The 56282-nt window shown below is 43.9% G+C and carries 52 protein-coding genes, 5 tRNA genes, 1 rRNA gene, 1 pseudogene and 1 other annotated feature; of the genes and pseudogenes, 51 read left to right on the top strand and 8 right to left on the bottom strand.

The window, feature by feature from the left end:
* The 18 genes from rrf to C8D73_RS10570 all read left to right on the top strand — a co-directional run.
* A 5S ribosomal RNA gene (gene rrf, locus C8D73_RS10655) occupies window positions 1-94 on the top strand; the annotation flags it as partial.
* Between the two features lie 235 nt (window positions 95-329).
* Window positions 330-1511 (top strand): MFS transporter, encoded by a 1182-nt coding sequence (locus tag C8D73_RS10650; protein WP_113078185.1) that lies wholly within the window; start codon window positions 330-332, stop codon window positions 1509-1511.
* Between the two features lie 25 nt (window positions 1512-1536).
* Window positions 1537-2421 carry an EamA family transporter RarD gene (gene rarD / locus C8D73_RS10645; protein WP_021717090.1) on the top strand — a complete coding sequence of 295 codons (885 nt, stop codon included), beginning with the start codon at window positions 1537-1539 and terminating at the stop codon, window positions 2419-2421.
* Window positions 2422-3043: 622 nt separating this feature from the next.
* Entirely contained in the window at window positions 3044-4414 is a 1371-nt protein-coding gene (locus C8D73_RS10640) for a tagaturonate epimerase family protein (RefSeq protein WP_113078184.1), read from the top strand.
* A gap of 88 nt (window positions 4415-4502) precedes the next feature.
* Window positions 4503-4727 (top strand) — a binding site (T-box leader).
* Window positions 4728-4799: 72 nt separating this feature from the next.
* Window positions 4800-5045, top strand: coding sequence for an ACT domain-containing protein (locus C8D73_RS10635; RefSeq protein ID WP_046430741.1), 246 nt, complete (start codon window positions 4800-4802; stop codon window positions 5043-5045).
* Between the two features lie 29 nt (window positions 5046-5074).
* Entirely contained in the window at window positions 5075-6736 is a 1662-nt protein-coding gene (ilvB, locus tag C8D73_RS10630) for a biosynthetic-type acetolactate synthase large subunit (protein WP_113078183.1), read from the top strand.
* A 247-nt stretch (window positions 6737-6983) separates the two neighbouring features.
* A complete protein-coding gene (rpsF, locus tag C8D73_RS10625) occupies window positions 6984-7268 on the top strand; it encodes a 30S ribosomal protein S6 (protein WP_021717086.1) in 285 nt (94 codons plus the stop codon).
* Between the two features lie 17 nt (window positions 7269-7285).
* Window positions 7286-7705, top strand: coding sequence for a single-stranded DNA-binding protein (locus C8D73_RS10620; RefSeq protein WP_021717085.1), 420 nt, complete (start codon window positions 7286-7288; stop codon window positions 7703-7705).
* 17 nt (window positions 7706-7722) lie between these two features.
* Complete coding sequence (rpsR, locus tag C8D73_RS10615) at window positions 7723-7953, top strand: 30S ribosomal protein S18 (protein ID WP_021717084.1); 231 nt, start codon at window positions 7723-7725, stop codon at window positions 7951-7953.
* 170 nt (window positions 7954-8123) lie between these two features.
* Complete coding sequence (gene rpsD, locus C8D73_RS10610) at window positions 8124-8714, top strand: 30S ribosomal protein S4 (protein WP_113078188.1); 591 nt, start codon at window positions 8124-8126, stop codon at window positions 8712-8714.
* Between the two features lie 6 nt (window positions 8715-8720).
* Window positions 8721-9374, top strand: a complete 654-nt coding sequence (locus C8D73_RS10605) for a hypothetical protein (protein WP_113078182.1) — start codon at window positions 8721-8723, stop codon at window positions 9372-9374.
* 243 nt (window positions 9375-9617) lie between these two features.
* Window positions 9618-10415: an MBL fold metallo-hydrolase gene (locus C8D73_RS10600; protein ID WP_113078181.1), complete on the top strand. Its 798-nt coding sequence runs from the start codon at window positions 9618-9620 to the stop codon at window positions 10413-10415.
* A 219-nt stretch (window positions 10416-10634) separates the two neighbouring features.
* A complete protein-coding gene (kdpF, locus tag C8D73_RS10595) occupies window positions 10635-10742 on the top strand; it encodes a K(+)-transporting ATPase subunit F (protein ID WP_211305815.1) in 108 nt (35 codons plus the stop codon).
* 1 nt (window position 10743) lies between these two features.
* Window positions 10744-12450: a potassium-transporting ATPase subunit KdpA gene (gene kdpA / locus C8D73_RS10590; protein ID WP_113078180.1), complete on the top strand. Its 1707-nt coding sequence runs from the start codon at window positions 10744-10746 to the stop codon at window positions 12448-12450.
* A 12-nt stretch (window positions 12451-12462) separates the two neighbouring features.
* Complete coding sequence (kdpB, locus tag C8D73_RS10585) at window positions 12463-14493, top strand: potassium-transporting ATPase subunit KdpB (RefSeq protein ID WP_113078179.1); 2031 nt, start codon at window positions 12463-12465, stop codon at window positions 14491-14493.
* A 19-nt stretch (window positions 14494-14512) separates the two neighbouring features.
* On the top strand, window positions 14513-15085 hold the full coding sequence (gene kdpC, locus C8D73_RS10580; RefSeq protein WP_113078178.1) for a potassium-transporting ATPase subunit KdpC: 573 nt from the start codon (window positions 14513-14515) through the stop codon (window positions 15083-15085).
* Between the two features lie 55 nt (window positions 15086-15140).
* Window positions 15141-17858 carry a sensor histidine kinase gene (locus tag C8D73_RS10575; protein ID WP_113078177.1) on the top strand — a complete coding sequence of 906 codons (2718 nt, stop codon included), beginning with the start codon at window positions 15141-15143 and terminating at the stop codon, window positions 17856-17858.
* The gene (locus C8D73_RS10570; protein WP_046430783.1) at window positions 17851-18543 is read left to right on the top strand and encodes a response regulator; all 693 of its coding nucleotides are present in this window, start codon (window positions 17851-17853) and stop codon (window positions 18541-18543) included. Before C8D73_RS10575 ends, C8D73_RS10570 begins: the two co-directional genes overlap by 8 nt.
* Before the next feature lie 68 nt (window positions 18544-18611).
* Here C8D73_RS10570 and C8D73_RS10565 read toward each other — a convergent pair whose 3' ends face one another.
* Both C8D73_RS10565 and iadA read right to left on the bottom strand, forming a co-directional pair.
* On the bottom strand, window positions 18612-18794 hold the full coding sequence (locus C8D73_RS10565; RefSeq protein WP_021717074.1) for a hypothetical protein: 183 nt from the start codon (window positions 18792-18794) through the stop codon (window positions 18612-18614).
* A gap of 12 nt (window positions 18795-18806) precedes the next feature.
* Window positions 18807-19955 carry a beta-aspartyl-peptidase gene (gene iadA, locus C8D73_RS10560; protein WP_211305813.1) on the bottom strand — a complete coding sequence of 383 codons (1149 nt, stop codon included), beginning with the start codon at window positions 19953-19955 and terminating at the stop codon, window positions 18807-18809.
* A gap of 324 nt (window positions 19956-20279) precedes the next feature.
* Between iadA and C8D73_RS10555 the strand changes: the two genes are divergently transcribed.
* Window positions 20280-21101 (top strand): prepilin-type N-terminal cleavage/methylation domain-containing protein, encoded by an 822-nt coding sequence (locus C8D73_RS10555; protein ID WP_113078175.1) that lies wholly within the window; start codon window positions 20280-20282, stop codon window positions 21099-21101.
* Between the two features lie 121 nt (window positions 21102-21222).
* Here the strand turns inward: C8D73_RS10555 and C8D73_RS10550 are convergent.
* From C8D73_RS10550 to C8D73_RS10530, 5 genes are all read right to left on the bottom strand, one after another.
* A tRNA-Phe gene (locus C8D73_RS10550) sits at window positions 21223-21298 on the bottom strand.
* 4 nt (window positions 21299-21302) lie between these two features.
* Window positions 21303-21379: transfer RNA gene (locus tag C8D73_RS10545), tRNA-Asp, on the bottom strand.
* A 39-nt stretch (window positions 21380-21418) separates the two neighbouring features.
* Window positions 21419-21494: transfer RNA gene (locus tag C8D73_RS10540), tRNA-Val, on the bottom strand.
* 3 nt (window positions 21495-21497) lie between these two features.
* Window positions 21498-21572, bottom strand: a tRNA-Glu gene (locus tag C8D73_RS10535).
* Window positions 21573-21578: 6 nt separating this feature from the next.
* Window positions 21579-21654: transfer RNA gene (locus tag C8D73_RS10530), tRNA-Lys, on the bottom strand.
* A gap of 242 nt (window positions 21655-21896) precedes the next feature.
* Here C8D73_RS10530 and C8D73_RS10525 point away from each other — a divergent pair.
* The 15 genes from C8D73_RS10525 (at window position 21897) to C8D73_RS10455 (ending at window position 37006) form a co-directional block, all read left to right on the top strand.
* Complete coding sequence (locus C8D73_RS10525) at window positions 21897-22784, top strand: NAD(P)/FAD-dependent oxidoreductase (RefSeq protein WP_021717837.1); 888 nt, start codon at window positions 21897-21899, stop codon at window positions 22782-22784.
* 125 nt (window positions 22785-22909) lie between these two features.
* Window positions 22910-24190, top strand: coding sequence for a serine--tRNA ligase (gene serS / locus C8D73_RS10520; protein WP_021717836.1), 1281 nt, complete (start codon window positions 22910-22912; stop codon window positions 24188-24190).
* A 297-nt stretch (window positions 24191-24487) separates the two neighbouring features.
* Window positions 24488-25660: a type III PLP-dependent enzyme gene (locus C8D73_RS10515; RefSeq protein ID WP_113078174.1), complete on the top strand. Its 1173-nt coding sequence runs from the start codon at window positions 24488-24490 to the stop codon at window positions 25658-25660.
* A 175-nt stretch (window positions 25661-25835) separates the two neighbouring features.
* The gene (locus C8D73_RS10510; RefSeq protein WP_249033598.1) at window positions 25836-27299 is read left to right on the top strand and encodes an aminotransferase class I/II-fold pyridoxal phosphate-dependent enzyme; all 1464 of its coding nucleotides are present in this window, start codon (window positions 25836-25838) and stop codon (window positions 27297-27299) included.
* Entirely contained in the window at window positions 27299-27922 is a 624-nt protein-coding gene (tmk, locus tag C8D73_RS10505; RefSeq protein WP_021717833.1) for a dTMP kinase, read from the top strand. The genes C8D73_RS10510 and tmk overlap by 1 nt, the downstream gene beginning before the upstream one ends.
* Before the next feature lie 17 nt (window positions 27923-27939).
* Window positions 27940-28938 carry a DNA polymerase III subunit gene (locus C8D73_RS10500; protein WP_113078173.1) on the top strand — a complete coding sequence of 333 codons (999 nt, stop codon included), beginning with the start codon at window positions 27940-27942 and terminating at the stop codon, window positions 28936-28938.
* Window positions 28938-29786 carry a PSP1 domain-containing protein gene (locus tag C8D73_RS10495; RefSeq protein WP_113078172.1) on the top strand — a complete coding sequence of 283 codons (849 nt, stop codon included), beginning with the start codon at window positions 28938-28940 and terminating at the stop codon, window positions 29784-29786. Before C8D73_RS10500 ends, C8D73_RS10495 begins: the two co-directional genes overlap by 1 nt.
* Before the next feature lies 1 nt (window position 29787).
* The gene (locus C8D73_RS10490; protein ID WP_044491698.1) at window positions 29788-30516 is read left to right on the top strand and encodes a tRNA1(Val) (adenine(37)-N6)-methyltransferase; all 729 of its coding nucleotides are present in this window, start codon (window positions 29788-29790) and stop codon (window positions 30514-30516) included.
* Entirely contained in the window at window positions 30516-31361 is an 846-nt protein-coding gene (rsmI, locus tag C8D73_RS10485) for a 16S rRNA (cytidine(1402)-2'-O)-methyltransferase (RefSeq protein ID WP_113078171.1), read from the top strand. Before C8D73_RS10490 ends, rsmI begins: the two co-directional genes overlap by 1 nt.
* Complete coding sequence (gene metG / locus C8D73_RS10480) at window positions 31358-33325, top strand: methionine--tRNA ligase (protein WP_113078170.1); 1968 nt, start codon at window positions 31358-31360, stop codon at window positions 33323-33325. Before rsmI ends, metG begins: the two co-directional genes overlap by 4 nt.
* Window position 33326: 1 nt before the next feature.
* Window positions 33327-34109, top strand: coding sequence for a TatD family hydrolase (locus tag C8D73_RS10475; protein WP_113078169.1), 783 nt, complete (start codon window positions 33327-33329; stop codon window positions 34107-34109).
* A 208-nt stretch (window positions 34110-34317) separates the two neighbouring features.
* Window positions 34318-35295: a resuscitation-promoting factor gene (locus C8D73_RS10470; RefSeq protein WP_113078168.1), complete on the top strand. Its 978-nt coding sequence runs from the start codon at window positions 34318-34320 to the stop codon at window positions 35293-35295.
* Window positions 35296-35308: 13 nt separating this feature from the next.
* Window positions 35309-35854 carry a ribonuclease M5 gene (gene rnmV / locus C8D73_RS10465; protein ID WP_046430774.1) on the top strand — a complete coding sequence of 182 codons (546 nt, stop codon included), beginning with the start codon at window positions 35309-35311 and terminating at the stop codon, window positions 35852-35854.
* Window positions 35847-36713 carry a 16S rRNA (adenine(1518)-N(6)/adenine(1519)-N(6))-dimethyltransferase RsmA gene (gene rsmA / locus C8D73_RS10460; protein ID WP_021717824.1) on the top strand — a complete coding sequence of 289 codons (867 nt, stop codon included), beginning with the start codon at window positions 35847-35849 and terminating at the stop codon, window positions 36711-36713. The genes rnmV and rsmA overlap by 8 nt, the downstream gene beginning before the upstream one ends.
* Window positions 36714-36736: 23 nt before the next feature.
* On the top strand, window positions 36737-37006 hold the full coding sequence (locus C8D73_RS10455) for a CGGC domain-containing protein (protein ID WP_170123213.1): 270 nt from the start codon (window positions 36737-36739) through the stop codon (window positions 37004-37006).
* Between the two features lie 84 nt (window positions 37007-37090).
* On the opposite strand, the gene C8D73_RS10450 is transcribed toward C8D73_RS10455, so the two are convergent.
* Window positions 37091-37693 (bottom strand): sigma-70 family RNA polymerase sigma factor, encoded by a 603-nt coding sequence (locus C8D73_RS10450; RefSeq protein WP_170123212.1) that lies wholly within the window; start codon window positions 37691-37693, stop codon window positions 37091-37093.
* 213 nt (window positions 37694-37906) lie between these two features.
* On the opposite strand from C8D73_RS10450, the gene C8D73_RS10445 reads away from it, so the two are divergent.
* The 17 genes and pseudogenes from C8D73_RS10445 to C8D73_RS10365 all read left to right on the top strand — a co-directional run bounded on the left by C8D73_RS10445 (window position 37907) and on the right by C8D73_RS10365 (window position 56117).
* Complete coding sequence (locus tag C8D73_RS10445; RefSeq protein ID WP_021717821.1) at window positions 37907-38110, top strand: helix-turn-helix domain-containing protein; 204 nt, start codon at window positions 37907-37909, stop codon at window positions 38108-38110.
* Window positions 38111-38757: 647 nt separating this feature from the next.
* The gene (locus tag C8D73_RS10440; protein WP_044491718.1) at window positions 38758-39543 is read left to right on the top strand and encodes a tyrosine-protein phosphatase; all 786 of its coding nucleotides are present in this window, start codon (window positions 38758-38760) and stop codon (window positions 39541-39543) included.
* A 40-nt stretch (window positions 39544-39583) separates the two neighbouring features.
* Window positions 39584-40237: a polysaccharide biosynthesis/export family protein gene (locus C8D73_RS10435; RefSeq protein WP_113078165.1), complete on the top strand. Its 654-nt coding sequence runs from the start codon at window positions 39584-39586 to the stop codon at window positions 40235-40237.
* Window positions 40238-40253: 16 nt separating this feature from the next.
* Window positions 40254-41723 (top strand): GumC family protein, encoded by a 1470-nt coding sequence (locus tag C8D73_RS10430; protein ID WP_021717818.1) that lies wholly within the window; start codon window positions 40254-40256, stop codon window positions 41721-41723.
* Entirely contained in the window at window positions 41711-42412 is a 702-nt protein-coding gene (locus C8D73_RS10425; RefSeq protein WP_113078164.1) for a CpsD/CapB family tyrosine-protein kinase, read from the top strand. Before C8D73_RS10430 ends, C8D73_RS10425 begins: the two co-directional genes overlap by 13 nt.
* Before the next feature lie 96 nt (window positions 42413-42508).
* Window positions 42509-43105 (top strand): annotated as a pseudogene (locus tag C8D73_RS10420) (sugar transferase); the annotation flags it as partial.
* A gap of 20 nt (window positions 43106-43125) precedes the next feature.
* A complete protein-coding gene (gene rfbF / locus C8D73_RS10415; protein ID WP_113078162.1) occupies window positions 43126-43905 on the top strand; it encodes a glucose-1-phosphate cytidylyltransferase in 780 nt (259 codons plus the stop codon).
* Window positions 43893-44963, top strand: a complete 1071-nt coding sequence (gene rfbG / locus C8D73_RS10410) for a CDP-glucose 4,6-dehydratase (protein WP_370835227.1) — start codon at window positions 43893-43895, stop codon at window positions 44961-44963. The genes rfbF and rfbG overlap by 13 nt, the downstream gene beginning before the upstream one ends.
* A 39-nt stretch (window positions 44964-45002) precedes the next feature.
* Entirely contained in the window at window positions 45003-46043 is a 1041-nt protein-coding gene (locus C8D73_RS10405; RefSeq protein WP_170123211.1) for a beta/alpha barrel domain-containing protein, read from the top strand.
* Window positions 46036-47757, top strand: coding sequence for a thiamine pyrophosphate-binding protein (locus C8D73_RS10400; protein WP_113078159.1), 1722 nt, complete (start codon window positions 46036-46038; stop codon window positions 47755-47757). The genes C8D73_RS10405 and C8D73_RS10400 overlap by 8 nt, the downstream gene beginning before the upstream one ends.
* A 20-nt stretch (window positions 47758-47777) precedes the next feature.
* Window positions 47778-48782, top strand: a complete 1005-nt coding sequence (locus C8D73_RS10395; protein ID WP_113078158.1) for an NAD-dependent epimerase/dehydratase family protein — start codon at window positions 47778-47780, stop codon at window positions 48780-48782.
* Window positions 48783-49796 carry a glycosyltransferase family 8 protein gene (locus C8D73_RS10390; RefSeq protein ID WP_113078157.1) on the top strand — a complete coding sequence of 338 codons (1014 nt, stop codon included), beginning with the start codon at window positions 48783-48785 and terminating at the stop codon, window positions 49794-49796.
* Between the two features lie 75 nt (window positions 49797-49871).
* Complete coding sequence (locus C8D73_RS10385) at window positions 49872-50669, top strand: 6-hydroxymethylpterin diphosphokinase MptE-like protein (RefSeq protein ID WP_113078156.1); 798 nt, start codon at window positions 49872-49874, stop codon at window positions 50667-50669.
* The gene (locus C8D73_RS10380) at window positions 50666-51742 is read left to right on the top strand and encodes a glycosyltransferase family 9 protein (RefSeq protein ID WP_113078155.1); all 1077 of its coding nucleotides are present in this window, start codon (window positions 50666-50668) and stop codon (window positions 51740-51742) included. Before C8D73_RS10385 ends, C8D73_RS10380 begins: the two co-directional genes overlap by 4 nt.
* A 12-nt stretch (window positions 51743-51754) precedes the next feature.
* The gene (locus C8D73_RS10375) at window positions 51755-53026 is read left to right on the top strand and encodes an O-antigen polymerase (RefSeq protein WP_113078154.1); all 1272 of its coding nucleotides are present in this window, start codon (window positions 51755-51757) and stop codon (window positions 53024-53026) included.
* Window positions 53023-54441, top strand: coding sequence for an O-unit flippase-like protein (wzx, locus tag C8D73_RS10370; protein ID WP_113078153.1), 1419 nt, complete (start codon window positions 53023-53025; stop codon window positions 54439-54441). The genes C8D73_RS10375 and wzx overlap by 4 nt, the downstream gene beginning before the upstream one ends.
* Window positions 54442-54593: 152 nt before the next feature.
* On the top strand, window positions 54594-56117 hold the full coding sequence (locus tag C8D73_RS10365; RefSeq protein ID WP_170123210.1) for a capsule assembly Wzi family protein: 1524 nt from the start codon (window positions 54594-54596) through the stop codon (window positions 56115-56117).
* Window positions 56118-56282: the final 165 nt, after the last annotated feature.

Here is a 56282-nt window from a genome sequence, read left to right as displayed (position 1 = left end):
TCCACCTGTTCTCATCCCGAACACAGTAGTTAAGCCCTTAAACGTCGAAAGTACTTGGCTGGAAGCGGCCTGGGAGGATAGAAAGCTGCCGGTTAGAAAATAACCATACCATACGGTATGGTTATTTTTTTATGTGATGAAAATACTATCCGGCCAGACCTTGCCCTGGGACACATGGCAGGCAAAACCGGAAGTTGCATGCCTGTGTACTTATGAAGTAAAATATCGATTCTTATAATGAATAACCGCTTTAAGTAAATTTTTCTTAAAAACACTACTAAAAGGAGTATTTATGTTACAATATACTTATCGCTCTGAAAGGACATGTTATGCAAAAGAAAAATTTTTTACCTATTTTAGCATTAGCAGTAGGTCATTTGGTGACTGACTTACAGGCTGGTGCTTTACCAATAGTATTGCCACACCTTAAAGAATTATTTACATTGAGTTATTCGCAGCTGGCAGCTATAGTTTTGACGCAGAATATTACGTCGTCGGTTATTCAGCCGGTATTTGGTTATATTACGGATAAGCGATCTATGCCTGTCCTGCTGCCTTTTTGCGCTGCTATGGCAGGTGCGGGGTTTGCCGCCATAGGCTGGGTTTCCAGTTATACTTTAATTTTATTGACCGTTATTATAATCGGTATAGCCAGTGCGACTTATCATCCTCAGGCTTCAAAAACTGTTAATTTTTTAAGCGATGAAAACAGTAAAGCCAAAAATATGGGCATTTTTTCTCTGGGAGGCAATGCCGGTATGGCCGTCGGCTCCATTTTGATGACTTTTCTCATTGGACTGCAGGATGGCATCCATAATACGATGTATTTTATTCTGCCAGGGCTGCTTGTTTTTGGGTTAATGATGAAATATATGCCAGATTACAAACGTGTTAATGCGGAGCATAGTTTGAAAAAAGCTGCAGTACAAATTAAAGCTGCTTCAGAAAAGCTCTCTTATACAGGAATGTTTATACTGCTGTTTTTTATCTTTATGAGGTCTACTATCCATACGGGATTATCTACGTATCTGCCGTTATTTTTTATGAAATTTCGTGGCAGTGAAGCAATTTTTGCCAGCGCTTTGGTGTCGGCATTTTTATTGGGTGGTGTAGCAGGAACTTATACGGGTGCAGTGCTCAGTGACCGTTTAGGCGCCCGCAGGATCATTTTAGGATCGATTATACTAAGTATTCCAACGATATGGCTGATCAGCCATGCAGGAACGGAAATTGGCGCAATGCTGGCTGTTGTGGCTTCTGGTTTTTTTATCATCGGGTCGTTTGCTACAACTATCGTTTTAGCGCAGACGATGCTGCCTGATAACGTTGGGATGGCAGCAGGTCTTACTATTGGTTTCAGCGTCGGTATGGGTGGTTTTGGCGTTACTATTTTAGGATTTATTGCCGATAATTTTGGTTTACCGCTGGTAATGCAGATCGTTACCTGGCTGCCGGTAGCTGCGGCGATCATTGCCCTGAAAATTCCAATTCCGGCAAGTTTAAGAAAATAATTATTGGCAGATAGATGGAGGAACAATGGAAAGCACTTTCAGACAGGGAATAATTTATAGCTTGACTGCTTATTTACTATGGGGAATTTTGCCTATTTATTGGAAAACTTTAGGCGTAGTACAGGCTTTTGAGATTTTATCAAATCGTTTTATCTGGTCCTGTGTTTTTGTATGGATATTGATCATCGCTTCCGGCAGAGTAAAAAGTTTTTTAGCAGAAACGCAGGATATTTTTACAAATCCTAAACAGGCTCTGGCAATGCTGGCTGCGGCAATTACGATCAGTTTCAACTGGGGGTTGTTTATTTGGGCTGTCAATGACGGCAGAATAGTAGAAACCAGTATGGGCTATTATATCAATCCTTTAGTGAGCATTGTTTTTGGTGTTTTCTTTTTGAAAGAACGTTTGGATAACTGGCAAATGGCAGCAGTTATCTGCGCTGTGATCGGTGTTGGTACAATGGTCTGGAACCTGGGCCAGCTGCCTTGGGTTTCTGTATCATTAGCTGTTTCTTTTGCTTTATACGGCTTGATCAAGAAATGTTTATCGGTAACGACAATGACGAGTATTATGCTGGAAACACTGCTTATAACGCCGCTGGCTTTGGCTTATGAATATTATTTGAGCCTGCATGGAACCAGTGCTTATCAAACAGCAGAAACCAGTACGTTGATAATGCTGGCCTGTGCCGGTGTAGTGACGGCTACGCCGTTATTGTTTTTTACGGCAGGGGCAAAGCTTTTACCGTTAAAAATAATTGGATTTTTACAGTATATTGCTCCAACAATCAGTTTGCTGATAGGCGTTTTTATGTACGGAGAAAACTTCACATCCGTACATATGGTCGCTTTTGGTTGGATATGGTTTGGTCTGTTTTTATTTACTATAGCACAGATAAAACGGCGGTAAAAATTGAGTTAAGCAGCAGTTAAATTAAAAAAAACTGCTGCTTTTTTATTTTCAGAAAATTTAGGCTGAAGAAAGAAGGCTTTAAATATACACTTGTAAAAGCTTTTGTCAGTGTCAAGAAGCGCTTAAATAAAACTTTTAATCAAACGATTAAAAGTTGCCCTTGACAGTGCACTTTGAACACAAAGTATAGACTTCAGCATCTGTATGAGCCAATAAACAAACTAGATATTGTGTTGTGGAAAAATGGGGAAAGTTTTCTGAAAGTTATCCACAGAATGTTGATAAAATGTGTATAACTTAAGGGTGATATGGTATAACTTGGAAAATTTAGGGGAAAAAAAGATTGAAACTGTGTATAATATGTAATTTATACACAGAATGCTGTGGAAAACTATGTGGATATTGTTGATAAATGGAGAGGATTTTGCTTTTTTGACACATATATTTTGTATCCGCCTTAGGTGGATAAATTAAAAGTACTGTCGATAAGCATAATTTATAGTTTTGCGAACAAAGGTTTAAATAGCGTTTAGTTATTTTCCGGGTTTTACTTGCGTAAAAGGCGCAGATTGTGGATAATATTAGAAGGAAGATAACTGAGAGTTTTGGAGGATGAAAAATGGCTATTAAACAAGCACTGGCAGTAAAAACAATGGAGGCTGCGGCAGGCGGCAAGGTTGTGTCAGCCTCTCTGAGCGAAGTCACTAACGGCTGGGTCGCACTGGTTATAAAGGCTGCTGATAAAAAATTAGTCTGTGTTACACAGGGGGAATGTCCTTTGACAGCGATGTGGGCTGTCGAAAATTCCTGTGAACAGGATGGTTTGCATGTGGATATTATGTCTTTGAATGCAAATAATGCGGCAGTTATCCGTCGTTTTGTAAAATGGGCAGCGCCCAGTGCCTGCGGCACTAAAGGTACGAGTATCGGTTTCAGTGACTGGCTGGGAGCTGCAGGCGGATGCATTGCGCCGCTGTTTGCTAAAAAGCAGGTAAAGCCTGTCCTTGCAGAATATTCAGCTGCTGACAGCGTGCTCTTAAAACGCAATTTTCTGGAAGCTGTAGATGCTGCAACCTGGGGAGTTTTTGAAACAGGTTATAAAGAAGGCTATGGTGCCAATGCTGAAGGGTTGAAAAGTGAAGAAGATATTGTAAAGGCATTATTATACGGCTATAGCATGATTGGCCTGGACTGCAGCGATAAAATAAATCTGCAGATCGAAAAAATGTCAGATGCAGAGGTAGAGAAGCGTTATAATGATTTTCCGCAGGAATTTCGTGATGCGATGCAGGGCTCATATTTGGAAGCAAATTTTCAGGTAGGAAGTGAAGTTATTCATTTTGAGCCTGAACAGCTGCGGCGTATCGTTTTGGAATATGGTGAAGCTATTATGCACGCACAGTTCATTTATAATTCTTATCTTAAAAATACTCCCTGGGAAATAGATTTTGAGCTGCTGATATCTAAAGAGGGTAAATTACTTTCTCCACAGGAGCATTACCTGATTGCTAATGAATTGCAACGTAACGGCATTAAATTTGCGGCTTTAGGGCTCAATACTCTGGATGAGGCGCAGCTGCTGCAGGAAATGCTGCAGACCCATGCCGCTATTGCTGATACTTTTGGCTACAGACTGAGTTTTTTACATGCTGATTTGACCTTAAAAGATTTGGGAGCAGTAGCTAAAACCCTGAAAGGGAAAGTGCATTTTAAGCTCAGCAGCGTATTGTGGCTGGCAGCCTGGGAAACGGTGCTGAAGCTGGCACCGCAGCTGGCCTGTCAAATGCGGGATTATGCCGGTTTAGCAGAAACAGACGCTCTGATACCACAGACTGAGACAGGAAAAGCTTACGCATTAAGTTATAAAACTTTGCTGGCTCCGGAAGCAGGTAATTTTGCAGATCAGGTCAAAGAAGTTTTAGCAGTTAATCATGCTGCATATAGTGAACGAATTTCTGTTTTGGTAGGCAATTATTTAAGAACATTGTAAACATTGGAACAAATATAAGATTTTTTGAAAAAAGTGTTGACAAGTGCTGTTAAAAGTGGCATAATATGACCAATCTTAATATTGTATTGTAAAAGTGATGATTGGGAAGAAAGACAAGATGTAAAGTCACAGAGAGCCGATGGTTGGTGGAAATCGGCACGGAGCGCTTGTTGAGTAAATCACCCATGAACTCGTCAGCGAAAGCAGAAGTAAGTAGCATGATGCGTACCAGATGCGTTAATTCTGAGCCGGTTGATGGACTGGTGCGAAGTTATAAATTAGGGTGGTACCGCGTATTTTATACGCCCCTGCAAAAGCAGGGGCGTTTTTTATTTGTTCCTAACGCACTGCTTTCCATCAAAATCATACGAGGGAGGAAATCAAAATGTCGGGAAAATTATTTTTAAAGGCTAAAAATGAGGAGACTTTACTGCCGAGAGTGCTGCGGGTATTGTCAAAACAAGGTGTGGACGTGCAGGAACTCAATATGAAGGTTCAGTCTGACGGAATGGAACTGGAAATTGTTTTGAATACTGAAAGTGATGTTGCGCAAATGGCGAAGCTGCTGGCAAAACAGGTCGCGGTGGTTTCCGTAAATACCTTGATGCTGCAGGAACAAGCTGCAGTCTGAAAGTGCTGATTTTGGGAGGAAAGCGAAGAATGAAGTTATCTGGTGCGCAAGCTATTATTAAAGTTTTGTTGGAACAGGGAGTAGATACTGTTTTCGGTTATCCGGGCGGTCAGGTAATTCCCTTGTATAATGCGTTATATGACGCGCCGCTGCGTAATGTACTGACGGCGCATGAACAGGGAGCCATCCATGCTGCTGACGGTTATGCACGTGCCAGCGGCAGAACGGGGGTTTGTATAGCTACCTCCGGCCCCGGTGCGACCAATATCGTTACGGGACTGGCTACAGCTTATTTAGATTCCGTACCGCTGGTAGCGATTACGGGACAGGTTTCTGTTGCAAATTTAGGCAGAGACTCTTTTCAGGAAATAGATATTGTCGGTGTGACATTGCCGATAACGAAATATAATATTTTGGTGCGTAAGCCTGAGGATTTGCTGCCGGCGCTGCGGCAGGCATTTTACCTGGCACAGGAAGGTCGTCCGGGACCGGTGCTGGTGGATGTTCCCAGCAATCTGCAGGTCGGAGATGTGGAGTGGATGGAAGCGGAGCCACTGACGCCGCCTGTTATGGAAACGGCCAGAGAAGAGATATTGGAAGCCGCAGCAGTTACTATTACTAATGCCAGACAGCCGGTATTTCTGGTAGGCGGCGGCGCTGTTCACAGTGGTGCTGCGGAAGAGGTGCTGCGTTTTGCCAGAAAAACAGGGATGCCAGTCGTCAATACGCTGATGGGGATTGGGGTTTTTCCGGGAAGCGACCGGCAATGCCTGGGGCTGACAGGTATGCACGGACACATTGCAGCCAATATGGCAGTTGCTAATGCCGATGTACTTATCGTAGCGGGAAGCCGTTTCAGTGAACGAGTCACAGGTGACCGTAATCGTTATGTTGGTAAAAAAACGATTATCCAATTGGATATTGATCCTTCTGAAGTAGATAAGAATGTTATGACAGCGCTGCCTTTAGTCGGAGATATGAAAGAGAATCTCAACAAGCTGAGTGAACGGGTGAAAAAACTTGATATAGAACATTGGTGGCATACGATCAAAGCCTGGGATGCGACAGAAAACCGTGCGGCACAGTCCGGCGAAAGATTGACAGCGCCCTGGCTGATGAAAGAACTGACGCGCAGCTTTAAAGGTGAAGATACGGTATTTGTTACTGACGTCGGGCAAAATCAGATGTGGGCAGCCTTGCATCTGGAAGTAGACGCGCCGCGGCATCATTTGACCAGCGGCGGCTGCGGAACGATGGGATTTGGTCTGCCGGCAGCCTTGGGAGCTAAAATTGCCCTGCCTGAGGCGCAGGTTGTACAGATCTGCGGCGACGGAGGCTTTAAAATGACCGGTATGGAAATCTATACAGCGATGCGTGAAAGCGCTCCTTTTATTACTGTTGTCATCAATAACAGTTGTTTGGGTATGGTCCGTCAATGGCAGCAGGTTTTTTATGATAAACGTTACTCTTCTACTATTCTGACGCCGTTTAATTTTGTTGGTTTTGCTAAAGCCTGCGGAGCAGACGGTGCGACAGTAACTACTTGTGCTGAATTTACCGCCGCATTGGCAAAAGCGCGTAAACAAGGAAAAAATTTCCTGATCGAAGCGGTAGTAGAACAAAGTGATCTGGTTGAACCAATGGTAGCTCCCGGCGCGGTGCTTGACGATTTTGTCAAAACTGACGCCTGATAAAAAGGGCCTTATGAGGGAAAAATAAAGCTTCGGCGCTAAATAAGACAAGCCGTAAATAAGGGAAAGAGTCGTAGAAAACAGCCGAAGGAAATAACCGTCATGCTTTTTAGTATGACGGTTATTTTTAGTAAACTGCCCTTGCAATTTACTGGGACTAATGGTATAATACATAAGCTTGTATATAGTAATATATACTTCCCCTGCTCCCATTAGGGGGCCAAAGTCCAAAGGAGGAGGTGATTTCGTGAATAACTACGAAGTCATGTACATCGTAAAACCCGTTGAAGAGGAAGCTTTTGAAGCTCTTGTTGCTAAATTTGACAACCTCATCAACAATAACGGTGGTACTGTAGAAAAAACCGATCGTTGGGGCAAGAAACGTCTTGCTTATGAAATCGACGATATCGCAGAAGGTTTGTATGTTCTCGTAACTTTCAGTGCAGAACCTAAAACAGTCAAAGAACTTGACCGCGTTATGAAGATTACCGATGAAATTTTGCGTCACATGATTATCAGAAAAGGTGAGTAACCAGGAGGGTAACTAGTATGAACAAAGTTATTTTAATGGGCCGCTTAACTCGTGATCCTGAGGTTCGTTATACTCAGACAGGCAAAGTTGTATGCCAGTTCACTTTAGCGGTAGACAGACCTTTTGCTAATCAGGAAGGCCAAAGAGAAGCTGATTTTATTGCTATCGTTGTATGGGGTAAAATCGCTGAATTATGCGGGAATAGTCTTACAAAAGGTCAAAGGGCTCTTGTAGACGGTCGTTTGCAGATTCGCAGCTATGATGCTAAAGATGGTACGAAACGCTGGGTGACAGAAGTTATTGCCAACAGCGTAGAATTCATTGAACGTAAAGCAACTGGCAGCGGAGCTCCGGTTCAGTCCGGCGATGCAGGTCCGAAGAGCGAGATGGAATCTTTTGGTTCCGCAGTTCCTTTTGATGAAGAGATCCCATTCTAAATAGGGAGGTTATGCGAATGAAACGTGAAAGAGGCAGAAGAACCAGAAGAAAAGTATGCAGCTTCTGTGTTGATAAAGTTGAAGAAATCGATTATAAGGACGTTGCTAAGCTGCGCCGTTATATTACTGAACGCGGCAAAATTTTGCCCCGTCGTATTTCCGGTAACTGTGCTAAACATCAACGCCAAATGACTACTGCTATCAAACGCGCACGTAACGTAGCTCTGCTGCCATTTACCTGCGAATAATATTAGCTTTTAGTTATGAAATTAAGCACCCTGTACTTGTTACAGGGTGCTTTTTGTATATTTTTGTGCAGATATTGACGGCTGGGCAAGTTGTTGCTATAATGTAGCTTGAAGTTAGCGATAGCTAACCAGAGCGGCTGATGATTTTTTATAATAAAGGAGATGTAAACGTGGCAACAAGAAGAGGACCGAGATTTAAAGAGTGCCGTAGATTCGGCATCAATGTGTGTGGTCATCCCAAAGCTTTGGATAGATTGGGAACAACTGTAAAACGCAGTAAAAAAATGTCAGAATATGGTAAACAACTTTTAGAAAAACAAAAAATAAAAGCTTATTATGGCATTTTTGAACGTCAATTACTGAGATACTATAAAGCTGCAAGTAAAAGTAAGGCACGTACGGCAGACGCTTTATTCTGCACACTGGAATGCCGTTTAGACAACCTGGTTTACCGTATCGGTTTTGCAAATTCTATTCGTCTGGCACGCCAGCAGGTAACGCACCGTCATATTCTGGTCAATGGTAAAAATGTCAATATCCCGTCTTATATCTGTAAGGCAGGCGATGTGATCAGTTTGAAAGAAAATTCGCGCAGTAACGAGCTTTTTAAAAGTAATTTCCTGGAACGTGAAAGCTTTGCTTTGCCGTATATCAGTAAGGATAAAGAAAGCTTCAGCGGTACTCTGGTTCGTCTGCCTCTGCGGGAAGAGATTCCTATTCAGATCGAAGACCAGCTCGTTGTAGAATATTTCTCACGTTGATCTAGCATGAAAAATTATGAATGTTATAATGAACTGACCTATTGGGATAAATTTCTTTCAGAAAAGCGTTTGGCGACAGTCGGGTTTTGTGAAGACAATACGCAGGAAACGGTGATTGTTAACGCAAGTATCATCGCTGCTGAAATGCAGATTTTCAGCAGTCAATGGCTGTGCCTGCCGAATTGTTATGCCGTGCTTGGCTTTTTGCAGTATGTTTATTTTCCTACAGTTTTTTATCATAGCATGTATGGAAATGATGAATTAAAAATGCCTCTGGTAAGTACAGGGGCTTTATGTGACTATATTGCCGACCGCGATGTTAAAAATAAAGCTGCTATGCTGGAACTGTTACAAAAGCTGCAGCAGCTGTGGCAACTGCCGGAAGGTGAATGCCTGCAGCAGCTTCAGGATATCTGTACTGCTTTCAATTCACATAGGCTGGATACAACTGCGGTAGCACAGATCCTGCTGTTTGAAGAGGTGCCACAGGTTTTTGAATATATAAAGCAGCAGATCTGGTGCGAAGAAGTTTTTTATGAGGATTTTGGCTGTTCCTACAGCTGGCTGGAAAAGCTGTGTCAAAGCTTTACTAATGGTTCCTTTTTCCGTTATCGGCTGCTGCATTTTTTAAATGACCGTGTCGGTTGTTTAGCAGGTTAAAAGAACAATTTTATAATTTTTACGAAACGTCCCGCACTACCAAGTGCAGGACATTTCTTTTATGGCGCGATGCCGCAGATTTAGAAAAAAGTTGTATTCTGAGAAGGAATGACTTATGATACTTGCAGGGAAGCTTTAATGTGAAAGTAAATACAGCTTGTAGGAGTATTGGTTTCGTGAAAAGTTATGGAGGGAAAGTAAAAAAGTTACAGACTGATTTTTTGAAAATAATGGAGGTATATGATGCAGCTGACTGTGTTGGTAGATAACAATACTCTGATTGACCGTTATTATTTAGGTGAGCCGGGCGTAGCCTATTATCTGGAAGATGGTGATGTCAGAATTTTATTTGATGTGGGTTATTCGGATATATTTCTTAGAAACGCCCAGGCGTTGGGGATTGATTTGAGCCGCTTACAGCAGGTAGTGCTTTCACATGGGCATAATGATCATACACGGGGTTTGCTATGGCTGAGCGAGCAGGAATATTTTTCTGAACTGCAGCTGCTGGCGCATCCGGATGCCCTGAAGCCGAAGCAGTTTGCCGGCGAAGCTATAGGCGCCCCTTTTACAGCACAGCAGCTGCAGGAAAAGTGCAGGCTGCGGCTTAGTAAAGAACCGGTATGGTTAACAAAACGGCTGGTTTTTTTAGGCGAGATCCCAACACTGAATGATTTTGAACAGCGGCATGGGTTTGGCAGTGCTGAGGATCCTGTAGATTTAGTACTTGATGATACGGCTTTAGTTTACCGAGGCTCAGAAGGATTATTTGTGATTACAGGCTGTTCGCACAGCGGGATCTGCAATATCATTGAATATGCTAAAAAGGTTTGCGGTGAAGCTAAGGTTCAGGGGGTTATCGGCGGCTGGCATTTATTTAAGGTCGACGACCGTCTGGAAAAAACGATCGCCTATTTACAGAAGCATAGTATCCGAGAGCTGTATCCGTGCCACTGCTGTTCCTTTCAAGCGAAAGCGGCAGTACATGCACAGATACCTGTTAAAGAAATTGGTGTTGGTAAGGTTATTGAGATAAACTGAAAAATACCTCGGGATTTTTCCCGAGGTATTTTTATTTATTTTCAGCTATAGTCTTCTATTAGAACAGAATAAACAGTAATCGCAGAACGGCAAATTTTTACAACTTTTTTACAGCGGGGAGGGTTCTTTTGACAGCGGCTTTACGCAAGGTAGTAGTACAATAAGTCATCATCAGTAGTAAGGTGATTTGCAAGTGGTGTTTTTGTACAAGGAGGGAAAATGATGATGGAAATGCTGTCCTTGACTGAGTTATGGCTCAGTTCGCTTTTAGCAGTAGGTATTTTATTTTATCTGATTTATGCATTATTGAAACCGGAGGATTTTTAAAATGACAAAAGACATTATGCTATTTGTGCTGTTTTTAGCCGTATTATTGCTGTGCGCCTGGCCGCTTGGTAAATATATGGCGCGAGTTTTTAATTACGAAAAAACCTGTGGTGAAAGATTTTTTGCACCTTTGGAAAATATTTTTTATAAAATGGCCAAAGTTGACCCGCGTACAGAAATGCCGTGGAAGGAATACTGCCTGAATCTCATTATTTTTAATGCTTTAGGTATGTTATCACTCTTTGTTTTGCAGCTGACGCAGGCTTTTTTACCGCTCAATCCGCAGCAGTTGCCCAACGTCGAAACCTGGCATCTTGCTTTTAATACGGCTGCCAGCTTTATGACCAATACTAACTGGCAGGCTTATAGCGGCGAAACGACTTTAAGTTATTTGACACAAATGCTGGGCTTGACTGTACAAAACTTCTTGTCGGCGGCAACAGGAGCTGCTGTCGCAATTGCTCTGATCCGTGGTCTGGTGCGTAAAAATACTGGTGAGTTAGGCAATTTTTGGGCAGATATAATCAGATGTACGACCAGAATACTGCTGCCGATTTGTGTTGTAGCAACATTGCTGCTGGTTTCTCAGGGTGTTATCCAAAACCTTAATCCTTATGTCGATGTACAAACCGTCGAAGGGGCACAGCAGACTATTGCTATGGGACCGGTTGCTTCTCAGGAAGCGATTAAGGAGCTGGGTACCAATGGCGGCGGTTTTTTTAATGCCAATTCTTCTCATCCGTTTGAAAATCCGACTCCCTGGAGCAATTTCCTGGAAATGTTTTTGATTTTAGTGATCCCTACAGGTTTATTATTTACTTTTGGTGAGATGTGTAAAGATAAAAAACAAGGCTATGCTGTTTTGGCATCCATGCTGCTGCTTTTTGTTTTGATGCTGGGGGTTTGCTATGCTTCTGAAAAATATGGTAATCCGATAGTTGCTGCGCAGGGCATCAGCGGCGATACTGCTATGGAGGGCAAAGAAGTCCGTTTTGGCATCGGCAGCAGTAGTTTGTTTGCAACGGTTACCACAGCTGCGTCCTGCGGTGCAGTAAACTCGATGCATGACAGCTACACCGGTACCGGCGGATTAGTGCCTATGCTGCAGATGATGCTGGGAGAAGTTGTTCTGGGCGGTGTCGGCGCCGGATTTTACGGTATGATGCTGTATGTATTTATCACAGTTTTCATTGTTGGCCTGATGGTAGGACGTACACCTGAATATCTGGGGAAAAAGATTGAAGCAAAAGAAGTTGTTTTGACAATTGCCGGACTTTTGATTCCGGCTGCCACTATTTTAACGATGTCGGCTGTATCCTGTCTTACGGAAGCCGGTCAGGCCGGGATATCCAACCCCGGGCCGCATGGTCTCAGTGAAATCTTATACGGTTTCGCTTCCGGTGTCGGCAATAACGGCAGTGCTTTTGCCGGTTTGGGCGCCAATAGCCTGTGGTACAATGTTTTGATCGGTTTGGCAATGCTGATCGGCCGCTTTGCCGTTATTGTGCCTGTTTTGGCCATTGCAGGCAATATGGTAACCAAAAAAATCGCTCCTGCCAATGCCGGTACTTTTAATACGGGCAGCAGTCTTTTTGCCGTGCTTTTGGCCGGTGTTGTTTTGATCGTCGGCGCGTTGACTTTTTTACCGGCCCTGGCCCTGGGACCGATCGTAGATCAATTGTTTATGCTGCAGGGCAAGGTATTTTAAGGAGGATCTGAGATGAAAAGAGATAGACAACAGCAAGAGATTTTGGGCGAGGCCGTGCGTAATGCGTTCCTGAAGCTCGATCCTCGTATCCAATGGAAGAATCCTGTTATGTTCATAGTTTTTCTGGGCGCGATTTTAGTAGCAGTTCTGGCTGTACGTGCTTTTATGGCAGGCAATACACAGGAAGGCTGGTTTGACCTGCATATAGATTTATGGCTGTGGTTTACGGTTCTGTTTGCCAATTTTGCCGAAGCCGTAGCCGAAGGCCGCGGCAAAGCGCAGGCAGAAAGTCTGCGTAAAGCCCGCAAATCTCTGCAGGCAAAGAAAATCAAAGCTGATGGCAGTTTTGAAATCGTCGGTTCCGAAGCTATCCGCAAGGGTGATATAGTTTTGGTTGAAGCTGGCGATACCATTCCCAACGACGGCGAAGTAATCGAAGGCATGGCATCGGTGGACGAAAGCGCTGTTACCGGTGAATCAGCGCCTGTTATCCGCGAATCAGGCGGTGATAAATCTTCTGTAACCGGCGGCACTAAGGTGTTATCCGACTGGATTAAAGTCAGGGTGACTACTAATCCCGGCGAAACCTTTCTCGATCGGATGATCGGGCTGGTTGAAGGTGCTAAACGTCAGAAAACCCCGAATGAGATCGCCTTGACGCTTCTTTTGGTTGGTTTGACGATCATCTTTTTGTTTGCAGTAGTAACTTTGGAACCGTTTGCGATTTATTCCGGTACGGTTATTTCTGTAACGGCACTGGTTGCGCTGCTGGTTTGCCTGATTCCTACAACGATCGGCGGTTTGCTGTCAGCGATAGGTATTGCCGGAATGGATCGGCTTTTGGGACGTAATGTCCTGGCAATGAGCGGCCGTGCTGTAGAAGCAGCCGGTGACGTAAATGTGCTGCTGCTTGATAAAACGGGCACGATTACCCTGGGCAACAGGATGGCGACGGAATTTATTCCTGCTGCTGGCATTACTGCGGGAGAACTGGCCGATGCGGCACAGCTGGCTTCTTTGGCTGATGAAACTCCGGAAGGGCGTAGTATCGTTGTCCTGGCTAAAGAAAAATATGGCCTGCGTGAGCGTGATCTTACACATTTACAGGCAGAATTCATTCCTTTTACCGCCCAGACCAGAATGAGCGGTATTGATATCGTCGATGCCAGAATACGTAAGGGATCGATGGAAGCCATGCAGAACTATGTCAGCGAACTGGGTGGGGCTTTTCCTGCTGAAGTCCGCAGTGCCTGTGAAAATATTGCGCATCAGGGCGGTACACCTTTAGTAGTTGCCAAAGATAAACAGGTCCTGGGTGTTATTTATCTGAAGGATATCGTCAAAGGCGGTATTAAAGAACGTTTCAGTGAATTGAGGAAAATGGGCATCAAAACGATCATGATCACTGGTGATAACCAGTTGACAGCGGCAGCGATTGCTGCCGAAGCCGGTGTGGATGATTTTCTGGCTGAAGCAACGCCGGAAGCGAAATTGAAAATGATCCGTTCCTATCAGCAGCAGGGAATGCTGGTAGCAATGACAGGTGACGGTACTAATGATGCGCCGGCACTGGCTCAGGCAGATGTGGGCGTTGCAATGAACAGCGGTACACAGGCGGCTAAGGAAGCGGGCAATATGGTCGATCTTGATTCCAATCCAACGAAATTGATCGAAGTTGTGGAGATCGGTAAACAACTTTTGATGACACGCGGTTCCCTGACAACTTTCAGTATTGCTAATGATATTGCCAAATATTTTGCGATTATCCCGGCTTTGTTTGCCGCAACTTATGCACCGTTGGAAGTGCTCAATATCATGCAGCTGCATTCACCGCAGAGCGCTATTTTAAGCGCCGTGATTTTCAATGCGCTGATCATCATCGCGCTGATACCGCTGGCGATGAAAGGCGTAGCCTATAAACCGCTGGGAGCTTCTAAAATACTGCAGAGAAATCTGCTGATCTATGGTGTTGGCGGTATCATCGTACCGTTTATTGGCATCAAGATCATTGATGTGCTTTTAGTTGCTTTAGGCTTGGCTTAAGAAAGAATGAGGTGGAAATATGAGAGCGATAATAAGATCGTTAGTAATGGTTGTAACCTTGAGTATTTTTACCGGGCTGGTTTATCCGCTGGCCATGACAGGCTTGGCGCAAGTGGTATTTCCCAGCCGGGCTAATGGTAGTATAATAATAAAAGACGGAGTTCCGGTAGGATCGGCTCTGATCGGTCAGGCGTTCACAGATGCCCGCTACTTCAGCAGCCGCCCTTCTGCAGGCGGTAATGACGCTGCCAATTCAGGCGGCACTAACTATGGCGGTACCAGCGCTAAACTGCAGCAGCAGGTCGGCGAGCTGGCAGAGTCTGTACGTGCGGCCAATGGCTGGACATCTGATCAAGAAGTGCCCAGCGTACTGGTAACAAATTCCAGCAGTGGTTTGGATCCGCACCTGACGCCGGCAGCTGCTTATTGCCAGGTCGAACGTATTGCCAAAGTACGTGGTCTGGAAATCAGACAGGTACGCGATCTGGTTTCAGAACATATTGAAAATGCTGATTTGGGAGTTGTCGGAGAGGACAGAGTCAATGTTTTAAAATTGAATCTGGCGCTTGATAATTTACAACAGAATCAATAAAAGTTAGGGCTGCATTCAGGCAGCCCTATTTGACTATCTTGCGAAGGAGAAGGTTATGGAACTGACAGAGAAACCTCAAAGTGGACATGAATATGCTGAAACGCTGCTGGCTGCTGCCAATAAAGAACAGCGCGGCAAGCTGACTGTTTTTTTAGGTGCTGCTGCCGGTGTTGGTAAAACATGTAGCATGCTGCAGGAAGCACATGCCCGTCTGCGGGAGGGGACTGACGTTGTACTAGGCCTGGTGCTTACGCACGGGCGCAAAGAGACAGCAGCGCTTTTGGAAGGTTTACCGCGTATCCCCGAGCAGGAAATAGAATATCATGGCAAGATGCTGCAGGAAATGGATCTGGATGCTATTCTCAGACGCCGCCCGCAGCTGGTAGTCGTTGATGAACTGGCGCACAGTAATGTGCCGGGTTCGCGCCATCAGCGGCGGTATCAGGATGTAGAAGAACTTTTGGCTGCCGGTATCGACGTTTATACTGCTGTCAATATCCAGCATATCGAAAGCCTGAATGACGTTGTTGCTCAAATTACCGGGAGTATTGTTCGTGAGACTGTACCGGATGCGTTTTTTGAGCTGGCAGATGATATCAGATTGATCGATATTCCGCCCAAAGAATTACTGCAGCGTTTGAAGGAAGGCAAGGTTTATCGTCCGCAGCAGGCCCAGCAGGCATTGCGGGGCTTTTTCAGACAGGGCAATATCAGCGCGCTGCGTGAGCTGGCTTTAAGATTTACGGCCCGGCATGTTGATCAGGATATGCTGGCCTATATGCGCCTGCATAAAATAGAAGGTCCCTGGCCGGCTTCCGGCAAGGTCATGGTTTGCGTCAGCGCCAGTCCCTTTTCAGCACAGCTGATCAGAGCGGCGCAGCGTTTAGCTCAGGGACTGCACGCAGAATTTTTGGCTGTGCATATCGAAACACCGGAAAGACGATTTCCTCATGGTGATAAAGAACGGGAAAGGCTTTGGCGTAACCTGAATCTGGCTAAAGAGCTGGGAGGTCAGATCCTGACTACTGCCGGTACGGATTTTGTGGAAACGGTTCTGCAGATCGCTGTCAGAGAAAATGTTACCGCGATCGTGGTCGGGAAATCAGGGCCGCGCCGCTGGTATGAGATAGGCCGAAAAACCTTGGTTGACAGATTGATTGACAGGAGCGGGTTTATCCATGTTTATGTCATCCAGGGGCGGGAAGAGGAAGAAAAGTCTCCTGTCATCACTACGGCAGTACCGCAGCAGCAGGCCGGCTGGCGCCAGTATGTAGGGGCGCTGGCGGCAGTTGTCATTACTACTGGGCTTTGCTATGTTTTCCGCGGTCAGCTGGAGCTGGTCAATATATCCTTACTGTATTTGCTGCCGGTATTGTTGACAGCGGCCTGGTGGGGCAGAAGTACGGCCTATGTAACAGCGGTCTTTTGTGTTTTAGGTTTTGACTTTTTATTTTTGGAACCGATTTTTACTTTTACTATTTACGATATCAGATATCTGTGGAGCTTTCTGATCTTTGGACTGGTAGCATTTTTAGTCGGTGGAAAGACAGAATCGCTGAGGCGGGAATTGGAAAGTACCAGACGCCGTGAAAGCAATGTCAACAGTCTATACCGTTTCAGCAGCCGTATTGCCGCAGTCGATGACGCAGTGACGATCATGGAAGAATTTGTCAGTCATGTGGGACGAGAGCTGCAGCGGACAGTGCTGATTTTATTGCCTGAAAGTAAAGTACTGCGGCTGCAGGCCTGTTATGCTGTACAGCAGGAGGATGCGGCCGCGGAGTTTCAGCTGCCGCCGTCAGAATATGCTGTAGCAGCCTGGGTGCAGGAACACGGACAGGCTGCCGGACGTTCTACTGATACTTTACCTGGGGCTGAAAATCTTTTTTTACCGCTGATGAATGGAGAAAAAGTTATCGGTGTTGTTGGCATCGCTATCGATACACGGAAGTTATCTCCGGAGGAAAGGGCTGTACTGGGCGCGTGGGTAAGCCTGCTGGCGATCGCGTTGGTGCGGGCCGGGCTGAGCAGCGAAGCAAAACAGGCCGCAATGCTGCGTGAGGCAGATAAATTACGTACAGCGCTTTTTAATTCTGTTTCCCACGAACTGCGAACACCTTTAGCGGCTATCATGGCTTCGGTATATACCTTAAATGATAAAGCTGTTGCTTATGGTGAGAAACAGCGGCAGCAGCTTCTGGAAACCATTGCCGATGCCTCTAAAAGGATGGAACGGATCATCGGCAACCTTTTAGATACCGCCCGTCTGGAAAGCGGGATGCTGCAGCTGAAGCTGGACTGGTGCGATCTGGAGGATGTTGTCAGCGGTGCGCTGCGGCGCAGCAAGGAACATACGCAGAGCTATAAGATCAAAGTAGAGATAGCAGACGATCTGCCGCTGATTTATGCCGATGCGGCCTTACTTGAGCACGTAGTGTTGAATTTACTGGATAATGCGGTAAAATATTCAGTAGAAGGCAGTGAGATCGAAATACAGACCTGTCTTGACGATAGCGAAGTGATCGTTATGGTCAAAGATCGGGGGCTGGGGGTGACGGCCAAAGATTTACCGCATTTGTTCGATAAATTTTACAGGGCCAGACAAACGGAGAAAATCAGCGGCACCGGTTTGGGGCTGGCGATCTGCAAAGGCATTGTCGATGCCCACCGCGGCAGGATCTGGGCTAAACAGCGCACTGGTGGCGGCAGTATTTTTGCTTTTGCCTTGCCTGTAACATTGCCGGAAGAAAAGGCTGGTGAAAAAAATGACTGAAAATACATTGCGCGTTTTAATTATTGATGATGAACCTGCAATCAGAAAGCTTTTAAAAATATCAATGCAGGCCTACGGCTATGAGCTGGGTGAAGCTGCTACAGGGCAGGACGGGCTGTTAATGGCGGCCTCCTTCAGGCCGGATATTATTTTGGTTGACCTGGGGCTGCCTGATATGGACGGTAAAGCAGTTGTGAAAGCTCTGAGGGAATGGTCGGAAACGCCGATCATTGTCCTGACGGCGCGTGAGCAGGAACAGGAAAAAATTGCCGCCTTAGATGTCGGAGCTGACGACTATGTGACCAAACCCTTTGGTATGGGTGAGCTGATGGCCAGAATGAGAGTCTGTCTGCGCCGGGCCGGCAATAAAGAAGGAGAACCGATACTGACCTGCGGCGGTTTGCAGCTCAATCTTCTGGAGCACAGGGTAGTAGTGGAAGGGCGTGAAGTAAAGCTGACGCCGACAGAGTATGAGCTTCTTAAGGTGATGCTTAAATATGCCGGACGCGTGCTGACGCATAAACAGCTGCTGAAAGCTGTCTGGGGTAATGAATATGATACGGATACCCATTATATCAGGATCTATATGCGGCAGCTGCGGCGCAAAATAGAACCTGATCCGGCGCAGCCTAAATATCTGATCACCGAAGCGGGGATTGGTTACAGGTTGCTGGGTGGCGAATAAATTTCAGATAGAAAAAAGGACTATTTCGTTAAGAAATAGTCCTTTTGTTTTAATTATTCTATTCTTGTTCAAAATAATTGTTCGATAAAGCCCGGCGGCAGTACTCCAAAAAGATCTGCCAGCATGTACATGGAGAAAAACAGCGTAACTGTAAATGCTACGGTATAGGCAATTTCTTTTTTTGCAGCGTTGGCATAAACACCGCGGATAGAACAGAAAAAGATCAAAGTCCAAATGATTTTAGCCGTCATAATTTAGCTCCTTTAGTTTTCAAAAGTTCCCTTGACAATGGCCTGCCCCTCATCTACCATCAGGCGGCCCCTGGCAAAAACTTTGTTTAAGGTCAGGTCGTCGTTCCAAACGATCAGGTCCGCGTCTTTACCTACGGCAATACGGCCTTTGTCTTCAAGCTTCAGGGCATCGGCAACATTGCAGGTTATCAGCTGTAATGCTTTGTCAAAGGGCAATACGCCGGCTTTGACGATACTCAGCATTTCTTCGTATAGATAACGTGGCGCAGCGGCAGTCAGCCCGATCAGTTCATTGTTTTCGTTAAATTTAGGCATGCTGCCGTTACCATCGCTGCTCAAGGTCAGACGTTCCAAAGGTACGCCTGCGTCTAAAGCCTGTTTAACAGCCTGAGGCACAGGGATAGCACTGCCTGTCATGCCGCAGGTCAGATCAATAATACCGCCCTGCAGTGCGAATTGGATAGTCTGTTTGTAAAGCATGGGATTTCGGTTGACATGGGTAGGACGGAACACACTGATCGGCAGCTCTGTAGTTTCAAGGATCTCAAGAACCGGTTCCAGACCGCGTTTACCGTCGCCCATATGGATGTGCAGCACGCCGGCTTTGCCGCTCAGCATACCGCCGATACGGGCTTCTGCTGCCAGGCTGGCATAAGCCTGTGTGCTGGGCATAGACGAACGGTGATCGCTCATTGCGACCTTGCCGCCCAATATTTTGTCGATCAAAACGATGTCACTGCGCAGAGTGCCGGTGATATGCCCGCTGTCAGCAGGATAGGCTCCGGAATAGATCCAGGTGGAAATACCCTCTTCTTCCAGGCCACGGGCTTTCGCCAGCAGATTTTCCATACTGCGGGTCACGCCGTCGGTGCCAAGCAGCCCGATTACTGTCGTAGTACCTGCCGTTGTCAGCTGTGACAGCTGGATTTCAGGTACGCGGGTAGCAAAGCTGCCTTCGCCGCCGCCGCCCGTAATATGAATATGCTGGTCAATAAAACCGGTAGTAACTTTAGCCCCGCTGACGTCAATAACGTTGCAGTCAAAAGGCAGCTCGCCGATTGACGGAGCCATATGAACGATTTTACGTCCGGCCAGCAGGAGATCCTGGCAGCCTGTATCGGCAGGAGCGTAAATATGAGCATTTTTTATGAGTGTAAACATAGCTACCTCCATCAATATATAAATTAACTATTATCAATTCGCTTTAGCTGCTTATAATTCCTGCTGCCAACCAAGATTTTCTGCAGTGAAAGTAAAAAAACTGTCGTTTTTGACATCGGGGATAAGCAGACTCTGGCTGGATGATGTAAATAATGCTGCACTTACCCCTTGCGAATACATATTTCTTATTTGAACCATATTATGAATATGTGATTTATAATTAATAGCAGACTAATAAAATATATTATTTTAAAAAATAATATTTACTTTCTGAAGAATATATGGTTAAATTCAAATGAGAATAGAATTTAGGAGCGTCCGAAAGTGAAAAGACAAACAGGCTTTACTTTAGTTGAATTGGTGATTGTTATCGCAGTGCTGGGAATTTTAGCAGGTCTGGCGATTCCATATTTTATGGAAGCCCGCGAGGAAGCGGCGAAAAAGGAATGTCTGGCTAACCGGACGCAGATCATGCGGATGTTCTACGCTCAGCAGGCGTCGAACTACAACGGGACACTGGTGGGATTTCTGGCAGAAGTTGTAAAAGAACCTAACGATAATAAATATTTTAATTTTGTCCCTAAATGTGCCGATAATGGCACTTACAGCGTCAGTAATGAAAAAGTAGTCTGTTCTATTGCTGAGCATAATGAAGCTAATGTCAGCGATGATGCCAGTGTTATAGATAATATTACGAATGACTTTCAAGAATTTCTTGATAAGTACGGCGCTATGACAGATCAGCAACTGAAGGATCTGGGCTGGTGGCCAACTTATGCCTCTGGTGCATTAGTAAAGACCAATGATGGTTTTAGAGAAGCTTATTATAAAGAAAAAGGAAAATGGCCCAGCGGAGTAGATTTAAATGGCAATACGATTTATTTTAAATTCCATTTAACTGCAGATGGCAGTTTTCTGACCTATGCAAATGGTAATGGCGATTTTAAAAATAGTGGAGATTGGGGCACTAATTATATATACGATTCTGCAGCTAAAAAATGGTATTATAGTCCCCAAGGGACGAATTTAGGTGGTATTTCCAACAGTGTTGACAAAGGTGGGAAAACGGAAGCGCAGATAATTGATAAAATAAAAAACGAAGGCTGGGAAGAAGTCACCCTGACAGGCAACACTTTCAGCAAATAACATGATTTGATAAATTAAACGATAAAACTCAGCGCTGAAGCGCTGAGTTTTTATTTATATCTGGATATTGATTTAAAACAAAAACACCCTTCTTTATTAAAAGAAGGGTGTTGCTCTTTGATGGTGCCTCAGCACAGAATCGAACTGTGGACACAAGGATTTTCAGTCCTTTGCTCTACCAACTGAGCTACCGAGGCAAAATGGCGACCCGGATGGGACTCGAACCCACGACCTCCGCCGTGACAGGGCGGCATTCTAACCAACTGAACCACCGGGCCATTGGTGGGGCTACATAAAACTTCTACCAAAATAAAAAATGGTGGGCGCTGACGGGATCGAACCGCCGACATTCTGCTTGTAAGGCAGACGCTCTCCCAGCTGAGCTAAGCGCCCGAATGGTGACCGGTAGGGGAATCGAACCCCTGATACCGCCGTGAAAGGGCGGTGTCTTAACCGCTTGACCAACCGGCCAAATTTTGGTGACCCATGTAGGCCTCGAACCTACGACACCCTGATTAAGAGTCAGGTGCTCTACCAACTGAGCTAATGGGCCGTCGTAATGTTGCTTATATAGAATACACGAAAATGGAAAGTTTGGCAAGAGTTTTTTCGCTGTTTTTCTAATTTTTCCTAAAACCGCAGGAAGCTGTCAGAAAGCTGTTTTAAAAAAACGGTAAAATTGTGTATACATGTGGAAAGGATTGACGCTGACGTGTTAAAGAAGGTAAAATAAAAACAGTTAACTTGTTGAACTAAATGAAGGCTTCCCCTAAAAATTTTTTGGAGGATTAAAACATGAAATATGATATCGCAATTATCGGCGGCGGTCCAGCGGGCCTGTCGGCGGCTATTACTGCCAGCAGTAAAGGACGGAAGGTAGTGGTGTTTGAGGCTCACGGTTTCAGTCCCCGTCTGCGCAGTGTCGAGCTTATCACAGATTATATGGGCTGTCCCGATATTTCTGGCAATGAGCTGATGGACAGGTTCATCGAGCATGCACGCCATATCGGTGCGGAGATTATCGAAGAAAAAATAGTTTCATTAAAAGAGAAAGCCGGTTATTTTGAACTGGGTACGCCTAACAGCCAGTATAATGCCGATACGGTAATTCTTGCTACGGGTATTTCCCGTTCCAGCCTGCTGCCGGGCGAAAAAGAATTTTTAGGCCGCGGCGTAAGCTACTGCGCCAAAGTCGACGGCGCCGAATACAAAGGTAAGCGCGTTGCTGCGATCGCCACTGTTCCTGATGCGATGGAAGAAATAGAATATCTGGCTGATATCTGCAGTGAAGTAATTTTTATTCCCCGTTTTCAGGGCTTCGTAGCTCCAAAACGCAAAAATGTAACGGTGGTCCTGGATCAGCCGACTGATATTACCGGTACCGACAGAGTAACCGGGCTGCATACCACTGGTGAATTTTTCAGTGTCCAAGCAGTCTTTATGTTCCGTGCTTCTGATCCGCTCAACAGCTTTTTGCCGGGTCTGCAGATGCGCGGCCGTTCTGTTCTTGTCGACGACCAGGCTGAAACAAGCATCGAAGGCGTTTTCGCCGGCGGCGACTGCACCGGTCAGCCCTGGCAGGTCAATCGTGCGGCTGGTCAGGCTCAGAAAGCCGCTATCAGCGCGATCAATTATCTGGCCAAACGTGACGGTTTGATTGAAACTTTTAAAGAATACAGCTGATTTTAAACTGAATAACAGTGATTTTACGGGCACGCCGATGTTCTTCGGCGTGTTCTCTTTCATATTATGGTAAATTGTGCTAAAATAAAGTTTACGAAGTAATTCAACATTTGGAGGAATGAATAATGTTAGATATGAAATTTGTTAGGGAAAATCCTGAATTGGTTATGGACGCTATGCGTAAGCGTAACGCCAATGTGAACCTTGACGAATTTTTGGAATTGGAAAAGAAACGCCGTGAATTGACCCTGCAGGTCGAGGCTCTTAAAAGCCAGCGCAACGCAGCTTCTCAGGAAATCGGCAAAATGAAAAAAGCCGGTGAGAATGCAGATGCGCAGATGGCCGAGGTCCGTGCCCTGGGTGATAAGATCGCGGAAGATGATAAAGAGCTGAAGGATATCGAAGCCAGATTAAAAGAAATTCTGATGACGATTCCGAATATGCCGGCAGCAGATACACCTGTTGGCAGCAGTGATGCCGATAATCCGGTAGTGCGTACCTGGCGCGAACCGGCTAAATTTGCTTTTGAGCCTCAGGCTCATTGGGATATCGGCGAAAAATTGAATATCCTCGATGTTGAACGTGCCGGCAAGGTTTCCGGCGCCCGCTTTACTTTTTATCGCGGACTCGGTTCCCGGCTGGAACGTTCCGTAATCAATTTCTTTCTGGATATCCATACCGGTGAAAACGGCTATACGGAATTTTTCCCGCCGTTCATCGTCAATAAAGACAGTATGCAGGGAACAGGCCAGCTTCCTAAATTTGCTGAAGATATGTTCAAACTGGAGGGGCTGGATTATTACCTGATCCCTACTGCCGAAGTTCCGATCACGAATCTGCACCGCGACGAAATTTTAAGCGGCGACGATCTGCCGCTGTATTATACTGCCTACAGCGCCTGCTTCCGCGCTGAAGCAGGCAGTGCCGGCCGCGATACCCGCGGTCTGATCCGTCAGCATCAGTTTAATAAAGTAGAACTGGTAAAATTCACCAAGCCGGAAGATTCCTGGGACGAATTGGAAAAACTGACGGCTAATGCCGAAAAGGTGCTGCAATTATTGGAACTGCCGTATCGTGTCGTGCGTCTTTGCACAGGTGATATTGGGTTCAGTTCTGCTGCAACTTATGATTTGGAAGTGTGGCTGCCGGCGGCTAACTGCTATCGTGAAATTTCTTCCTGCTCCAATTTCCTTGATTTCCAGGCTCGCCGCGCTAACATCCGTTTCCGCCGCGACACTAAATCCAAACCGGAATTCGTACATACCCTGAATGGTTCAGGTGTGGCGGTAGGACGTACTGTTGCCGCTATTCTCGAGAATTACCAGCAGGCAGACGGCAGCGTTATCGTGCCGAAAGTCCTGCGGCCTTATATGGGCTGCGACGTTATCGAAGCACCTAAAAAATAAGTAGTTTTTGCAAACCCCTGCTTTTAATAAGCGGGGGTTTTCCATATTTAGGTATTTTGTGTTGTCAAATCAGCATAGATTACTATATTTAGTAGTGACTTATTTAGTAAAAAAATATTAAAAATCCTAAAAAACCAGTAAAATTTTAGTAAAAACAGACGTTAAGCGTGATTATCACTGTTTTGCCTGAAACTCCTCAAATTTTTTTCAATTTCTTTCATTTTCCTATTGTACTTTCAGTAATTTGTGGTAAAATCATATGAGTAAAATCAATGCTAAAGCAAGGGGAGAGTGGATATGAAGAAGGACATCTTTTTTCAACTTAGTCAAAATGCTGCAGAAAGGCTGGCAGAGCGCTTTGGAACGCCGCTGCTGGTACTTTCTTTAGAACAAATAGAAAAGAACTATCGCTTTTTGAAAAAGCACTTGCCGCGTGTGCAGCTTTACTATGCGATCAAGGCCAATCCGCATCAGCGGATCTTGGAACTGCTGCGTGACCTGGGTTCCTGCTTTGATGTTGCTTCTGACGGCGAGATCAGAACTCTGGCAGCAATGGGTATTGACGGCGAGCGTCTGATTTACGCCAATCCTATCAAAACCGGCGGCGGTCTGCAGGCCTGCTGTGACGTCGGTGTACATAAAATGACTTTTGACAGCGAAAGTGAAATCGTAAAAATGGCACAGGGCTGCCCCGGTGCTACGGTGCTTCTGCGTATCCGTATCGACAATTCTTCCGCACATGTAGATTTGAATAAAAAATTCGGCGTAGGCCGCGAACGCGCAGTAGAACTACTGCAGGCAGCACAGGCTGCCGGTCTTGACGCCGCCGGCGTTTGTTTCCATGTCGGCAGCCAGACGATGAGCGCCGATCCATATCTGAATGCGCTTGATCTGGCCCGCGAGATTTTTGAAGAAGCTGCCGCTGCAGGGATGCAGCTGCGGATCTTAGATATTGGCGGCGGATTTCCGATCCCCGAACCCAAGGTGCGTTTTAATTTAAAAGAAATGCTTAAACAGATCAACGCCCGTCTGGACGAAGATTTTCCCAATGTAGAGATCTGGGCGGAACCGGGACGTTTTATGTGCGGTACGGCTGTTAACCTTATTACCAGCGTCATCGGCGTTACTGAACGCGGCGGTCAGCCCTGGTATTTCCTTGATGATGGTTTATACGGAACGTTTTCCGGCGTTATTTTTGACCAGTGGGACTTTAAGCTGATCAGCTTTAAAGAAGGAGAAGAAGTGGAAGCCACTTTTGCCGGTCCCAGCTGTGATTCGCTGGATATCATGTTCCGCGGCAAACTGACTGTACGCCAGGAGGTAGGCGATCTGCTGCTGGTTCCTTCCTGCGGCGCTTATACTTCGGCTTCGGCGACGACCTTCAACGGTTTCAGTAAAGCCAATTTTATCGTTTGGGAAGATTTAAAAGACGAAATCGAGCCGCAGCCGCAGGCTGCTATGGTTGGCTGAACAACAGAATATCTTTGCTCCGGCTGTTTGCAGCCGGAGTATTTTTATTGCGGTGAGCAGGCGGTTGCAGCGGTAGTTTGACGAAGCGTTACAATTGCTTGTAACGCCTTGCTGCTTGTGATAAAATGTAAAGATAGCATGGATAAGTGTTTGTATTTATCATGGAGGCTTTCTTTTGCAGGCAGATCAGAAAAAAATGCCGCTTGTAGCGGCCATGCTCAAATATAAAAAAGAACAGGTCTATCCTTTCCACACGCCGGGACATAAAGGCGGCCGCGGAATGGAACCGCTTCTGGCTGGCGAGCTGGGAGCAGGCGCATTGCAGATGGACGTTTCGCTGATGGCGGAGCTGGATGACATCCATTGTCCTGAAGGCTGTATTGCTGCAGCGCAGACCCTGGCCGCACAGCTTTACGGCAGCGACCGCTGTTTTTTTGCTGTTAACGGTACGACGCAGGCCATTCAGGCAATGCTGATGACTGCTGTCAAACCGGGCGGTAAAGTTCTTATTCCCCGCAATGCTCACCGCAGTGTTGCCGGAGGGCTGCTTTTAGGTGATCTGGAACCGGTATACGTATTACCGCAGTTTGATGCGGTTTTTGGTATCAACACGCAGGTCACTGCCGGGCAGATCGAAGAAGCTCTGCAAAAAGATCCTTCTATTAAAGCAGTGTTTCTGACCAGCCCTAATTATTACGGTCAGGCTGCTGATATTAAAACGATTGCTCAAATAGCCCATAAATATGGTGCTGCACTATTGGTAGATGAAGCGCACGGCCCGCATCTTGGTTTCAGCGAATTATTGCCGCCTTCGTCTATGGAGTGCGGCGCGGATGCCTGCGCGCAAAGCACGCATAAAATTTTGGGTGCTATGACGCAATGCTCGATGCTGCATGTGCAGGGCCGGCGCCTTGATTTAAAGCGGGCTGCTGATGTTATGAGCCTGCTGACGACAACCAGCCCCAATTATCTGCTGATGGCGTCTCTGGACGCGACGCGTTTCCAGCTGGCGACAGGCGGCAGGCAGATGGCGGCACAGGCTGTGGCTGCGGCAGACAGATTGCGGCGGCTTTTACAGACCTTCAAGGGGCTGAAGCTGCTGACGGCTGATTGTGCCGGCAGTAACGGTATTGCCGGGTTTGACAGTACCAAGGTGACGGTCAATGTAGCCGCCTGGGGTTATACAGGTATTGAAGCCGGGGAAAAACTGCGGCAGGCAGGTGTTGCCGTAGAACTGACAGATGCCGATAACGTGTTATTTTTAGTTACCTATAGCGACGGCGGCGCTGATTATGATGCCGTACTCGCTGTGATACAACAGGTTTTTACCGAACTGGAAAAAAACAAAAAAACGCCGCGCCGTTTGACGGTCAGCCCACAGCTTCCTGCACCGCAGCAGGTGATGTCTTTACGGCAGGCCTTCGACAGCGCGAAGACCAGCATACCTCTGTGCCGTGGTGCGGCCGGAAAAATCTGTGCCGAGCAGGTAAGCTTTTATCCGCCCGGCATACCGGTACTTTTGCCGGGGGAGCTGATTACAGAAGCGATCATCGCTTACTGTGAAAATATGAAAAACTTGAACCTGCCGGTCAGCGGACCCGCTGACGGCAGCTTGAGGGAAATACGAGTGGTGTTTTGATGAACAAAGGGTATTTTATCACATTGGAAGGCCCCGACGGCAGCGGCAAAAGCACGCAGCTGGAGCTGATCGCAGAGTACCTGAGGCAGAACGGACGAGAAGTTGTCTGCACCCGTGAACCGGGAGGCAGCGAAGCTGCTGAACGCCTGCGTCAGCTGGTGCTTGACCCGCAGCTGGCCATAGACGCGCGTACAGAAACTTTGCTGTATCTGGCAGCACGTGCTGATCATTTAGATAAGGTCGTGCGTCCGGCGTTAGCGTCCGGAAAAATCGTGCTTTGTGACCGTTTCAGCGATTCGACACTGGTTTACCAGGGCTTTGTTCGCGGTCTGCCGCTGCAGGAGCTGCTGCAGCTGAACACTTTTGCAACGGGCGGGCTGGAACCAGATTTGACGCTGCTGCTGGACGGAGATCCTCTGCTGCTTGCAGGCCGCAGGTCGCAGCGCGGTGTGACCGACCGTTTTGAAAACGAGGGACTTGCTTTTCAGCTCAAGGTAAGGCAGGGATTTGTCGAACTCAGTAAGGCCTATCCACAGCGGATCAGGGTCATTGATGCTTTGCAGGAACAGGAAAGCGTACGCGGCTGTCTGATCAGCGAGTTGGAGGCTTTACTTAAAGGGTAAGCGAGGAAAGGATACCTATGTGGGACGATATTCTGGGACATGAACAGAATAAGGAATTTTTAGCCAGGCTGCTGCAGCCGGGTAACAGGCCGCATGCACTGCTTTTTTACGGTCCGGAAGGTATTGGTAAAAAGCAGCTGGCCTTGCGTTTTGCTAAAACATTCCTGTGCCAGAAGCCGGACGAACATCCCTGCGGCAGGTGCGAATCCTGCCGTCTGATCAATCTGGCAGAGCACAGCTTTGCCCATCCTGATTTTATTTTGGTGGAGCAGGAAGCTCCCGGGAAAGACCTGAAAATAGAACAGATCAAGGAAATGAGCAGGCAGACCGCCTTTGCGCCTGCGCTTTCAAGCCATAAGGTATGCGTCATCGACGCTGCTGACAGGATGACGGTAGAAGCGGCGAACAGCCTTTTAAAGCTGCTCGAAGAGCCGCCGCCAAACTGGATGTTTATTCTGGTTGCGTCGCGGTTGGAACGCCTGTTGCCGACGATCCTTTCGCGGGTCATTCAATTACGCTTTGACCAGATACCCCTGGCACTGACACAGGAGGCTTTGAACAGGCTCGGGCTGGAACGCCCGGAACTGCTGGCCCGCCTGGCAGGCGGTTCGCTTGGCGCTGCTGTCAATTTGGCTGCTGCAGATGCCGTCAGCTACCGCGATCAGGCTTTGGAATTTCTGGAAGCCCTGCCGCTGGCGCAGCCCATGCGGTATGTAGCTTCGCAGCCATGGCTCGAAAGCTATGACAAACATGGCGGTTTATTATTTACGGAAATGCTGCTGTTTTTAGCCCGGGACGTTTTGCTTTGGCAAAACGGACTGGAGGAACAGATTTATAACTGTGACTGCACAGATAGATTACGGCGTTTGGCCGCCTCATGGCCCGCTTCGCATTTGAAGCAGGCGGCGGACATCGCCCAGCAAGCATATCAGGCCATCGAAAGCAATGCCGGCGCCAAGCTGGTTTTGGAAACGGTGGTACTTAAAACAGACATACTTCGGAAGGAGGAGAGATAGTGCCAACAGTTGTAGGTATAAGATTCAAAAAAGCAGGTAAAATATATTATTTTGATCCCGCACTCAGCAGCGTAACCCAGGGGGATCATGCCATTGTCGAAACTGCCCGCGGGGTAGAATACGGCGAAGTAGTAGTAGGGCCGCGCGAGGTCAGCGACAGTGAGGTGGTTTCGCCTTTGAAACCGGTGCTGCGCAAAGCTACTGATGAAGATGCCCAGAAAGTCGAAGAAAATATCGTACGCGAGAAAGAAGCTTTCAATATCTGCCTGCGTAAGATCACTAATCACGATCTGCCGATGCGTCTGATCGATGTGGAATTTACTTTTGACGTCAATAAAATCATATTTTATTTCACAGCCGAAGGGCGTATAGATTTCCGCGAGCTGGTCAAAGACCTGGCCGCTGTGTTTCGTACCCGGATCGAGCTGCGCCAGATCGGCGTGCGCGATGAAGCAAAAATGCTGGGTGGGATCGGCAGCTGCGGCAGGCCGTTGTGCTGCTCTACTTTTTTAGGTGACTTTGAACCGGTATCGATCAGAATGGCTAAAGATCAGAATCTGTCGCTGAATCCGGCGAAGATTTCGGGTATCTGCGGTCGTCTGATGTGCTGCCTGAAATATGAAAACCATATGTACTGCTGCAAAGAAGGCGGCTGTAAACGTAACTGCGGCAACGACCGTGTCGAGATCCCCAAATTGGGCTCGCTGGTAGTAACGCCGCTGGGAGAAGGCAAAGTAACAGGCATCAACCGCGCTATGCGTACGGCTTCCGTGCAGCTGACGCCCGATAACGTTATCCAGGTAGAATGGGACGAGATCGTTGATGCTTCCAAGGCCGATCCGATCTGAAATGAGTAAAGCTACAGAACGCTGCGATTCCCTGCCCGGCTGTAATTATGCGATCTGGCAGGACTCGGAAGAATTTTGTTTTACGACGGATGCTGTTTTTCTGGCAGCTTTCCCGCATTTGGTCAGGCAGGCCCGTGTTTTGGAACTTGGCGCCGGTACAGGGGCCATCAGCCTGCTGCTGGCAGCACGCGGTGCGGCTCAAGTAGTAGGCGTTGACTGTAATCCTCATGTAGTAGAGCTGATGCGCCGCAGCATTGCGGCTAACGGGCTGGAGGAATGTGTCAGTGCCGAGCTGGCCGATCTGCGGGAGCTGAAAGCGCTTTATCGTTCGGAAAGTTTCGATCTGATCGCAGCTAATCCGCCCTACCGTAACAGCGGTAAGGTTCGCCGGGTAGCGACTGCGGCTTGCCATGAACTGACGGCAACGCTGGAGGATTTCTTCCGCGCCGCCGCCTATCTGGTCAAATATCGAGGGCGTTTTGCCATTGTGCAGCTGCCCGAACGGTTTACGGAATGTATGGAACTGGCGCTTAAATATGGTCTGCAGCCGAAAAAACTGCAATGGGTACATGCCTTTGCGGATAAGCCCGCCTGGATCTTTCTCATGGAAATGGTCAAAGGCGGCAGTTACGGACTGGAGGTTTTGCCGCCGCTTATTATGTATAATGAGGACGGCAGCCACAGCAAACAGACTTTGGAGTATTACGGTATGGCGGAGGAGGCAGAATAATGGCAGGAATTTTATATTTGTGCGCGACGCCGATCGGCAATCTGGAAGATATGACGCCCAGGGCGCAGAGAATGCTGGCCGAGGCGGATATTATCGCTGCCGAAGATACCCGTCATACACTGCAGTTATTGAACCGTTTCAATATCAAGGGACGGCTGGTACGCTATGATGAGCACAGCAAAGAACGGCAGGGAGCTTATCTGCTGGACGAACTGCTGTCCGGAAAAAATATCGCTTTAGTCAGTGACGCCGGGTTTCCCGGTATCGCTGATCCGGGCGAACAACTGGCCAGACTGGCAATCGATGCCGGCGTGCAGGTAGTGCCTGTACCTGGTGCCAACGCCGCGTTATGCGCGCTCATTGCTTCAGGTCTGCCTGCCTCACCGTTTTTTTTCGGCGGATTTCTGCCCAAGAGCAAAAAAAACAGGCGGCAGCAGCTGGAAGAATGGCAGTATCTGCCGGCTACGATTATTTTGTACGAAGCGCCGCACAGGATCGAACAGGTGCTGCAGGAAGTGCTGGAGGTCTGGGGGGACAGACAGCTGGCAGCAGCGCGTGAGCTGACCAAGCTGCATGAGGAGTTTTTCCGGGGCACGGTCAGTCAGTGCCTGACCTGGCTGCATGAAAATAAGCCCCGCGGTGAATTCTGCCTGGTCATCGCCAGAGGCCTGGAACAGCCGCAGCCTGCGCAGGAAGCAAAGGATCCGCTGGCGCAGGTACAGGAACTGCTGGCTCGCGGCGTCGATAAAAAAACGGCGCTGGCGCAGGTTGCTAAAGCAAATAAGATTCCCAAACGGGAATTATATAATAAATTAATTTCAGAAGAAGAAGGGATCAACATATGACAAAACCAACGTTTTATATCACCACCCCGATCTATTATCCCAGCGATAAACTGCATATCGGTCATGCTTACTGTACGACTATCGCCGATACCGTGGCCCGTTATCATCGTGCCAAGGGCGAAGACGTCTTTTTTCTGACCGGTAGTGACGAGCATGGTCTGAAGATTCAGCGTAAAGCTACGGAGATGGGTGTTACCCCGATACAATATGTTGACGAGATCATCGCAAATTTCAAACTTTTATGGCAGCGCCTCAATATCACCAATAACGATTTTATTCGTACCAGCGAAGAACGCCATCATAAGGTTGTGCAAAGTATTTTGCAGAAAATCTTTGAACAGGGCGATATTTATAAAAAGAATTATGAAGGCTGGTACTGTGTACCCTGCGAATCCTACTGGCTGGAGCGTCAGCTGGTCGACGGCAAATGCCCCGACTGCGGCCGTCCGGTAGAGCGTATGGAAGAAGAAAGCTATTTCTTTAAGCTTTCCAAATATCAGGACCGTCTGCTGGAATATATCGAAACTCATCCCGACTTCATTCAGCCTGTGGCACGCCGCAACGAGATGATCAACTTCATCAAACAGGGACTGGAAGATCTGAGCATCACCCGCACCACCTTCGACTGGGGCATCCCTGTGCCTTTTGACAACAAACACGTTGTCTATGTCTGGTTTGACGCGCTGCTCAACTACTTTACCGGTATCGGTTACGGCAGTGATCCGGAAAAATTCAATAAATACTGGCCTGCTAACATGCATCTGGTCGGCAAGGAAATTGTGCGTTTCCATACTATCATCTGGCCGATCATGCTGATGGCTATGGGTGAAGAACTGCCGAAACAGGTTTACGGACATGGCTGGCTGGTAGTTGAAGGCGACAAAATGTCCAAATCCAAGGGCAATGTCATTGATCCTCTGGCGCTGATCGACGAATTTGGCGCCGATGCTATCCGTTATTTCCTGCTGCGCGAGATCAACCTCGGCAGTGACGGCAATTTTTCGCGCGACGCGCTGATCACCCGCATCAACGCTGATCTGGCCAATGACCTTGGCAACCTGCTGCACCGTACGGTCAGCATGATCGAAAAATATCACGGCGGCGTGATCCACAAAACCGCCTGCAGTGATCCTCTTGATGACGAGCTGATCGCCCTGGTCAATGAAACTGTTGCGAAATATCAGGACGCTATGGACCATATGGAAATCAACACGGCGATCAAAGCTCTGTGGGCGCTTATCAGCCGTGCCAATAAATATATTGATGAAACAGGCCCCTGGCTGCTGGCAAAAGATCCCGCCAAAGCAGCGCGTCTGAAAACAGTTATGTATAATCTGGCAGAGGTATTGCGCATCGTCGCTATCCTTACAAGTCCTTATATTCCTTCTACCAGTCCCAAGATCTATACCCAGCTGGGCCTCACTGCTCCCGAGCAGTTCCTGCTGGCCGATACCGCCTGGGGCGGGCTGCCTGACGGCACCAAAGTGCAGAAGGGTGAGCCGCTGTATCCGCGTATCGAGATCACTGAAAGCGGAGAAACTGTTATCGCCGCTACCAAAAAGACTGCTCCGGCCGCTAAACAAGCAGTTAAGGCCGAAGTAAAAGCTGAGGCCAAAACGGAAAGCAAAACCGCGGCAACAGAAGAAATAACTATCGATGATTTTATGAAGATAGATCTGCGCGTAGCTACCATTACCGCAGCAGAGCGCGTACCTAAAACCGATAAGCTGATGAAGCTTGAGGTCAGGATCGGCGAAGAAGAACGTACCATCGTTTCCGGGATCGCGCAGCATTATACTGCCGAAGAGCTGATCGGCCGCAATGTTATCGTGATCGCCAACCTGAAAGCTGCAAAACTGCGTGGGATCGAATCCCGCGGGATGCTGCTGGCCGCCTCTGACGGAGAAGGTAAGCTGGTGCTGGCTGATGCCCCCGATATCGCTTCCGGGAGCAAGGTGAAATAAGATGTCACGTACAGGACTATTCGATTCCCATGCCCATATGGACTCGGACTATTTTACCGATGACCGCGACGCGCTGCTTACACAGCTGCAGGAAGAACTGGACGGGATCATCAATCCCGGCTGTGATGAGATCACGTCGGGTTTCGCTGTAAGTTTAGCTGAAAAATATGATTTTATGTATGCCGCTGTGGGCTGGCATCCTGAAGACCTTGAGGGTATTTTGGATAACAGCTATCTTGACGAGCTGGCAGCCTGGGCCGTCCACCCCAAGGTAGTAGCCATCGGCGAGATCGGCCTCGACTATTACTGGAAGGGCAACGAGCCGAAGGACGTGCAGAAGCGCCGTCTTTTAGAACAGCTCGATCTGGCCAAACAGTTCGACCTGCCGGTGATCATTCACGACCGCGATGCGCACGGCGATATCCTGGAGATCTTCCAAAAAGAAGTCACAGGTGTGCGGGCAGTGTTCCACTGCTATTCCGGCTCACTGGAAATGGCGAAGGAACTGCTTAAGCGAGGATTTTATCTTGGTTTTGGCGGCACCTCTACTTATAAAAATGCCGCAAAAGTGCGCGAGGTCCTGCAGTATGTGCCGGATGACCTGCTGCTGTTTGAAACAGATTCACCTTATCTGACGCCGGTGCCTTATCGCGGCAAGCGTAATCAGCCGGGTTATACCGAGCTGGTAGCACGCAATGCGGCCGAAGTGCGCGGCACGACCTTTGAAGCGCTGGCAGCGCAGACTACTAAAAATGTCAAAACTCTTTTTAATAAAATAAAATAAAATACAAACTGCCTGTTTGTTTTTCGCAAACAGGCAGTTTGTATTTTAAGGCTGTTATTTTCCAGAAGTCAAAACAAGTATCTGTGTCCACAGTAGTTTTTACGTTTTTGTTTTTTGTGCAAAAGCTTATGTGTGTTTAAGGGCGACAGTTTGACAGAAAATTTTTCTTTATGGTAAAATTATACGTCTTTAAAAGGAGGTACAATTTATGCCTAATAGAAAATCATTATATAGAGCAATGGAAATTTTGCCGCTGCTGTTAGTGGTAGTTTTAGTTTTCAGCGCTATTTGTCTGGCTAACAGCAAAGAAATAGTTTTGCGTTACGACGGGCAGGAAAAAGTAGTGACCACTATTCTTGAAGATCCCCGTTCTATTTTGGAAGAGTCCGGCGTCAAGGTCGGCAAAGAAGACCGCATACTGATCTCTCCGGCAAATGCCGAAAAAAAGACCATGGAAGTTATTGAGCTGAAACGCGCTCTGCCTGTAACGATCGAAAAATATGGCGTCAGCAAAAAATTCTATACCGGTAAAGCAACTGTCGGCGAGGCGCTGGATGCCCTGGCGATCAATTATGAAGGCAAAACAGTCTATCCTGCTGTTGATACGCCGATCACTTCCGACCTGGAGATCCATATTTTAGGGCGTTTTGATGAGCTGCATGAAGAAGAGCAGCCGATCGAGCCGCCTGTGGAGTTTGTTGATAATCTGGAAAAGCCGTATGGTGAGAATAAGGTGCTGGAACCGGGCGTACCCGGCAAGATGAAGGTGACCAGAAAAACTACGCTTAAAGACGGCCTGTTCCAAACTCATATCATCAGCAAGACAGTGCTGGAAGAGCCTAGACGTGAGCTGGTAGAGCGCGGCATGGCCCGTTCTATCGAAACTTCGCGCGGGCGGATGCGTTATAATAAAGTTATGACCATGGAAATCACCGCCTATACCTTGGGTGAAGGCAGCGGTACCGGACGAACTTCGATAGGACTGGTGCCTTACGAAGGTATCGTGGCCGTTGACCCGCGGGTTATCCCGTATTATACTAAACTGTATATCCCCGGTTATGGCATTGCCATGGCCGGCGATACCGGCGGCGCTATCCGCGGCAATCGGCTGGACGTGTTTATGCACGACTGGCACAGAGCCATTCAATGGGGACGCCGTACCTTAGACGTATATATCTTAGAGTAACGGAGGCGCGGACTTGCTGAAAGAAGTTCTCGTAGTAGAAGGAAAAATGGATACAGTGGCGATCAAACGCGCCCTGGAAGCCGATACCATCGAAACAGGCGGTTTTACCTTAGCGCCATATACCCTGCGGCAGATCGAAGCCGCATATAAAAAGCGGGGCATCATTATCCTAACTGACCCGGACGGTGCCGGCGAACGTATCCGCCGCTTTCTGACGCAGCGCTTTCCCGAAGCGGGGCAGGCCTTTGTACCTAAAGCGGACGCTACGGCGCACAATGATGTGGGCATCGAGCAGGCTCAGCCTGAGGCGATCCTGGCAGCGCTGAGTAAGGTGCGCCACCATGAATATAAGCCTGACAGCGAATTTACCAGCCAAGACCTGTGGCAGAACGATCTGGCCGGAACAGGCAGTGCGGCGTATCGCCGTGATAAAATGGGCGCTTTGCTGGGCATCGGCTACGGCAACGCCAAAAGGTTTTTAGAGCGGCTCAACAGCTATGGGGTCACCCGCAGCGAATTTGACGAGGCGCTTGCGCAGTTAGGAGAACAGCATGGATAAACCGATCATTGCCAGACGCGAAGTCACCAATCATATATTGCACACCTTTAAATTAAAAGCGGATAAAAGACTGGGACAGAACTTCCTGATCGACGAAGAAGTCGTACGCAGGATCGTTGCTGCTGCAGAACTGTCTGAGGACGACACGGTTTTAGAGGTCGGCCCCGGTATAGGCACTTTGACGCAGGGACTGGCGCAGAGCGGCGCCAGGGTCGTAGCAGTCGAGCTGGATAAAAGGCTGCTGCCGGTGTTGGCAAAAACACTGGAAGGCTACGATAATGTGCGTATAGAAAACGGCGATATCCTGGAAGTCGATATCAAAAATATTGTTGGCGCGCCGACCTTTAAGGTGGCGGCTAACCTGCCTTATTATATTACCACGCCGATCATTTTCAATCTGCTGGAACAGCGCCTGCCTATGGAACGGCTGGTTGCCATGGTGCAGAAGGAAGTAGCCGAGCGGATGGTCGCGAAGCCCGGCGGCAAAGATTACGGCGCTTTGTCAGTTTCGATTCAATATTATACTGAGCCGGAGATAGCCTTTATCGTACCGCCGGAATCCTTTATCCCGGCGCCCAATGTCGACAGTGCCGTCATTGTCTGCAAACGCCGCACCGTGCCTCCGGTCGAGGTCTGCGACGAAAAACTGTTCTTCAAAGTCGTAAAGGCGGCTTTTTCCGTACGCCGTAAAATGCTCAGTAACGCTCTCAAAAATATGGGCATCAGCAGCGTACAGGCTGCGGCATGGTTGGAACGTGCCGGTATCGACCCCAAGCGCCGGGGCGAAACGCTGTCGCTGGCAGATTTTGCCAGCCTGACCAACTGCTTTAAAGAGGTGCTGGCAGAAACAGAGCAGTAAAAATAATCAAAGGAAAAATGCCTATGAAAAAGATCGCTGTTTTAAGATGTCTGCGTACCAGTAATAACTGTACCGGCAGCGGCTGCGGTGATGTACAGATGCCCAATAACGAGGAAGGTCTGCGCAAAAAGCTGGATCGCCTTGTTACTATCGGCGTTGAAGCCGTGCATTTGAGCGGCTGTACCAAAAAGAAGGACGCACAGGGAGAAAAACATGAATGCCCGGTGATCACCAAAACTGCCGAATACCTGGAGCAGCAGGGGATTACTGTTGTCAGAGGCACACATCACTAAAAATAAAAAGCTAAAAAGCATCGACAAATTTTGTCGATGCTTTTTTATTTTTATCTATGAAATTACGGCGATTAGTTGAGCCGGTCAGCCGTCCTGCTTCAGCAGCAGCCGCAGCTTATCCAGCCCTTTGAGCCGGTGCTTGGTGACGTTGCGTACACTGCAGCCCAGCAGGCGGGCTGCTTCTTTGGGTTTCTGTTCGCGCAAAAACAACAGATCGATAACCTGCTGCTGTTCGGCAGTCAGCCGTTTTAAAGCCTGCCGTACTTCCAGTGACAGCAGCAGTTGGGCAATATCGTCCGGCAGCCCCTGCTGCAACCCGGCCTCATCCAGAAGGGCGGTGCCTTCCTCGCTGTCAGTATTGACGGCGATCTCGTTTTCCCAGATCCGGCCCTGCTTCTGCATGGCGTCGAACAAAGCGAAATGTACTCTGCAGCGCGCGTAACCGGGCCAGTTTACATAATCAGTACCGCTGTATTTGAGTACCAGCTCGATAAAAGCCAGCACAGCGATGCCTTCCGCATCTTTCCCCAGTGAATTATAAAACATCTCGCGCCGTGCTTCGCTGCTGAGCAGGGGCTTAAAATCACTGCACAGCTTCAGTAAAGCAACGTTGTCGCCTGCCTGCGCCGCAGTTATCAAAAGCTGCAGTGCCTGGGCAGCCGCGCTGCTTGTATTAGTATCTGTCAAAATAGCTATTTATATCAGTTCTTCCCATAATTTTATGACGGCGGGCCGTACTGTAAAGCGTTATGCATAACAGGGCTCAGTATGTGCCTTTGTATTTGTTTTGTAAACAACCTTTGGGGTAGGCTATAAGAAATACAACCCATAGGGTTATTTTGCTTTGCTGCTTTTGCGGTTAAAATTTTTCACAGTCAAAACTTTTAGCTGAGGTGCAAAATGAGCAAGCATACTTATAATAACATCGGCCGCAAATTATACCAGCTGCGGCTGGAGCTGGGGCTGACCCAAAACGACGTGGCCGAACGCTGTAATATGTCGGTCAATTATTACGGCCGTATCGAACGGGAGGAATGCAACTGCAGCGTTAATCTGCTGGATAAGATATTGCAGGTGCTGGGAAAGGAAATAGATTTTAAGTAAAGTCTTGTAGGAAGAAACTGCTGTTAGATTAAAAGATAAAAAATAATCGCTCTCAGCTAAAGTTGAGAGCGATTATTTTTTGCCGGGCTCTATGGGAATAGAGTCCGGCTTTTGCATGTCAGCAGAGGCGGTGCTGGCAAGTGAGATTGTAAATATTGCCGCACAGGTACGATGAAAATATAAGTACGAGCAAAAAGTATACTTAAATATAAAAGAAAACGTGCTTATGTCTTGCGGGGGGGGGTACAACCGTGGTACAATAATTATAAAATATTAGGGAAGTTTTTATGTATTGGAAATATACAAAAATGAGTAAGAAAATATTGAATAATTAAGATATAAATATAGCTTATAAGAATAAAAAATCGGCAAAATTGTGGCTTCGTACTTTTGGTGACAAATAGTTGCTGGCAAGTGAGATTGTAAATATTGATGCACAGGTACGATGAAAATATAAGTAAGAGCAAAAACGTTACTGAAATATAATTTTAGAAGCTGTTATGTCTTGTGGGGGGGTACAAGTGTGGTATAATCTAAAGTTGATAAAACAAATATTTTAATTGTTTTATTAAAGCATTAGGATACAGATTGCAATTATTACGAAATTAATTAACAACACTAAGTTCAAGATAGATAAAGGTGATCATTTGCTGGATACACATACACATATCTTATGGAATATAGACGACGGTTCTAAGAATCAGTGCATGTCGTTACAAATGCTGGAGATTGCGGCCAGAAGCGGGACTAAAGCTATCTTTGCGACCCCGCACGTCATAGAAAGAGCGAATAAGCCTTCCTGGGAAGAAATAAAGGAAAAAACACAGCAGCTGCGGCAGTTGTGTGCAGAAGCACAGATAGATATTATGCTTTATCCCGGAGCAGAAGTGCAGATGAACTGGGAGCTTTTGCCGGAGCTGGGAGCGACTGGCGCGTACTGTTTAAACGGCGGTAGATATCTGCTGGTCGAACTACCGGCGGCAGAAATCCCTGCCTATGCCGATGAATTCTGGTATGAGCTGGAGCTGAAGGGGATAATGCCGATCCTTGCCCATCCGGAGAGGTATCAGCAGCTGCGCGAAAACCCTGACCTGCTGCTACTGTGGCGGCGGCGTGGCATGCTTATGCAGTGCAACAGCGGCAGCTTTACCGGCATGTTCGGTAGCAGCGTCTGCGAGAATGCCAAGGTCTTGCTGGCAAATGGTCTGGTCGATCTGTTAGGGTCGGACGGGCACCGCAGCGAAGGACGCAATACGGATATGTCACGGGCAGCGGCGGTCATCAGGCAGCTGGCCGGAGAAGAAGTACTGCGGCAGATGACAGAAACGAACCCGCAGGCGATCTTAAAAAATCAGGAAATAGAGCTCAAGCAGCCCAAAGTATTTTTAGAAGACAAACCAAAGAGCTTCTGGCAGAAACTATTTGGCAAATAATAAATTAAAGATTGAAGTAAAGAGAAAAAGGAGAATCCCGATGAAGAAAACAATTCTGGCGTTGACCCTGGCGCTGAGTCTGCAGGGACTGGTAGTAGCGTCAGCAGCAGACAACGACTATATTATGTGTCCCGGCGACCAGCTGCAGGTAGTAGTCTATGGACATGAAGATCTGAGCAGCCCGCCCAACAGCAACACTACCCCCTATACAGTACGCCCTGATGGAAAAGTAACCTTTCCCCTGATCGGCGATATAGACGTGACAGGAAAAACAGTAACAGAATTTACGCGGCAACTGGAAGTGAGTCTGGCCGAATACCTTGTCAGGCCGCAGGTCAGCGTTAATATCTTAAAGCTGGGAACGACGCGTGTCTATGTGCTGGGGGAAGTAAAAAAACCGGGACTGTACGAGCTTGAAAAAAGCCACCGCGTATTAGATGCCCTGGGAAAAGCGGAAGGCTTTACAGAAAAAGCCGCCAAAAAGAAAATCTTTCTGATCAGAAAAGGTGCGGAAGAACCTGTACTGGTCAATATCAATAATTTTCTAAAAAAATCCGACCAGAGCCAAAACTACGTTTTAAACGAAGGCGACTGCCTGTATCTGACCAGCAACGGCAAGATAGATATTGGGCGTGACATCATGCCCTTCATCAGCGGCGCATACATGGTATCGGAAATCAAAAATAACGACTGACCTGAGGAGAGATAAAGTGGAAGAGGAAATCACAATCGACCTGCGCGAGCTGGCGCATATAGTGCAGAAAAACGCAAGGTTCATCGCTAAAGTCACGGGCGGATGCATAGTCGCCGCCGGGCTGTATTTGCTTATAGCTTCACCGGTCTACGAATCAGATTCGCTGCTGCGCATCAAGCAGCCCAAAGGGATAGGCTCGTCGCTTTTAGAAAGCATGCCTATGGGCAATGCCATGGCCAGCAAACAGCTGATGAGCACCTATGCGGAAATCTTAAAAAGCCGCAGCGTCATCGCCCCGGTCATTGAACAGACGGAAGAAGCCGACAGTGACGGCAAATATATGCGTTATGAAGATTATATCAAAAACAGGATAGTTACCAATCCTTTTAAAGATACCGAGATCTTAAAAGTTACAGTCAACGCTAATACGCCGGAAGGGGCCCAGAAAGCCAACGACCTGATCGTTAACGGCTTTTTGCAGCGGTTGACCAGTCTGGTACGTGAAGAACAGAAAACTACCCGCGCCTTTATCGAAGAGCGAGTCGTAGCCTCTAAAGCCGAGCTTGAAGCAGCCGAAAGTGCGCTGACCGAATATAAAAAAGCCAGCAAGATCCTGTCACCGACGGACGAAATGAAGTTGGCGGCCGATAAAATGGGGATCGTCGATAAACTGCGTGCAGAAAACAAAGTGGCGCTTGCCACAGCGCAGGCACAGCTGTCAGCAACAGACCAGCAGCTGGGCGGCGAAGCCAAAGCGACAGCGGATAACGCAGTTATCAAGCAGTATAATGCAAAATTAGCCGAACTGGAGACCCAGAGGATAGACTATCTGGACAAATATACAGCCAAACATCCTAAAGTCATCGAAACAGAAGACGCTATCGCCAATTTAAAAAGCAAGCTGCAGCAGGAAATAGCCAAAGTAGCCTCACTGCAGGCGCCGTCGGATAACCCAGTGCACCAGCAGCTGCTGACCAGTAAATTCGGCAGCGAAGCGGCGATCAGCGTAGCCGAAAGCAACCTTGCCGAGCTGGAGCGTCTGGATAAAAGAAATCAGGAAGACGTAGAACGGCTTTCCGAGAAAGAACAGAAATACCTGAGCCTGATGCGTGACGTCAGCGTTGCCGATGAAATTTACATCATGCTGGCCAAACGCCTGGAAGAAGCCAAGGTAGCCGAAGTAGCGGTATCCACCGAGGTACAGGTAGTAGATACGGCCACACTGCCGGAAGACCCGGTAAAACCGAAAAAGCTTTTGACCCTGCTTTTGGCAGCCTTTTTGGGAATCTTCGGCGGCAGCGGCTTTGTTATTGCCAAAGAACTGATGAACAGAACCATAAAGACAACGGACGATGTAGCAAACTATCTGGACCTGCCTGTTCTGGGCTCGGTGCCGGATTATGAATCATTGAATAAAAACATGAAAAAAGAACAGCAGGAGCAAAGCTTGACTGCCAGGCTACGGAGGTACTTATGGAAACGATAACACTGATTGCCGACCGTGATGCCAAATCACCGGTAGCGGAAGCATATAGAACGATCAGGACCAACATCCAGTTCTCCAACGTTGGTCAGGAGCTGAAAACGATCATCGTTACCAGCGCTACGCCAAACGAAGGTAAAAGTACAACGATCAGCAATCTGGCGGTGGTAATGGCACAGGCCGGGCACAAAGTGCTTTTAATGGACTGTGATATGCGCAACCCGACACAGCATAAGCTTTTTAAGCTGACTAATAAAGGTCTGAGCAACTGCATTTCGGCGAGTGAAGAGGTGCGGGAAGTCATTCAAAAAACAGGGATAGAGAATCTGGAGCTTTTAGCCAGCGGGCCGGTAGCGCCCAACCCATCCGAGCTTTTGGGAAGCAAACGGATGGAACAGTTACTGGAACGGCTAAAGCCGGATTATGACTATATACTTATCGATACGTCGCCAATCATGCCGGTAACGGATGCGGCAGTACTGTCTGGTAAGGTAGACGGGCTGGTCATGTTGGTCAGCTCCGGCGAAGTTACACCAGCAGCAGCTAAAGAAGCTAAACAGAGGCTGCTGCTGGCAGGAGCACATATTTTGGGAGTTATCCTTAACAAGGTAGAATTGGCCCATACGCACGGCTATGGTTACTACTATTACTATGGTTCCGATGGTACATCCGGGGGGGACATTCGTCGCTAGAAGTGAGATGGAAGCTGCGCAGGTATTGAAAAGATATCACAAAATAATTGCATAGGGGTGGAATATGCAGTAATGATTAAAGATGGTGAATTAGGAAAGACTATTTTTGATTTTACATTAACATTTATAGGAACGATATGTATAAGCCCGCTTTTAGCTTATATAGCGTACAGGATAAAAAAAGAAGATCCGGGACCTGTAATATTTAAACATATGCGTGTTGGTAAAAATGGAAAGTCTTTTCCATGTTATAAATTTCGCAGTATGTGTGTTGATGCCAAACAAATGCTGGAAAAATATTTAAGAGAAAATCCTGAAGCGCGAATGGAGTGGGAACGCGACTTTAAATTAAAAAATGATCCGAGAGTGACACCAATTGGCGAATTTTTAAGAAGGACCAGTTTAGATGAATTGCCGCAGATTTTTAATGTTTTAAAGGGAGAAATGAGTTTGGTTGGACCACGTCCTATTGTCCAGGAAGAAGTGCCACGCTACGGGATACATATAAAAAAATATTATTCAGTAAAACCTGGCATTACTGGACTGTGGCAGGTTAGTGGGCGTAGCGACATATCTTATTCGGAACGTGTCGCCTTGGATGTTGAATATGTGGTTAATCGAAGTTTTCTAAAAGATATCCAGATACTTATAAAAACATTTGATGTTGTATTCAGAAAAAAAGGTGCATATTAAAATAAGGGAGGCTTCTTATTATGAAAGTAGTTCTTCTTGCCGGGGGATTGGGAACACGTATAAGTGAAGAAAGTCAATATAAACCAAAGCCGATGATTGAAATTGGTGGGATGCCTATTTTGTGGCATATTATGAAAAGCTATTCATTCTATGGTTTTAATGATTTTATTATTTGCGCTGGTTATAAACAGCATATGATCAAAGAATGGTTTGCCGATTATTTTTTGCATACCAGTGATGTTACGTTTGACTTTACCAAAAAGAACGAAATCGTGATACACAAGCAACACACGGAACCTTGGAAGGTAACAGTTGTTGATACCGGATTAAATACGATGACTGGCGGCAGGGTAAAAAGGATTCAAAAATATATTGGTAACGAAACTTTTATGATGACTTATGGCGATGGTGTATGTGATGTCAATATTCAAAAACTGTTGGATTTTCATAAAGCCCATGGGAAATTGGCAACACTTACTGCTGTTATGTTGGAACAATCCAAAGGTATTTTGAATATTGACGGTGATAATGCAGTAAGATCATTTCGTGAAAAATCTATTGCGGATAGTTCACCGATTAATGCTGGATTTATGGTATTGGAACCACAAGTTTTTGATTATCTGGAAAATGACGCGACTGTTTTTGAAAGAGGTCCGCTTGAAAAATTAGCTGCAGCCAATGAGCTTATGAGCTATATTCATAAGGGCTTTTGGCAGTGTATGGACACTAAACGTGAAAAAGATGAATTAGAAAGCTTATGGTCTACCGTTAAAGCACCATGGAAGGTATGGGGAGAATGAATATATTTTCTGAGTTTTATAAAGGGAAAAAAGTACTTGTAACCGGGCATACTGGATTCAAAGGAACCTGGCTCTGCAAAATTTTGACTATGCTTGGTGCTGATATTATTGGTTATTCGTTGGAATCGCCTACAGTAGAAGGATGGGAATTTTTTCGCATGGCTCAAATTGAAGAAAAGATAACTTCTATTATCGGCGATATTAGAGATTATAAACATTTAAAAAACGTTTTTGATGAATATCAGCCGGAAATAGTTTTGCATTTGGCTGCGCAGCCACTTGTGTTGGAAGGCTATAAAGACCCGGTTGGGACATACTCTACTAATGTGATGGGGACAGTTAATATTCTTGAATGCGTTAGAAATACCAGTTGTGTGAAATCTTTTTTAAATGTGACAACAGATAAAGTTTATGAAAATAAAGAATGGATTTGGGGATATAGGGAAACAGAACCATTAGATGGTTTTGACCCATATTCGAACAGCAAAAGCTGTTCTGAACTTGTAACGCACTGTTATAAAAACAGTTATTTTAAAGATGAAAAAGTTGCAATATCCACAGCAAGAGCAGGAAATGTAATCGGCGGTGGTGATTTTGCTGAAAATAGAATTATTCCGGATTGTATAAGGGCGGCGTATAAAAGTCAAGAAATAATTGTTCGTAACCCCTATTCTATAAGACCTTATCAGCATGTGTTGGAGCCATTGTATGTTTACCTTATGATAGCTAAAGCCCAATGTGAAAATATTGAGTTTGCGGGCTATTATAATGTTGGTCCGGATGAATGTGATTGTATAACAACAGGCGATCTTGTAGATTTATTTTGTAAAGAATGGGGAAATGGGCAAGCATGGAAGAATGTTTGCAACCAAGGCCCTCATGAAGCACAGTTTTTAAAATTAGATTGCTCAAAGTTAAAAAATACTTTTGGATGGGGACCAAGATGGCAGATAACAGAAGCTGTGGTTAAGACGGTAGAATGGGCTAAGGTTTATGAGCAAAATGACAGTATTGTTGATTGTATGGAAAAGCAAATAAGGTTATTTATGTTAGGTTAAAATTTAATTATGTTTTATGAAAGACTGGGGGCTCATAAAATGTCTAATAGAATACAGATTTTAGATTGTACCTTAAGAGATGGTGGATTAGGATTAGAAGACAGTAAAAAAAATAAAATATCTTCGATGCAGTTCGATTTAGATTCAGTTAACGACATAATTGATAAGTTAGCGAAAAGTAAAGTTGACATAATTGAATTAGGCTCTATTGAAATATCAGAAGAAAATAAAGTTGGATATGCAATTTACAATGATATTGAGTCTATTTCTCAAAAAATACCCCCCAAATATACAAGAAATCAAATGTATGCAGCTTTATATAGAGGGCCAGATACGCCCATAGAAAATATACCGGTTTGGAGTTCAGAATATTGTGAAGCAGTAAGAGTTATTATTCGCTATTCTGAACTTAAAAAATCTTTAGATTTTTGCAAAGCTTTGGCCAACAAAGGTTATAAAGTATTCATTCAACCCATGTTAACAATGCGTTACAGTGAAATAGAAATACAGATGGTAATTGATGCAGCAAACGCAATGAATGCTTATGCAGTATATTTTGTTGATAGTTACGGCTATATGCATGAAAATGATGTGATTAGATTTTTTAAGAGATTTGATGGAAGCTTGGATGATTCTATAAAAATTGGATTTCATGCACATAATAATATGAATCTTGCTTTTGCAAATGCTCTTACTTTTATTAAACAGGAATCAGATAGAAAGATTATAGTTGATGCTTGTATTGCAGGAATGGGTCAAGGTGCAGGAAACTTACAGACAGAAATAATTATAGAACATATGATTAAAAATTATGGCTATGAATATAACTTTACGTCAATTTTAGAAGCGTGCGAAGTTATTGAAAAATACGTTGCTAACAATTTGTGGGGATATTCTGTAACGAGATTTTTGCCAGCAATACATAAAACAGCATACAAATATGCGATTGCTTTGCGTGATATTTATGGACTTGATTTTAAAGAAATTGATTATGTTTTAAAGTCTATGCCAGACAATTTAAGACATAGATATACACCTGAAAACACTTTAGAAATTTTAAGGATTGCTGGTTATGAGTGAACATGCGACTTGCTTAGTAAAAGGATCTGACTATATTGTCAGCTTTTTAATTGATAATGGTGTTACTGATGTTTTTGGTATTCCAGGCGGAGTTGTATTAGATTTTTTATATGCATTAGACAAGAGGAACCAAGACATTACTGTGCATTTAAATTATCATGAACAAAGTTCTGCGTATGCTGCTTGTGGATATTCACAAGTTGAGGGTAAATTAGGTGTTGCATATGCTACTAGGGGACCTGGAGTTACTAACATGATAACAGCTATTGCAGATGCATATTATGATTCTATTCCTGTTATGTTTATTACGGCTCACTCATATTGCAATAAATATAAAAATATGCGAGTTGAGCAGGATCAAGAAATAGATTTAGTTCCAATGATATCCCAAATTACTAAATATGCAAAACGTGTGGATGAGGGAAATGATCTACCAACTGAACTTACAAAAGCATATAATTTAGCCATTAGCGGAAGAAAAGGCCCCGTTTTTTTAGATATTTCAAATAATATATTATCTAATGAAATAACAATTAAAAGTGAAAAATATATAGATGAAAGCAATGTGGAATCAATTAATGTAAAAAATATAACAGAGTACATCAGGATGGCATTAGAAAATTCGGAAAGACCGATACTTCTGATTGGAGACGGAATAAGGAATTTAAAGGCTATATCAAACCTTAAACAGTTTGTTGAGAAGGTAGAGATACCAGTATTGTCTAGTCGTTTTTCACATGACATAATGCAGAATTCTTTGATGTACTTTGGTTATATCGGCAGTCACGCTACACGATATAGTAATTTTATTTTAGCGAAGTCTGATCTTATTATTTCAATTGGAAATAGAATGTCATTTCCTTTAAGTTCTCAAAGTTTTAGACCGATTGTAGAAAACAAAAAAATAATAAGGGTTGATGTAGATAATAATGAATTATTGAGAAAAATTCCAAATTGCAAGAATTTTAATGTGGATATAAACACACTTTGGCCGCAACTTATTAACACAAAGCTAACTTATAAATATAAAGAGAAATGGCTTTCAGTTTGTTGTCAACTAAGAGAAGTTTTGTTTAGCCACGATATGGACTACCCATCAGAAATGATTGGCCGTATATTAGATAATATTAATGAAAATACAGTTATTATAAGTGATGTTGGAAATAATGAATTTTGGTTATCAAGAGCAAGTGTGTTTGCTAAAAGAAAAAATCGTGTTCTTTACTCAAAATCATTCGGATCACTTGGATGTTCTTTGCCTAAGGCTATAGGTGCTTATTATGGAACACGAAAACCAGTAGTTTGTTTTACTGGTGACCAAGGGTTTCAATTTAATATCCAGGAACTACAATTTGTGGTTCAGCATAAATTGCCAATAATGATTGTCATATTAAATAATCACTCATCTGGTATGATACGCAGCAGAGAAAAACAGTTATCTTATCCAAAGTACCTCCACACTACAGAAGATAGCGGATATAAAGCAGTAAGTTTTAATGAAATAGCCAAAGCATATAACTGTGAATATTATGCGCATACAGATACAAAAGAAAAATTTGATGAAATGATAAGTAAGGTGGTAAAACCGTGTATTGTGGAGATTTTTGTAGATGAAACAACAGAAATTTCACCAATATTGCTTAAAGGCAATGAGTGTCAGAAACTCACACCGAATCTTCCAAAAGAAATGTATAAAAAATTAAATGAATTATAAGGATTTTATAGGAGAAAATTATGAAGTCTTTTTCAGGGAAAACAGTTCTGGTTACTGGTGCTACAGGACTAATTGGTAGTCATATAGTGTATGAACTGATGAGTATGAAAAATGTGCGGGTTATTGCACTTGGCCGAAATATTGAAAAAATAAAAAAAATTTTTAAAGATTACATTAACAATGCAAATTTTTATTATGTCGTTCAAGATGTATCTGATCCAATAGATTTAAAAAATATAGAAGTAAATTATATTTTTCATGCAGCCGGTCCAATGGAAAATAAAATAATTGATAAATATCCCTTGGAAGTAATGAAACCGAATATTATGGGTGCGATTAATTGTCTTGAATTTTTAAAAAAGCAAAAAGAAGAAAGAAGTGTAAGCGGCAGGATGGTAATTTTTTCTTCTGTAACGATTTATGGGAATATAACGGGTAATGATTTAGTAGTAGGAGAAGAGGATACTCAAGTTACTATACCATTAGACGCTTCGAACGCGATATATTCTCAATCAAAACGGATGTCAGAAGTTATTTCCAGAGCTTATAGCAAACAATACGGGCTTGATATAGTCATTGCCAGATTAAGTACTGTTTATGGAAATACATTTTTTAAACCGGAAACGGCTTTTTTTGAATTTATAAACAGGGCGCTTTCTGGAGAAAATATTACATTAAGGGATTCTGGGGTGGCTAGACGTGACAATATTTATATAGACGATGCAGTTTCAGGGATTTTGCTTCTGGGGTTAAATGGTACTAATTGTGAAGTATATAATGTTTCGTCTAATGGTGAAATGGGGAATTTTGCTGCTGTTGATGAGATAGCGTCCATAATTATTGACCTGGTTAATGAAAAATATAATATTAATATAAAATTAATTAATCAAAGCAGTAAGAATAAAATTAGGAGATCAGGTATTGTGTTGAGCAATATAAAACTCAAAAATTTAGGCTGGAATGTTAAAACAAGCTTGCGTGAAGGAATAGCAAAGACCTTAAAAGTGTTTGAGGAGAAAAAATAAATGAATGTGGTATATCATAGCAGTGATTCCTTTGCGGTTGTTACAGGAGTCTCAATTACTTCATTATTCGAAAATAATAAGAGTGCAGACACAATAAATGTGTGGTTGATAGAACATGATATCACACAGGAAAATAAAAATAACCTTATCAAAATAGCGAATAAATATGAACGTAAAATATATTTTATTCCTATGCCTGACATCAATAGTAAATGGCATTTAAATCTGAAGATGATTAAGGATGAATGGTTATTTGATTCATATGTCAGACTTTTTTTAGATGATATTTTACCCGTATCAGTTGAAAGAGTATTGTACTTGGATGGAGATGTACTAATTACTGATTCTCTACAAGAATTGTGGCATATTGATTTACAGGGAAAGTGTGCAGCAGCAGTTACAGACAGTATTGGGGAAAGTTACTATGAAATGTTTAGGCTTTCTAAAAACGCACGTTATTGCAATAGCGGTGTTATTTTGATGGATTTAATCAGATGGCGTAAACAAAAAATAGGTGATAAAGTTGCTGAATATGTACGAGAGCACAATGGTTATGTGTTTTTTATGGAGCAAACAGTTTTTAATGCCGTACTGGATTCCCAAATATATATTTTGCACCCACGTTATAATGTATTTTCTTTAATGCAATGTATGAGTTACGATGAGCACATGTATCTACGTCGACCGGAAAGGTTTTATGCAAAAAAATTTATACGAGAAGCAGTTGAAAAGCCGTGTTTAGTACATTTAACGACATGTTTTTTTATAATTAACAGAGCTTGGATAAAAAATAATAATCATCCTTTTAAAGAGATATATTTAAAATATAAGGAAATGACTCCATGGGAAAAAGAACCATTATCGGCGGATAAGCGCAAGAGTAAAAAGAAGATAGTTGATTTTTTTGTGATGCATTTACCAAGACCATTCGTAATTTTTGTTGCTTCTTTTTTATATAGATATTTACGTGTATGGAAAATAGGCAGTGCTATGAAAAAGTTCCAAGTATATTGATTGGCTTGTTAACCTATTGTAAACAACTTAAAAAAGCTGACATAAAATTTAAAGATAGTGTTGAGATGAGAAAAGATGAATATAAACATTAGGAAGATTATATATAAATTTTCTTTTATTCATAATATGTGCATAAAACATGTTCAAAATAAAAATTTAAAATTTTATAGGAAAATATGTAAAAAAAGGAAAGGAATAGCTGAATTAAATTTAAAAAATAAGTTTAAAAACAAGAGATGTTTTATTGTAGGAAATGGGCCTAGTTTAACTGTGCAGGATTTAGATAGGCTTGTTGGTGAAGATTGTTTTGCGGCAAATTTAATTTTTAAAATTTTTGATAAAACAAAATGGCGGCCCAAATTTTACTGTATACAAGACAGGTATGCCAGAATAGGTGATTTTTTAGATAAGACAGATTTAGAATATATATTTGTTGGAAGTTATTTTTGGCGGACTAGAAATTTTAATAATAAAAATGCATATTGTTTTCATAGTAAAAGAACTGCAAAAAATGAAGATATAAAGTTTAGTTTTGATCCGGAAGAATACGTCTATGATGCATATACTGTTACATATACTATGCTTCAGATGGCAGTTTTTATGGGATATAAAGAAATCTATTTGTTGGGTATAGATCATAATTATTCACGGATTATTGAGAAAAACGGCGGAGTTAGAGTAGCGGATACAGTAAAAAGTCATTTTTTTAAAGATGATAATCCGGCAGAAGTCATTGCCAATATATATATGATGGAAAAAGGTTATTACAAGGCAAAATCTGTATCAGATGAATTGGGGATAAAAATTTATAATGTTACACGTGGCGGGAAATTAGAAATTTTTGAAAGATATGACTTAGAGGAGATAATATGAAAAAATTTTTATTAAATGCTAGTAGCGGAATCGGAGATATAATGTTTTTTTTACCCGCGGTACTGGCGTTAAAAGAAACATATCCGGATTCTCAAATAGGCTTTTTGTTTAGGGGTGATGAAACCACTAAACAAACAGTTTCTAGTATTTTAAGTATTGCACATAATAAGATTGATGATCTTCAATACTATAATAATAGTAATTTTATACATAATTTCAAAGTGTTATTACAGCTAAAATTACAAAAATACGAATATGGTATGATTTTAAAATATGATGGTCAGAGTAAATCAGTTTGGGCAGCTCTGATATTAAAACTTGTAGGTTGTAAAACAATTGCATTAGATGGATATGTTAAAGAAAATCAATATATCGATAATATTGTTCCTGTAGCAAAAAGAGAAAATATTCATAATGTTGACAGATGCTTTGAGTGTTTGAAGTATTTTGGAATAAATTCTGAATATAACGAAAATATATATTATCGTCGGATATTTAATAAGGAGAAAATTGAAAAAACATATACGCAATTGAATTTAGGATTATCTAATGAAGAATTTATTGTATTATGTGTGGGTGCTAATAAAGTTAGCTTTAAAATAAATGGTAAATATAAATCAAATGATGTTAAAAATTGGCCCATAGAAAACTGGATTGTACTTGCTAATTCATTGAATAAAGAAAATATTAGAGTTGTTTTAGTTGGTGGGAAAAATGATATTAAGAAAATTATAGATTGTAAAGAAAGATTAGATAATAGTATTTTAAATTTGGTAGGAAGAATGAATATTGCAGAAAGTATTAGTATTTTAGAGTATGCTAAAATGGTTGTTGGATGTGATACGGGATTAATGCACTGTGCAGCATCACTAAATAAAAGAACACTAATGTTGCTAGGTGGTATAACTCCTATACAGGCACAAGGATATGGTAAAAATAGCGAGTCTATATATCTGCACAAGCAATGTTCGCCATGCTTTGGGACTGGAAAGGATGTTTTTTGTAATGACCCCGTTTGTATGAAAGAAATTAGCGTAGAAAATGTATTAGAAAGAATATTAAATATATGTTAGGCGGTGTTTTATATGATGTATATTGAGATATATTTTCTAATGCAATTGATAATATTGATAACATTGATTGTGTTATATAGAAAAGATTATATTGCTCCTGAAGTTATTTATTCTGCTTCTATGGTTCTTTCTTCGTTTTCGTATATACAGTTAAAGGATTATTGGGGTAGAGATATATCCAAGGAAACTTTTGAAGTAATGTTGGCATCTTCATGCATATTTATATTTATTACTTTGGTTTCACGGTTCTTTTTTAAAAAGACAAGCAATAATAGTGTAAGTGAGTATAATATAAAAATTTCAAATATATATTTAGCAGGAAGTTTTTTTTTGGCTACTATAAATATTATATATACGATAAGCTTTATAGGTAACGTTGGAAGCGTATTAGAATATAAGGAATTACTTTCATTCAAACAGCTAGAAAATGTATTCATATTAAAACAATTAAATAAAATAATTTTAGCATATGTATATATTGCTATATATATATTAGTCAATAATGTAGTTTTACGACATGAAAAAATAGCACAACAAAAAATATTGTTCTGTAATATTGTTTATTGTATTATCTCAGTAGTTGTCGTTTCATTGTCAAGACAACCATTTATTGAATATTTATTATATTCAATAGTAATTTATTTTTATTTAAAAAATGGCTCTGATGTCACTGGTAATTCTGTTTTAACTATTTTCAAAGTTCTATTATGTTGTTTTTTATGTGTTCCATTTTTTTATTATGTTGCTGGGTATATAGGGCGGGATTTTGAACGGATTAGCAGTTATGGAGCTTTTTTTTATGTAGGGTTATATCTAAGTTCTGGTATCAATTTTTTTAATGTAATTATTATGCCTAATCCAGCAATTACAGAATATTTTGGACAATCAAGTCTTTCTGCAATATATTATAATTTTTTAATAGGAAAGGTTTTGCCGGACAATGTTGTTGATATGACATACCATGAGTTTTCAACTGAATATGGAAATACAGTAACAATTTTTGGCAGGTGGTATGAAGATTGGGGAACTAGTGGCGTATTTATAATGATATCATTGATTGCTTGCTTTTATTCATATTTTTATTATAGTAATGTAAGAAATAATAGCGATAATAAATTTTATGGAATTTTATATGCTAAGATTATTTTAGCTCTGGCATGGGCTGGATATGATGATAGAATAGCTCCATTGCTTTCCGTTAATATATTTTCAATCTTATTCTTAATGTATCTAATGTATATATTGATTGTTATAAAAAAAATCAAGATAAGGATGAAAGTATGATGATAGAGATAAAAGGCAAGGATATCGTTTGGAGTTATTTGGGTGCACTCTTATCAATGGCTGCAAATATAGTTATGATACCTTTTTTAGTTTATTATTTAGATGAAAATTTATTAGGGCTGTGGTATGTTTTCTGTAGCATTGGTGCCATGACAGCATTATTTGATTTTGGATTTGCTACTACTTTTGCTCGTAATATTACGTATTGCTTTAGTGGAGCGAAAAAGCTTTGCAAAGAAAATATAGACGAATCTGGTTTATCAGATATTGATTGGCAATTGATGAAAAACATATTATATGCATGCCAGAAAATATATTTTTTTATTTCCAGCATAGTAATTATTTTATTAATGACATGTGGAACTATGTATATACAATATATTTCAACCGATGTTAATGGCTATAACCATTATTTTGCATGGGTTATTTATGTATTTGCTATTTTCTTAAATTTATATTACGGGTATTATGCAGCTTTTTTACGTGGGGTAGGGGCGATTGTTGATGTAAATAAAAATATTGTTTATTCAAGGATACTACAACTTCTAGCTACTGTGGTGCTACTATATTACGGATATGGACTTATAAGTGCTTGTATTGGATATTTAGTTTATGGATTTACATTTAGATATTTAGGTAGAATAAAATTTTATCGTTATCAAGGAATAGGGAAAAAATTATATAAATATAAAATTGAGAATAAAAAAGCTTCTGAATTAATTCATATTGTATGGCATAATGCTTGGAAAGATGGTGTAGTATCTTTTAGTAATTACTTTTCTGATCAAGCAAGTGTTATTATTTGTTCTCTATACCTTAGTTTGACTGATACGGGTATGTATTCATTGACTATCCAGATTGCTACTTCAATAGGTTTAGTTGCCACTATTTTATACGCTGCAGAACAACCGGAATTACAATCGGCATATATTAGCAATGATAGAAAACGGATAATAGATATCATGTCTACAATTATAGTGACATTTATATTTTTGTTTGTGACTCTTCTAATTCTTGTCATTTTTGTCGGAATACCAGTTTTAAATATTATAAAACCAGATATCAATATTTCTATAAGACTATTGCTTTTTTTATCTTTATATCAATTTATATTAAAGTTCAGAAATTGTTATACGTCATATTTTTCCTGTACAAACAGGATTCCGTATTACAGGAGTTTCATAATATCTTCTATTTTAACAATAATTTTAGGAGTTGCATTAACAGGATATTTTAATTATGGTGTTTATGGCCTTGTAATTGCACAGTTATTTAGTCAAATCGTTTTTAATATGTGGTATTGGCAGTATAAAGTACATTTAGAATTAAGAATCAGTTTTTGGTGTTTTTTTAAAAATGGCGTAGCAATCTTAGTGAATTCTTTAGGTAAAATTATTTGTATAAAACCCCAATAATGCAATTAAAATTATTTAATAGCGAAGTTATGATTAAATATACTAAACTTAAAAATTTATGTTATTCCAGCCTCTGCTGGACGTTGCCATTTGCGTGGAAAGTGTCAGTTATTAAAAGTTCGGAGTTAGTAATTTTAGGAGGCGTACATAGGATGAATAAGTTTTTAATGGCGGGTATAGTTGCCGCAATGGCAGCAGCTACCAGTGTGGCAACAGCGTCGCCGCTGGTAACGGCAAATGTGCCGCTGGACAGCAGATATTACAGATATATCGACAAACTGGAAGGAATGGGTTATATCAAAGACATGCCGACAGGCACCAGACCTTACAGCCGTCTGGATATGGCAAAATGGATCATGGAAGCACAGCATAAAGCACAGACGAAACCAATGCCAGGCTATCTGAAAACTTATTATGAAGAAATGCGCGCCGATCTGGCAGAAGAAATTGCTTATTTACAGGGTGCAAATACAGACTATGGCAGCAACATCAAGCTGCGTGCTGTCGAAGCCAGGCTGGCTTATGGCGATATGCGGCAGGATTCCTATCGCTACCGTAAGGGTATCAATGCTTCCTGGCAGCCGCTGAACCGCAATAACAACGGCTATAGGTATGGCGACGGCATTAATATTATCGGCGCAGCAGAGATCTTCGGCAGTTTGAATAAAGATCTGGCTCTGAGCCTGACGCCAAGGTTCAGCTATGATAAAGATCAGCATGGTGACGCCAGTATTGAAGAAGGCTATGTAAAAACACATCTGGGCGTCTGGGGGATAGAACTTGGCAAGCAGGCTGTGCAGTGGGGGAAAGCTCCCTTTGCTATGAGTAACAATGCAACGCCGCAGACGATGCTCAAGCTGAATCTACTGGAACCGCACACCTTTGATAACGGGTTTTTAAAATTTCTGGGCAAAGCTAATGTCAACGTTTTTTACAGCCGTTTGGAAGGTAATCGGGTAGACAAAGCGCATACTGCCGGGATAGCAAACTGGCAGTGTGAAAAGGATCATGCCGGGCTGCTGGGAGTAAGGGTTGATATAGTGCCGACAGATAACTTGTCTTTAGGTCTTGAACGTGTATCCATGTTCAAGTCTTTAAATAAGCATTGGATACTGGGTGATAATGCCGAGAGTGACGACCAGTGGAACGATATTGGCGGTATAGACCTGCGTTACCGTTTTCCTGGTGTCCAGCTTTACGGCTCTTTGTATGGCGAAGATCAGGCCGGCGGGTTCCCCAGTGAGCATGCCCGCAGTGTCGGTGTGTATTTCCCGCAGCTGTTTGGCGGTGACGGTTGCTGGGATATGCGTCTGGAGCTGAGTGATACTAATAATTGGTGGTATGGACACTGGTATCTTGTTAATGGCTGGACCTATAAAGACGATATTCTGGGTGATGCCATGGGTAAAAATACCAGAAAATATTATGGCAGTATCAGCCATTATCTGGCTAACGGCGACAGGATCGGTTTGGAATATACCAGTATGGATATGGACCGTGCTGCTGCCAGTAATCCGCGTGTACATGAAGTGCAGCTGACCTATGCGAAAAAGCTGAATAAGTCTTTGTATATGGATAGCGTACTTGGATATGCCAAAATCAAAAATGCGGATTATACCAGTGGACGCAGTGACAGCAGCAAACTGGTAGCTGTAGGCTTGCGCTGGGAATATTGATAGAGTTACAGAGCAACGGTCAGTAAGTAAAAGCAGTATTTTTTAAAAATAAAGATAGGAAGATTTTAGAATGTATATCAAACGCCATTTGGAGACGACAATTGAAAAACTGAGCGGTTGTTGTAAGGTACTTCTGGTTACTGGGCCGCGTCAGGTAGGAAAGAC

Origin of the sequence: Phascolarctobacterium faecium DSM 14760 (assembly GCF_003269275.1) — a bacterium.
Lineage (GTDB): Bacteria > Bacillota > Negativicutes > Acidaminococcales > Acidaminococcaceae > Phascolarctobacterium > Phascolarctobacterium faecium.
The sequence above is the reverse complement of the archived record's forward strand: the minus strand, read 5'-3'. Positions and strand labels throughout refer to the sequence as shown.

Bases quoted from the DNA above. Each gene is read 5' to 3' on its own strand.
- C8D73_RS10620 (WP_021717085.1), top strand. From the start codon at position 7,286: ATGAACAAAGTTATTTTAATGGGCCGCTTAACTCGTGATCCTGAGGTT.
- kdpC (WP_113078178.1), top strand. From the start codon at position 14,513: ATGAGAGCGATAATAAGATCGTTAGTAATGGTTGTAACCTTGAGTATT.
- C8D73_RS10390 (WP_113078157.1), top strand. From the start codon at position 48,783: ATGAATGTGGTATATCATAGCAGTGATTCCTTTGCGGTTGTTACAGGA.
- rfbF (WP_113078162.1), top strand. From the start codon at position 43,126: ATGAAAGTAGTTCTTCTTGCCGGGGGATTGGGAACACGTATAAGTGAA.
- C8D73_RS10395 (WP_113078158.1), top strand. From the start codon at position 47,778: ATGAAGTCTTTTTCAGGGAAAACAGTTCTGGTTACTGGTGCTACAGGA.
- C8D73_RS10435 (WP_113078165.1), top strand. From the start codon at position 39,584: ATGAAGAAAACAATTCTGGCGTTGACCCTGGCGCTGAGTCTGCAGGGA.
- C8D73_RS10635 (WP_046430741.1), top strand. From the start codon at position 4,800: ATGTCGGGAAAATTATTTTTAAAGGCTAAAAATGAGGAGACTTTACTG.
- rfbG (WP_370835227.1), top strand. From the start codon at position 43,893: ATGGGGAGAATGAATATATTTTCTGAGTTTTATAAAGGGAAAAAAGTA.
- C8D73_RS10365 (WP_170123210.1), top strand. From the start codon at position 54,594: ATGAATAAGTTTTTAATGGCGGGTATAGTTGCCGCAATGGCAGCAGCT.
- C8D73_RS10565 (WP_021717074.1), bottom strand. From the start codon at position 18,794: ATGACGGCTAAAATCATTTGGACTTTGATCTTTTTCTGTTCTATCCGC.
- tmk (WP_021717833.1), top strand. From the start codon at position 27,299: ATGAACAAAGGGTATTTTATCACATTGGAAGGCCCCGACGGCAGCGGC.
- C8D73_RS10455 (WP_170123213.1), top strand. From the start codon at position 36,737: ATGAAAAAGATCGCTGTTTTAAGATGTCTGCGTACCAGTAATAACTGT.
- C8D73_RS10570 (WP_046430783.1), top strand. From the start codon at position 17,851: ATGACTGAAAATACATTGCGCGTTTTAATTATTGATGATGAACCTGCA.
- rsmI (WP_113078171.1), top strand. From the start codon at position 30,516: ATGGCAGGAATTTTATATTTGTGCGCGACGCCGATCGGCAATCTGGAA.
- kdpA (WP_113078180.1), top strand. From the start codon at position 10,744: ATGACAAAAGACATTATGCTATTTGTGCTGTTTTTAGCCGTATTATTG.
- C8D73_RS10600 (WP_113078181.1), top strand. From the start codon at position 9,618: ATGCAGCTGACTGTGTTGGTAGATAACAATACTCTGATTGACCGTTAT.
- rarD (WP_021717090.1), top strand. From the start codon at position 1,537: ATGGAAAGCACTTTCAGACAGGGAATAATTTATAGCTTGACTGCTTAT.
- C8D73_RS10640 (WP_113078184.1), top strand. From the start codon at position 3,044: ATGGCTATTAAACAAGCACTGGCAGTAAAAACAATGGAGGCTGCGGCA.
- C8D73_RS10385 (WP_113078156.1), top strand. From the start codon at position 49,872: ATGAATATAAACATTAGGAAGATTATATATAAATTTTCTTTTATTCAT.
- C8D73_RS10500 (WP_113078173.1), top strand. From the start codon at position 27,940: ATGTGGGACGATATTCTGGGACATGAACAGAATAAGGAATTTTTAGCC.
- kdpF (WP_211305815.1), top strand. From the start codon at position 10,635: ATGATGATGGAAATGCTGTCCTTGACTGAGTTATGGCTCAGTTCGCTT.
- metG (WP_113078170.1), top strand. From the start codon at position 31,358: ATGACAAAACCAACGTTTTATATCACCACCCCGATCTATTATCCCAGC.
- ilvB (WP_113078183.1), top strand. From the start codon at position 5,075: ATGAAGTTATCTGGTGCGCAAGCTATTATTAAAGTTTTGTTGGAACAG.
- serS (WP_021717836.1), top strand. From the start codon at position 22,910: ATGTTAGATATGAAATTTGTTAGGGAAAATCCTGAATTGGTTATGGAC.
- C8D73_RS10490 (WP_044491698.1), top strand. From the start codon at position 29,788: ATGAGTAAAGCTACAGAACGCTGCGATTCCCTGCCCGGCTGTAATTAT.
- C8D73_RS10650 (WP_113078185.1), top strand. From the start codon at position 330: ATGCAAAAGAAAAATTTTTTACCTATTTTAGCATTAGCAGTAGGTCAT.
- wzx (WP_113078153.1), top strand. From the start codon at position 53,023: ATGATGATAGAGATAAAAGGCAAGGATATCGTTTGGAGTTATTTGGGT.
- C8D73_RS10525 (WP_021717837.1), top strand. From the start codon at position 21,897: ATGAAATATGATATCGCAATTATCGGCGGCGGTCCAGCGGGCCTGTCG.
- iadA (WP_211305813.1), bottom strand. From the start codon at position 19,955: ATGTTTACACTCATAAAAAATGCTCATATTTACGCTCCTGCCGATACA.
- C8D73_RS10405 (WP_170123211.1), top strand. From the start codon at position 45,003: ATGTCTAATAGAATACAGATTTTAGATTGTACCTTAAGAGATGGTGGA.
- C8D73_RS10425 (WP_113078164.1), top strand. From the start codon at position 41,711: ATGGAAACGATAACACTGATTGCCGACCGTGATGCCAAATCACCGGTA.
- rsmA (WP_021717824.1), top strand. From the start codon at position 35,847: ATGGATAAACCGATCATTGCCAGACGCGAAGTCACCAATCATATATTG.
- C8D73_RS10605 (WP_113078182.1), top strand. From the start codon at position 8,721: ATGAAAAATTATGAATGTTATAATGAACTGACCTATTGGGATAAATTT.
- C8D73_RS10375 (WP_113078154.1), top strand. From the start codon at position 51,755: ATGATGTATATTGAGATATATTTTCTAATGCAATTGATAATATTGATA.
- rpsR (WP_021717084.1), top strand. From the start codon at position 7,723: ATGAAACGTGAAAGAGGCAGAAGAACCAGAAGAAAAGTATGCAGCTTC.
- C8D73_RS10380 (WP_113078155.1), top strand. From the start codon at position 50,666: ATGAAAAAATTTTTATTAAATGCTAGTAGCGGAATCGGAGATATAATG.
- C8D73_RS10515 (WP_113078174.1), top strand. From the start codon at position 24,488: ATGAAGAAGGACATCTTTTTTCAACTTAGTCAAAATGCTGCAGAAAGG.
- C8D73_RS10400 (WP_113078159.1), top strand. From the start codon at position 46,036: ATGAGTGAACATGCGACTTGCTTAGTAAAAGGATCTGACTATATTGTC.
- kdpB (WP_113078179.1), top strand. From the start codon at position 12,463: ATGAAAAGAGATAGACAACAGCAAGAGATTTTGGGCGAGGCCGTGCGT.
- C8D73_RS10445 (WP_021717821.1), top strand. From the start codon at position 37,907: ATGAGCAAGCATACTTATAATAACATCGGCCGCAAATTATACCAGCTG.
- C8D73_RS10470 (WP_113078168.1), top strand. From the start codon at position 34,318: ATGCCTAATAGAAAATCATTATATAGAGCAATGGAAATTTTGCCGCTG.
- C8D73_RS10475 (WP_113078169.1), top strand. From the start codon at position 33,327: ATGTCACGTACAGGACTATTCGATTCCCATGCCCATATGGACTCGGAC.
- C8D73_RS10575 (WP_113078177.1), top strand. From the start codon at position 15,141: ATGGAACTGACAGAGAAACCTCAAAGTGGACATGAATATGCTGAAACG.